Genomic DNA, 57,671 nt, shown 5'->3' with positions numbered 1-57,671 from the left:
ATGTTTACTCTCTTTGAGGTTAGCGTTATCGAGCCTATTGTATAGTTCGCTGAACGTCCCTTTCCCTGAGCTTTTCAAGGTCGGATCTGCCAGAACCAGTGACTCTTTCAGACGGATATCAATCTGAGAAAGTAGCCGATTCATTGCAGGTGCCCGCCCTGATTCAGAATGCCCAAGCAAATATCCCGCTACCTGTTGTTGCAGGTGAGTTAATTGTTCAATGGCATCCAGTGAATAATCCGGTTTTTCCCGTAAGAGCTGTTCATAAGCACGCAGTGATTCAATGACATTACGATAGCTTTCACCCAGTGGCTTGCCTTTGATATAAGCCATTTTCTGTAATTCATCACCGGACATCAGTTCAGTATTCGGCGAGTAATACCAAGAACCACTGACTTTTTCGGCAAGAATGCGGGTATGACCATCTTCAAGGGAAATAATGTGACTTCCCACCAGACGTAATTCATCCGGGATCTGTTCATAATTCTGATAATTGGCAAATATAAACCGCTCGATGGTATTAATCTGCGCCTTATCCTGCGGGTTTTCGACTTTAATCACCTTTGATCCGGAAGAACGAAGCCCCGGCCAAGGCATAACTTCAAAGCTATTATTTAAGCCTTCACGTATCAAAATATTGCGGTCAGTGCGCAGGCGATAGAATGGGATAGCTTGGTTTAACATGCCATCAATAGCACTGACTTTAATATCCAGATCAATCAGTGTATTTGCGTGGTAACCATCAGGATCCTGTTCAAGATATCTCATCTGCTCAGCCGGACTCAGTGAATCAAAGCGCATTTTCACTCTGACACCCGGATCGGTCAGTCTGTGCCCTATAGATTCCAGCGGTTTTCCCCGGTAATGATAGGCGTGTTTATCCAGCAGGCGAATTTCATTGACCAGACCTTCACGCTGTAATTGGCGCAATACCGGCAGCTCAACATTCCAGAAGAAATTGCCTAAACGTACCCCGCTCGGTGCGATGACATAAACATCATCACGCGCACCCGTCGCATAAACAGAACACCAGAAACCAATATTACTCCGTGTCGCTTCGCTGATGGCGGTGTGCAACCTTTCCTGTTGGAAATCATCAGGATCAAGGGATGTATTGCACCAATCCATCAGCTTCTTATTGAGTTCAAGGGCAAGCACGTTTCCTTTCACATCAATATCGTAAACCACTTTTTTATCATCTGGCTGCACAGCATCCAGTACAGAGCGATAGATGCTGAACTCCTGACCTGACCAGAATGAAACGATACTTTTTTCACCATGATTAGGTTCAAAGCTATAACCAAAACGCTCTAGTTTAGTAATAAACTGAACCCGCTTATCCCAGTCAAAATCAAGGGTTGAATCAACAAACAACTTCGCCAGCGGCGCAATTTGATCTTTAGGAATGGTATGCCGGATGATGCTGAAGAAATTCTCAATGAAATCAGTCAGCCTATCTCTGATGTTGTCATTAATCTCAACATTAGGGCGCACACTACCCGGTACAGGAATATAGTTACTCTTTGAATGATCATTTAACTGATCGCGTCCTCTATCCAGCCAACGGTATATTTCCGCGACTTTCTCTGCTCTTTCTCCGATGAAAGGATAGGTTGAGCTGCTCTTTTGCGACAAATTACTCCGCACGGAGCTACCGCGGGAGTCTGACCTTCCCAGAGGTTTCAGGCCACTCAGATCCAGACCAGAAACAAACAGGGATTTTCTGTTCTCCGACCCAGAGATATTCGGCACTGTTTCAGGTGAAATATTGCTATGCGGTAATTGCTGCGCGCGCAATGAGCGCGGTATATGAGTAGAGTTTGCCTGTGTAGCACGAAGGCCCGCATTGATCTGTAAACGCTCAACAGCCTGTTTAGCATCGGCAAGGGCAGATAAATCGCTCTCGGATTCTTGTAGCTTTTTACTGAAAGCTCCGACTTCCTGTATCAAAGTCGTGGAATTAATGTGGCTGGTTGTATCACCAATCCTTTCTGCTTCATAGGCTTTACCTGATCGATTACTACCAACATTACTAAAACGTGGTGTATAGCCATTATTTTTTGCAACTTCACTGGCTTCAGCCTCAATATCCTGAAGCGTCTTGCTGGCACTAAGTTTGGCCTGCTGCGCCTGCTTTTGCTGTGCTTCCGCTTCTTCTTTCCGGTATTCGGCTTTCATCCGGGCATCCGCAACATCTTTCCCGACATTTAGCTGATCTTGTTTAGATTTGGCAACATTGATTTCTGATTTATCCAGTGAATTTTCGATCTTCTGCTGTTGCTGTAGCGCTGTAGACAGTGCGTTATCCAGTTGCTGTCCGGCTGCTGCTTTTGACGTGTCCACCTGTGTCTGAAGCTTATCCAATAATTCACCGGCAAAGTCATGACGCCAGTGTGTTCCGGATTCCCCCTGATGGTGTGCGTGGATCTGTTCATCCAAAAGTTCCAGCGCCTTGGATTTCGCCAGCAGTTCATCTGTCACAGCCTGCTGTTCTTCCCGGATAACATCACGCTGTGTCAGTCCATTCGCATTCAGGGCATCAAAATCCGTGGATTCCAGCTGATTCTGAGTGCCTGCAATCGCTGCCAGTTGTTGCTCTTTTTCCTGCGCCAGACGTTCATGATCAGCTTCAGCGCTACTTTTATCGGCTAATACACTTTCAGCCACGACATCTTTTGACGGAAGATCACCATCATGACTGTTATCTGAGCGATCCGACGTTGCCACGATGTTATCCAGTATATAACCCCTGCCATCGTCTTTACCGATACCTTTAAACGCCAGTCGGTTACTGCCCGCCTGAGCAACCAGTACCAGTTGTTTATGCTGCCAGACGATCCTATCGTCCGCAGATGAGAAGATAACCTGACCATTCCAGAGCACTTCCATTCCGTTATCATCGGTGCTGGCTGCTCGTCGGGCAAAATCAAAATCAAGGGTAATGACTTCTCCCGCTTTAAGCTGGCTCAAATCCTGATAAATAGTGGTGTTAACCTGTGCATCCAGTTCAGACACATAGCTACCGTGGCCTGCGTTATCCAGCCCATAAGATGCCGCCGGATGCTGGGCTTCAATCCCGTTGGTCGCTTGCCAGCCCAGAGTACCGTCCTCAAAATCCCCGTTGATAATCAGGTTAGGCTTCTGATTTTTCCCAGATTGTCCCTCTTCATTCATGATGGTTTCCAGCCTGCTGACATCCGGTGTTTCCAGCTGGCTCACTGAGGCATGCAGATCAGCAGAAAGCGTGGAGCTGACCTCACTGATTTCCGTCAGCTTAAAGCCTTTCAAACCATCCACTTCCGGTAAATTGATAGCACCCCGTCCACGGTTACTGCCGGATGTATTGGCTTCATCACCATGAACCAGAAAGCTAATTCCCTGACTGCCCATGACACCCAGTAACGTCTGTTTGATATTACCGAACAGTGTTGCCAGTTTATGGCTTTCCGTATTGCTGGAGGCCAGCGCCAGATTGTAAAAATCCCCGTTACCGATTTGAATGGCGACATTATTACGGGCATAGGAAGCGTGAATATTCATCCCGTCACCAACATGGATGTTGGCATTGCCGGTGCCTTTCATTACCGAGACATTCAGTCCATCACCCACTTTGGTGCTGACATTGAGCTTACCCCATGCCACATTGACCGAGATACCATCCCCCACTTTGGTATTTACGTTCAAATCACCGTGGGCAGCAACCACGCTCAGGCCATTCCCCACGCTGGTTGTGATATTACTTTTACCCTTCGCGGCAGTAACCTGCATACCATCACCCACTTTGGTGACAACATTGCTTTGGCTCCACAGGGCATTAAAGCTGTCACCCTGCCCCACATGCGTGACAATATTTGCATCGCCTTTAGCCAGTGTAACCTGACGGCCATTCCCCACTTTGGTGATCACATTCGCTTTACCCCACGCGCCGGTATAATCATCACCATGACCTACATGAGTAATGATATTAGCCATTCCCTGCATGACACTGACAACCTGACCATCACCGATCTTGGTCACCAGATTGGCTTTCCCTCTGGCAAAGTTATAGTGATCCCCGGCTCCCATATGAGTCATGATATTGGCATCGCCCCAGGCGGCATTGACCGCCAGACCGTCTCCCATTTTGGTCATCAGGTTCAGCGTACCTTTGGCAAAACCCACGGTATTGCCATCGCCGACATGGGTCATAATATTGCCGAATTTGGAAACAAGCAGGCCGACCGTTGTCCCATTACCGACTTTAGTCAGAATATTCCCCTTACCCAACAAGACGCCGGCGGTAATGCCATGACCAACATGGGTGATCACGTTGGCTTTAGCCGCAGCTAAAACCCCCATAAAATCGTGACCGACTTTCGTCACCACATTGGCTTCACCTAATGCCAGTACGCCGGTCAGCCCACGACCAGCGTGAGTCATCACGTTAGCCTGACCAAACATCGCGGCCAACGTTGTGCCATCGCCGACTTTGGTCATGATATTGGCATTACCGGCAAACAACCCGAGACTGGTACCCTGCCCCACATGGGTATAAATGTTAGCCTTGCCAATCATCACGGCCGCTGTCAGGTCATCACCCGCTTTGGTGAAAATATTGGCTTCCCCCACCATCGCAGCAAAGGTATTACCGTTGCCAATATGGGTCATTACATTTCCCACACCAATCATGGCAGCAAGACTCTCGCCATTCCCTACTTTGGTGGCAAGGTTGCCTTTCGCCACCATCAGAGCGACACTCAGGCCATCCCCCACATGGGTGAACACATTACCCAGCGCCACCATCAGCGCCAGCGCATTGCCGTTACCCACTTTGGTAAAGACATTGCCGCCGCCAGCCATCATTGCGTATGCATTTCCCTGCCCGGTATGGGTAAAAATATTACCGAAAGCAAGCATGGCGGCAATGGTTTCGCCGTCTCCCACTTTGGTAAAGACGTTACCGACCGCCCCCATTGCGCCCAATGTTCTGCCGTTACCCACATGAGTCAGGACATTACCCAGACCAAACATTAAACCGGTGGTATCTCCGTTACCCACTTTGGTCAGAATATTGGCACCGCCCATCATGACACCTGTGGTTCTGCCATTTCCGCTATGAGTCAGCACATTTGCACCGCCTCCCATCACGGCAAAAACCCGGCCATTACCTTTACGGGTCAGGACATTAGCGCCTCCAAGTGCAATAACTCTGCTATCACCATTGTAAGACCCCTCTGATGCATCAAGTGCCGCATGAGTGCTATTGACATGAGTAATGACATTAGCAATACCAGCACCATTAAAAATCAGGTTTCCCTTTCTATTCTTCTTAAAAATAACATTTGCCGCGCCAGCACCGCTAAATTCGGTATCACCGATTTCCGAGTTGTGCAGAATGACATTCGCAACACCCGCCCCCTTAAAATAAACATTGCCACGAGCTACATTGGATTTAATAACATTGCCGCCCCCTGCGCCTTCGAACCGGACATCACCATTGCTGTCATCCTGTTTTTGGTCTAGCAGTTCCCGCTCACTGAACTCATGCATAGAGCTAATCCGTTCAGACGTCACACGGACAGTATTTACACTGTAATTAACATGACTCAGTGTATAACTGCCCTTACCGATAACTTTATAGCCAGAACGGGTGCCGATAGTTTGATCTGCCATGACCGCCGTTTGATCACCGGCTTTGTACCACGGTGTGGCAATATATTTCAGTTCACCCGTTGCAGGATCATTCGCCAGTTGAACGACGACAACTTTGGTAATTCCCCCCACGAATTTGGCGTATAAATAGGTATTCGCCATTTGGTTGGATTTCACGGGTTTTACATCAAAGGTACTGCCATCCATTGAAACAGCGTGCCCCCCCATCTGGGCATCTGACAGCGTAATATTTTCTGCTGCAATCTGAACACCGCCGGCATAGGTCACCCATTCATCTTCGGGTAATTCACTTTCCAGTGCATGTATCGTAAATGACTGATGATGCTCAACTGTCAGATCTGATAATTTATATACCCCGTCAACATTAACCAGCTGGTAACCGCCAGCATCAGAAATATCCTGAGATGCCAGATTATTGAGATGATTACCTGCTTTATGCCAAGAGGTTGTATAATATTTCAGCCGGCCAGTTTTGGGGTCATTATGAATACGAACTTTATTGATTTTGGTGTATTTATCATCAATAGCAGCAAATAAAAAAGTATTTATTTCACGTGTGGATTTAATACCAACAATCTGCTGTGTTTTTTGGATCCAGCTTCCGCCCAGTGTTGCCGTCGTTAATACAATTTCTTCAGCTTTCGCATAGGTAATCCCTTCACCATTAAAGCTGTCATTTAAACCTTTACGGGTGATTTGGTTATAACCTCCGGCACCCATAAAATGAATATTACCGTTGACCACATCTGAATAGAGATGGTTATAACCACCCGCACCCTTAAATGTGATATCGCCACTGTACCCGCGACGATATAAATTGTTATAAGCCGCAACACCTGAATAATGTATATTACCGGAACGGCCATCATGCTGAATAACAGCACCACCCGCTGCACCTGCGAAAGAAATAGAGCCTTCTTCTTCTTTATTAATTTCGGCGTACCCAACGGCACCTTTTACGTTTAAGTTACCACTGGTATCATTGATTTTCAGGTATGCTGAACCACCGACTACAGTATCGTTACCTGCACCGGTATAAATAGAAGCACCAATCGAACCCAGAGTGATGTAATCATCACCACCATAAGCATGGATTTGCCCACCAAACCCAATAGCCACAATATTATTATCACCATCATCAGCGGAATAATTACCTGTAAAGAAGTATTCAACACTTCTCCAAAATGGTTTTCCCATAAATAAGTCCCGGTATAAATTTAAAAATTGAAGATCAAAAAAGCCCAGTTAAATAAAATAACTGGGCATCAACACATAAATAGATAAAAAACGAGCAGCCCATGAATAAATTGAAATTTGTGATATTTAATCGTGTCAATTTATTGAGTTGAGGCATGGAAAAATAAATTCAGAAGGCAGACAGAAATTGTCAATTGAAAAGTATCCTGTTTTTATTTCCAAAATCAATATAGTCAAATAACAAAGTCTGTTTAACCACTATATTTAGTCCCAATCCCCTCATTAAAATGCAAAGAAAACAGGACTAATTTATATACAAAATGAATTTCGAATGGATCACGACAGTAAAAGAACAAGTCTCAGGGATATAAATAACCATATGTTTATAAAAACGACGACAGGGATGAATGATAATCGATAAAAAATAATTCCCCTGAAAGATAGGCGATATATTATCTTTATATATTGATACGTCCCTGTTTGGGCATTTCCATATTATCATAAATTTGTAACATAAGAATAACACTAGGATATTTTTATTATCTCTATTATAAATACTGAATTCCCTAAAAACAGATGAATAGCAAAATTTTCACACGCTGACTAAGAAAATTAATAACATCATTGAATAATGAATATCAGTTTTATTTAATAATAGCGATATAATCATTTCGTAAATCAAATAAATATGTGTTGGTTATAGAAAGCAAACACATCCAGACCAGATGTACAAAATTGCCGCCAAATTTGGGGAATCTGATGTTGTATGATGGCCTGCATCAACCCTCTCGGATTGCCACTCAATCTCACATTATTCCAGTTTTCTTCCATTAAACTAATAACTGATTGTTGATATTCGACCATATGTTGAGTTCCTCTTATCCTATTCTCCGCTGCAAGTATTTGACGCACACCTATGTCATGCCGTATGTAATTAATAAAACCGACCCCAGCTCGACCCGTTCTATCATTAATGAATGGAGCATAAAGTGTTCTTGCAACAGGGATAGTAATATCTACATGTATAACTGAGTTAGGAACCGCATTATTCATTCTACTAACGGGCAATGATGTATCAAAGCTCAAAAGTTGCAAAAATGGATTTTCTGTATTACCTATTATTCTCGGTACTCCCTGTTGGGGCAAACTAAGCTCTAACGAGTGTGTAATAAATGGTGTTTGCACATGTGTTTGTACTTCTTGAATCCATCCCGCACTTACAGCCCTCTCGAAAGCATCTAATGCGTTTGATGGCCGCGGTAAGGGTGCTGCCATATTCAACCCTCTTGGTGACTCCTCTATTGTTGGTCCGATTATCTCCATAACTGGTCCAGCCGGACTACGATTAAAACTACGCCCCACCTGTGTTACCATTGCTTTCATGCCCCTAGCCAGTTTCCCAAACAGTGGCACCATACTCACCACGCCCGCCCCCATTGACACCCAGCCCAGAATGCTCGAGGCCTGTGGGTTACTTTCCTCGGTCAGGCTACTGGCGAGTCCAGTCGCGGCCCCCAAAAAACCGGCCCCAGCGAGCACAGCACCGCTCAGTGTCAGGGATGCCCCGCCGGTCGGAATGGCCGCCGCCAACTCCGCGGCCATGCCAAACAGACCTAACGCTATTCCCAGAATACTGCCCACACTGATGTGCCCACTCGGATCGGTCCGGTTGATCGGATCACCCAGACAATAGGCATACGGGTTCAGTCCCCCGGCCCCGAACGGGCTGAGGCTGTCCGGCGCCGTAAACCGCATCAGGACCGGGTTATACGTCCGGTAGCCGTTGCCCAGATGATACCCGCCTCCGGCCGGGTCCTGCCGCTCCCCGTTATAGCCCGGCAAATCCGGGTCACTGTCCGCCGCCGCCTGCTGCCCGTACGGGGTATAACGAAAACGCGAGGTCCGGTCATTGTGACGGCTTAACAGCACACTGCCCGGCCCGTCGGTGCCCAGTAAATGCACGCCGTCAGCGGTGACACTCGCCGCGGGCGTACTGCCCGCTTGCACCAGCCGCGTAACCGCGCCGCTTTCCCGCTGAATTTCTGCCACCCGGCTTGCTCCCTGATAGTACAGCTCCCGGGTGTCCGCCTTGTCCCGCCGCTGCAACGCCAGCCGCCCGCTGGCATCATAACCGTAAATCTGTGTGCTCCCCGCCTGCGTGACGGACGCCAGCCGGCCCAGTCCGTCATAGGCCAGCATTCGATGCGACTCATCCTCAATCAGCCGCCCGGCTTTATCGTAAATGAGCACAATCGTAGCCGGATAGGCCGGATGGCTGTGGGTGATTTTCGTCAACTGACAAGGGTCGGCCGGATTAGTATAACTGAAGCGGGCCGTGTCCTGACTGCCGTCCGCCAGCGTAGTGAGACAGGTCAGCAGGTTGCCCAGCCGGTCATAGGTAAACTGCTGGCGGTTCAGAGTCTGCCCGTACGCATCCCGCGGGCATTCCGTGCCCGAACAGCGGTAATCCGTCAGCCAGCGGCGGTTCGCATCGTAGGTATAAGCCTCGTCCCGCAATGGCACCGCGGGCTGGGGGCCGTCTGCCGGCCGGACCGCGGTGGTCCGGCTCGCCAGTTGCCCGGTCAGGGTATAAGTCTGGCTCAGGGTCAGTATGTCCGGCCCGCTTTCAATCCGCCGCGCAATTTCCCGGCTGAAATCATCAAAGGTCAGGGTGGTCACTAACTGCTGCCCACTGGCATTGTCCTGCACCGTCCAGCGGTCTGTCCGCCCGGCCGCATCATACCGGAGGGTCACCGTCACCGCCTCATCCACCGCCTTCACCGGCCGGCCCAGCCCATCAAACTGCAGCCGGTGCGCGACCCCCGTCATATCCTGACAGGCCGTCAGCTGACCGGTCGGGGTGTAGTGATACACGGCACTGCGCGCCGGCCCGGCGCCCGCATCGTCAAACTTCACCGTTTCCTCTTTGAGCTGCCCCGCCGGCGTATAAGAGCGTTGCAACGTGGCCTGTCCGACCGCCTCCGACCGGGTCAGCGCCCCATTTTTCCCCTGATAGGTAAACTGCTGGGTGAGGCCCGGGGCGTCCACACGGACAGGGACATTGCCCAGCCGCGGCTCATATTGCATCGTCACCGTCTGCCCCACAGCATCTGTCACGGTGTCCGGCAGCGGGCTGACGCCCTGATAGGTGTTCTTTTCCGTCCGGCCACCGACCGTGCTCGATTTGACCCGCCCCAGACTGTCAAACTCACGCTCCCCGAGCACTTGCCCGTCCACGTCCATTCTGACCACTAAATGAGCGGAACTGAACGGCGCATAAGTTTTCCGTACCACCGTGCCGTCACTGTAGCGGACGCTCGCGACCCGGTTAAAGGCATCGTAGGTGTATTCCGTTTTCTGCCCCAGCGTATCCAGAGTGGCCCGTAACCGGCCCAGCCCATCATACCAGTGGCTTTGCCGGGATACCGGTTTATGCTGACGGTCGAACAGGGTGACCGTCAGCGGCTGGTGCCGCACGTTATAGTGGGTTTGCGTGGTGCCAAATGGCAGGTCCCCCGCCTGAGTGGTTTGCTGCGCTATCCGGGTCACCGGATCATAATGCTGTACATGGCGTGTCCCCGTCGCGTCCGTTATCACACAGGGCTGTCCCCAGTCGTCATAGCCTGTCTGCTGGCTGACCGCGATACAGGCGGTTTCCGCCGGGTTGTTCCCGGTCGGTAACCGGTCATACCGGGTCTGGTTCACCACCCGGCCCCAGCTGTCCCGCTGCGTCTCCGCCACCTTTTGCCAGCCCGTATTCTCCTGCCCTTTCAGCAACATAGCCTGCTTACATCGCCGCCCCTGTCCGTCAAACCAGGTCCGGTGCTGATTGCCCAGCACATCGCTCTGGGTGGTCGCCACCACGCCGGCCTGTTCAATGGTGTAGGCATATTCAATGTCACGGGCGTATGCCGTCCCGGCATTATTCAGCTGCTTAGACAGGCGGCCAAACGCATCATACTCATACAGCGCCGTACAGCCCTGGTGGTCCTGCTCAAACCCCACTTTACGGCTGAAACAGGAGTGGATTTGCACGCTGGAAGCCGTCAGACCGTCATACTCACTCGTCCAGTGCGTGGTTTGTTTCAGGTGCTGTTTATCCAGCTGATAGTGAAAGACCTGTCGCTGGGTATATCCCTGGGCGTTCTGCCCGTCATACACCGTCTGAGCAAGGCTATCTACCCGCCCGTAGTGGTGGGAGTGTTGCCGGCTGACATAGCCGGTCTGATGCGTATGCAACAACTGGCGCTGTCCGGTGTGCCGGTCCACCCGGAACAGACATTGCTGCGTCCGCACCACCGCCGCTTTGGTCGCGGTCCCCGGCAGCGTGGGCAGGGAATCATAACGGTAAATCACCTCATGCCCCGGCGCATCGTCATAGGCCCCGATGGGGGAAGCCACGCCCGGGGTCACCGTTTTCGATTTCACGTAACGGACAAACCCGTAGGGGTCAGCCGGGCAGCCGTAGCAATCGTCATCCAGCCGTGTCACCTCCCCTTTGGCCGGGTAATAGACCCACACCGTGCGGGTGCCGTCCGGGGCAATCTGCAGGGTGGGGTTGCCGGCCGCATCAAACTCCGTCCGGGTCACCTCCTCCCGCTGGCCGTTGCCGGCAATAAAGCGGACCGTGGCCGATTTGGGCAGCTGAAACTGGGGCGGCTGCTGCGCAAACTCCGCCCCGATTTGGGCGTAATACTCCGTTTCATGCTGACGTATGCAGTTGTTCTGCTGTACCGTTTCTGAAACCAGCAAATGGTAATTATTGTAGCGCCGGGTAATTTCCCGGACCGCCTGCCCGTTGTCCCAGCGTTCAATGGAGCCGTACTGATAGTCGGACAGCACCCCGTAGAGGTAATCCTGATTGCGGCTCCAGTCGCCCCCCGTCCCACTGCCGAGAAAGTTGTTCTTGGTATAGGTATACGTGCGGACACTGGCGCCCTCCAGACCGGATGACTGGCTGTAACGGGTCACATACGGCAAGGCGGACGCCGGTCCCTTAGCCGGAAAACGGTGGCCGTCCTGCGTATACGTCACCGCCTCCAGCAAACCGGTCGGGGCCGTCACCCGGTTTAAAAACTGGCAGTGCAGGTCATAGCCCAGTGACCAGATCAACGTCTGCCCGGCCGTCAGGTTCGTGATGGTACTCACCCAACCGTTATGCAGCGCCAGTTCAATTTCATACATTTCCGACATGCCGGGCCAGACGGTCAGCCGGGTCGCCACCCCCGGTATTGTCTTAACGGTCAGCAGTGCCCGGTGTTTTTTATCCAGATCGTAAATCCCCGTCAGGTAGGGCACGGCACCGGCGGTATAATCCCACTCCAGCTGCAGGCTGTGCCCCAGCGGATTCAGGATCTTCACCGGGACTTTCAGGTTAAAGGCATTTTTGGGCCCGGAGAGGATCTCCACCTGACCGGATTTATGGATCACCTGATACGCATCCTCCGCCCCGTTTTTTTCAAACCGCACCACATCCTGCCTGTATTGGAGTAAGGTCACCGCCTTATCCGTTTCATCCACTTTATAGCGCTCGCCGGTGGAGAGTTGCAGCATTTTTGTGTCACTGTCGTAGTGGGTCAGCCCGAGGGAAAAACCGATGCCAAAGCCGATATCCGCTGAATTCAGCGGGCTGTATGCCAGCGCCAGGGTCAGCTCCGGCCCCAGTAGGTTATTGCCGATAAGGTGCGCCACCGGCATCACATAATTAAACAGCCCCGTGCGCGGATCGACACGGCCTGCGGCGGTGCTCTGAAAATTCGAGGCCTGAGAAAAAAAGTCAGTGCTCATCTTTATCACCTTATTAAAATTAGGACTTATCACCTTATTAAAATTAGGACGTAAATAGTGTCCCATCTGGCATATATTAAATTACCGGCAATGACAGAAATAAAAAATATTTTGGAAAACCATAAAATAATATTTAAATAGTCAGTCTCGACTAAAATATAAATATTATTTTTAATATCTCCATTATATATCCTCACTAATTTATAAAATAAAACACATATCATTCAGCCTTCCTGAAAATGAAACTTATCAGCATTATCCATAATGATTTTTATAAAGACCGATTCATTACCATATATATCATGGAATTTAAACTGTGGAACCTGATTAGGTTTATCATTCCAAAAATGACTATCATCAGGAAATATACCGCCACGTTTAGAAAGTGGACCTTCAAAATATAGGCGACTCATGCTAACGACATCTGTACGTGGTGTTGTTACTATCTTAACTTGTGGGGTTGCTTCATAACGCACTGTTATATCTCTTTTATACTTTTCAACCATGTTATACGACGCTCCTGCATTTTTCTCTTCTTCTTTATACCCCCCCCAAATAAACCAAAGAAAAAGATCATTGTCTCTTGTATGATGAGTAAATCTTAGATAATCATATCTATTAGGATTTTCATCATTTTTTGTATGTTGGACATAAACATCTTTCACTTCATATCCACTCAAAGGAAAAATATAATAATTATTTTGAATCCAATCATGATATGAAAAAGTTGGTGGATGAGTTTCATCCCCGAATATACTATGTGTAGTTTCAGTTGATTTAAATTCATATTTCCCGCTAGTAATATTTTCTATAAATTTAAAATCTATATTTTCAGGGTGATAAACAATTGCTCGACGACCGTGAACAACAATATGCGATCCTTCTGCATGGGCATGATCTGATAAATATTCTTTCCCACACAATGTAATTTTCGCGATGATTTTCTTAGTTTCCTCTTTTTTTGTTTTCAACCAATAAACTTTTCGCTGAGATTCATTATCAATGGTGGTGTCTCTTCCAGATGATAAATTTATGCCTCTGGTTACATCACCTCGTGGATACGTGTGAGAGTAATCGTTTTCCTCAGAGCTGTATGTCCAATCACCAGTTAAATTTTCGTGCGTTACTGTATCAATTAACTCAATGCTATCTAATTGTTCAGGAGATAATGTTACTTTATGCGTACCATCACCAGTCGCAGCTGATATATCAATAGCGATACCAATTTGCATATTTCCATTAGCAAATAGCTCACCTACCCTAGTTCCATCAAGTAATATAAGAGTGAAAGTAGGTAGACCGGTTATTATTGAATCATTATTTTGTTTTAAATTCATTATAATCCCCCTCTAAAAAGAAAGAATAAAAACAATCATCATTTTAATGAAGTGTTTATTTTTATCATTACAAAAAAATATAAATCCATTGAGTATAACCCCACAGAAACATAACCCACATAATTATTAATATAAAAACCATTCAATATCATATAGATTAACTATATTTAAAAATGGTGAGCGTCACGATTTACACCAAACATATATAAAATACTAGACCCAACACTAAGATATTTCCAGAATAAACCCATAAATAAAATCACATTAGTTAAAAAATTAAAATCACTAACTTATATTAAAATAAAAATAAAAATAAAAATTTTTTATTATTTAACAGTATGAACTTTATAAAACCATTTAATAATGAAAGATAATTAACATGTTTATTATCTTTCATATTGTCTCTTTGTTAATTTCGTTCACTTCAATCAAACATGCTGCGTCTATTCTCATGAAAAATAAGTGAGAGGCTTCTGCCTCTCACCGGAAACCAGCCTTTGGCTGAGTAAATTCATTGGGTATAAAACAACATCAAATCAGTCTGTCTTTGCCGATGGTTGTATCTGACCAAGCGGTGACAATCGCGGATTTTGTCTGGTTATCAAGAGAATCTATAAAACCACTGTTTCCGACAGTCGGGGCAAATCCACTCATGGCCTGCACCAGTGAATCTACCGCATGAGTTGATAGCGCGGTGAACTCACGTTCTCCTCTCGCATCTTTATCCCCTATCCGGGTGATAATATCCGCCTGATTACCATTGAAGTAATCATTGAAAGTGACCGAACCGGTGGCTTCAAACCGCCCCTGAGCAGAGGTATCGGTGACATGACGGGCTGTCAGCAGTACCAAGTCATAGCCGCTGCGCTGGAACCACAGGTTCTGCCAGTTCAGGTTATTGAAGATAATTTTGTCGCTGGATTTGATATCTTCAACGGTGTTATCAATCACATCACCACTGACGACAAAACTATTTACACCTGTCCCCCCCGTAAATCGGTTCTGATATCCCCCCAGTACCAACAGATCATCACCGTCACCGCCATTCAACTGGCTGAATTTGGAAACCACATCGGCGATCAGGTGATCATTTCCTTCTCCGCCATTGATCAGGACGTGATAACCCATCAGTTTGATGGAATCATTGCCTTTATTACCTTCAATCCGGTTCTCATTGCCGAATACCGTCGCAAAATCATTGCCTTCTGCGAGTGCCACCTGATTGTTGTTACCGATGGCAACGACGTAATCCTGCCCTTCCCCGCTATCGATACTGTTAAAGTTACCGGAGGCCACGATATAGTCACGTCCTTCTCCCCCTTCAATGACTCCGCCTTCACCAAAGGCAAAGACCTGATCGTTCCCCTTGCCCATATAGGCGTAGTTAATACGGCCAGCCAACACGGCAACATCATCTCCGGCTCCGCCGAACATCATGTTTTCCCGTCCCATCAGAACGCCCATATCATTACCTTCACCGCCGGTGAAAACATTTGAAGTGCCGAGCGAGTAGAACGCATCGTCACCACGGCCTCCCCAGAAGTTGTTGTTATCGCCCAGATAAGCGCCCATATCTTTACCGTCACCACCCCAGTTAAAGTTATAGTTACCCAGAGAAATGTGAATATCACCGTCACCTTGCAGATGACCGCTGTTACGCAGGAAATCAAAGGTCTTGTCCTGCATATTCAGTAAATCTGCGGTCAGGTTCTGTTTCAGACTGGTGACCAGATTTTGCATATCCTGCTGTTTTTTCTGGCTGAACAAGGTTGCAAACAGGTTTGGCAGGTTAAATGAGTTAAAACCGGCTGTGCGTTCTGGCTGAACATTGTTTCCGGACTGTTCTTCAGCCTGTTTTGGCTGGTCATCAACAGGGGCTTTCGTTTTCAGCCCGTGATTTTCAAGGAAAGAATTCAGGGCATCAGTATCTGCCGCTGAATGCTCTTTGATGTAATCTTTCAGGGTTTGCGGATCAATAAGCGCCTTTAACTGATCACTGCTAAAGCCGCTGATGACCTCCAGCATCTCCTGTATAACCGCAACGCCATCCAAAGGCTGACCGTTTCGGGAGATAATGTGACCTTCCGCGGTGTAATCCACATTAAAGATTTCGCCTAAAGTGGTATCTGCATCAACACGGGCAAGGCTCCGCAACAGTTTATTTTTTAGCTGGCGCGGTAAATCCAGAACACTATAAGTGAATGTCGTTCTCGCCAGCCCTGTTGTTGTGTACTGCTGAGTCATCAGGCCAAACAGCGATCCCAGATTAATATCCAGCAGAGACTGAATATTGTCACCGAACATAAAATTCCAGCTACCGGTTGTCACCTGAATATCCGCACCGCGCCCGCCAACAGCAAAGTTAAAGGCGAGTTTTTCATTGGCCTGTCGGAATCGGTCTGCCCGGCTGAGATTACTGACTTTCGGCGCCTCTCCTCCCAGCCACTGATTGTATTTTTTGTTCAGTGCGCTTTCGATATCGTTCTTCAGGCCACGGCCACTGCGTAATTCCTGAGAACCCATCTCAGTCAGTGAACGGTAGTCCACACTGCTGGTCAAATCCAGCCCTGACATATCCTGTAGGTATTTTTTCACACTGGCGATTGTCCATTGCTCTTCCTGAGCAGCCAGCCAGCCCGGAGAAGAGAACGAACCGGAGATATCCTGCAAAACGCCTGACATTCGGGATACGCCGTCAAACGGGTTAAGCATGGGCGGAGTCGGAATAGATTTATCCATCATGACAATCAGATCGTTACTGCGTCCCTGATTAAAGCTGATGTTCCGGTTGCCGATAAACAGTTGTGCGCCTTCCAGTGCCTGATAACCGGCAATATTCACGCTGTGTTTGCTGTCACCGTCTCCCAGATGAACCATGACGTTATTATCGCCAAACGCCAGAGACTTAAAGCCTCCCGTTCCTAATTTAAGGCCGACATTTGTGGTTCCCCAGTTAATGGAAGTGAATTCTCCGTCACCAATGTGTAGCTGCACATTGCCGGAATAACTCAGTTGATTGCTTTTTGATGGTCTGCTCGCATCATCGTTATCCAGTACAAGGCGCTTACGGGGTGAGTGAAAGGTTTCATTGTTATCGGCAATCGCGCCGGTGGCGGCTGTATTGGTATTCCGGCTACCTATACGCGCAAGTACAATGTCACTTTCAGAGATTCCATGACGTACCCGTTCTGAGCGGGTTTCCAGTTCATCGTTAGCATTCCAGCTAAGAACCGTTTTATTGTCATGCAGCTTATGCACCCACTGTTCTTGTGCATCTCTTCTGGTATATTTACGACCTGTATTATCCACGGCAATATTACTACTGCGCGCCGAGACTGAAGCAAGAATGCCCTGCTGTTTAAGTTCAGTCATAAAATGACGGGCAAAGCCATCGCGCTTATCATCACTGATCAGAGAACATCCCACCAGACTGATATGCTCCGGTGTTCCGCCATAGCGGAAATCACGGCTGAACTGTTTTAAATTGATCGCTAATTCAGCCGCATTATAGCCCCCCATGCGGGTATGGTTTAATTCAGTAATTTCACGCCCGTGACCGATAATCTGCCAGCGCAGTTTACCTGTCAGTCTGGCTGGATCACCGTATACCACCCGATATTGGCCAGTAGAGTCAAACTGCACAACGATACTGGAATCAGGGTGTTTCCCTGCCAGATTAGCCGCGGCTCTGGCAACAACCGGATCATTCTCAGTCTGGATAATGATCTGGCTGTCAAAACGGCTGCTTCCGCTTTCCGGTTGCGGTGTGACGGTAATGTCTTCCCACGAAGAGACATTTTGGTTATGTAGCGGACGTTCTGTACCTAAAGCATTTTTCATGGGTGAGCCATCAAAGATTTCCATTGCCAGAATATCTCTCAGGTTCATTTTGTCATCAATGACCGGACGATAAGAGGCCAACGCCCGGCCATCCACAACAATCACCTGATTGAAAAAGCTTTCCTGATGTTCATTTTTAGGCATACCGTAGTATTGCGCCATATTCATGCCAGAACGGCTGAAGAAACGCTTAACATAAGCGCTGAATTTTTCTGCTGAGGAGAATTCCACAATGCCGACATTAGGATCATAGAAACCATACATCCGCGTTCCGCTGCTGTCTTTTGACCACGCCGCCATAGCATGATCCGATGTATTCAGCTCAAGTAAAATCGACCGGCCATCGGCATTAGGCACTGTAATTTCGTCGATGACATCCTTCACGGTTAATGCCTGATTACCAATCAGTTTTTTCTTCCATGCCCTGAACGTGTTGTCATACATTGGTGCACGGATATAAAGTGCAGAGAGTGCACCGAGCAATTTACTGGCGTTCGCTTGTTCCGATTCAGCATATAGTTCCGGATGGCTGAGGACGGAAGCCGCAGAGTAGAGTTTTTTCAGAAAATCATTGCTGACATTCTCCTGCCCGTCATTCTCAAGATGTTTTGCCAGTAGAACCAGCTCTGACAGCGGCATGCAGCGCCCGCCGAAACCATCATTGGACAGATTCAGCAACATCAGTTGAGGAGCCAGATGTTCGTTTGCCTGTAAGTCCTCAGTACCGGTAGAAGCAACATCCCGGAACAAACGGCTGTGTTTTTCCATTCTTGGTCGCAAGCTGAGTTTCAGTGCCCGGTTTTCAATTTCCCAGGATAACGCGCCTTTCTGTTCCGCTGTCCAGTTGCCTTTCAGTAGCAGATCCACCAGTTGCTTAATCCCCATATCAGCATGGAAACTCTCAACCAGATGCTCAGCCCGATTATGCCCGTAGCCTGACAGGAATTTTTTTGTCGCCCGCAGATCGTACACTCTGCCGGTTTTATCTGTATGGGACTGTAAAAACTGCATATAACGCTTCAAATCGTTCTTGATGCGTTTGATAGCAATACTTTCCTGTTCTCGCACGTTAGTTTCAGATAAATTCCTTTCAGGAAAGTTGCTTTCAAGCGAGTTGCTTTCAAACAAGTTGGTAACGATCTTATTAGCGTACAGTTCCATCATCCGGCGGCTGGAATCATGTCCCAGATAAGTATGTTCACCAGAGATGTTATAACCGGTACTAATGAGTTTAGTACGCAGTTTTTCGCCTTCGGTTCCCAGCCCGTCCCGACCAGTAAGCACCATAATAGGTGTCTTTTTGCTAATCCCCTGTAGGTTCTTCTCTACTGAGAATTTTCCGTTAACCGATTTTGCCAGTACAGAAACCACCCCTGTCGGATTCAGGATATTATGAGCCGTAATAGCTTTGGTCATACTGGGCATCGGTCTGTCAAACAACAGGCCGGCAACAGGTTGCCCTCTTCGTCCAACATAACGGGCCAGATCAGCGGCAATCGGTGCCCCCATTGAATAGCCGTGAATCACAATATTTTCTGGTTTAATACCACGATTGTTGACCAGATAACGGAACATGGTACGCGCATCCTGATACAGACCGTTTTCACTGGGGCGACCATCACTGGTACCGTAACCACGCATACTGACAGCCAGCATATCAACACCCTGCTGTTGATAATGCGTCTGGATTTTACTGGCTTGTTCTTCTGCGGAAGAGCCTGAACCATGAATAAACAGAACAACCTTGTCGGACGGCTCCACAGCACTCAGATGGTAATAACCTTCCAGACGCCCCGCTTCACCACGCAATGTGACTTTTTCTGCCATCTTTCGCTCAATTGCCCGGCTAAGCCCTATTTGCACTGCTTTACCGATACGCCGGCGATCATCTCTCATCCCGTACAGCTCATTATTCATAAAGCGTGCCAGCGGGTTACGTGGCTCACTGTCACGTAATGGTGAGCCATCATTTTCAATCGCCACTTTTTCCAGTATCTCTTCATAAAGATCATCCGGCTGGTCCAGGATCCGTCCCACACCATCACTATTTAAACGACGATATTTATATTTGATCCGCTCAGCCTGTGTAGCCTTCTGCAATGCCTGACCAAATTGAAAGAGATCATTAGGTTTCCAGATACCATATCCGGGACGCCACGCATGGCCGAGAACATTTTCTGCACCGCCGGCTTTCAGAACACGGGCAACAACCGTTGAGCAGTTTTTGGCGAAAAGTTGGTAGCGCGCATCCGGGTCTGTGCTGATTTTTTCCCACTCAGCCTGCATTGCCGCTACATCAAGGCCTTCCAGATTGATGCGGAATACCCGTCCCTGATCGGCTTTGCCATCTTTAAAAGCGTTAATGTCAGCCAATTCTCGTTCAGCGAACTGGCGCGTCACATTGCCAATTAAATGCTCCATGCGTTTAGAATTCTGCAATTCTGCTGCCATACGCAGTACTTCGGCAAAACGCTGAGCCACTTCCTGCATATCCATATTGTCATCCCGCCACTGGGCAAGGAATGGCTGATAAATATGAGGCGGTATCTCAGCCGATTTAAGCATCTCAGGATTAGCCAGTGCAGCCATCGCGAAACTTTCACTGACATCCTTAAACTTGGCATCCACGCCTTTTACGGCCCTTAGTTTTTCAACGAATTCTTTGAGTTCATCTGAGCCATCAACCAAGCCAAAATCATCATCTTCTTCGGAGGCAACGTCATATCTCAAAGCCGGATTCTGATGAGCGGGCATACTGAGGTCACGCCAGCGGATCCGAAAATCAGACTGACTATTATTTGTCTCCATCAGTTCCTGTAAATTAAGGGACTTACTACCTGCCGGCCACCAGCTCACATAGTTCATATCATTGAAATCCCTGACTTCTTCAGGGCTGACTTTCACACGTCCGTGACCAATTTGCAGCGCGGCATGTCCCACACTACTGTGATCACTCGGTTTCCAGATATAGAGGGTGGCGCTGACCGGCGATAAGTGACGCTCAATTTCCCGATGGACTTTTTTGAGGCCTGAAATATCGATCCCGATACCATCTTTTGCCAGATCACTGGCTTTCAGTTTGGAGAAGATGGCGTTGGTGACGTCCTGTCCATATTCCCGGGTAACGGACTCCATAACCAGTCTGACTCCCTTACCCGCAGTGTCTTTGGCTATCTTCACACTGAATCGGCCCTGCGTGACGAAATCCCCCTGCGTATCAATATAGAGGTGTTTGGAATCACTGAGCTTAGAGTTGGACAGTTTGTTGTACAGTTCGCTGAAGCTGCCTTCACCTGAACTTCGCAGTGTCGGCTCCGCCAGAGTCATGGATTCAGAAAGGCGTCCATAAATCTGGGATAACAGTTGTTGCATCGCCGGAGTCCGTTTTGAATCCGCGTGCCCAAGCACATAGCCTTCAACCTGCTGACAGAGGTAAGTTAATTTTTCGATGGCATCCAGTGAATAATCCCTGTCTTCCATCAGTGCCTGCTCATAACGTTGCAGCGCGTCAATGACGTTACGGTAACTTTCACCCATTGGCTTACCTTTTATGTAAGCCTTTTGTTGCAATTCATCGGCTGACATCAATTCAGCAGATGGGCGGTAACTCCAGCGACCGTTAATTTTTTCAGCCAAAACCCGCGTACGCCGTTGATCATAAGAAACGATATTATTTTCGACGAAATGCAGTTCTTTGGGGAACTGGTCATAACTCTCATAATTAGCCAGAATGAATTGTTCAATGACTTTAAGCTGTGCCGGATCTTTCGGGTTTTCCACCTTAATCATCTTAATCGGAGAATGACGATTTTCCGGCCATGAATGCACTTCAAAAGTATTATCTGCCCCTTCACGGATGAGAATATTCAGTTCAGAACGCAGACGATAAAACGGCAGTGCTTTATTCAGCATACTATCAATAGCACCCAGCCTGACGTTCAAATCAACTAATGTATCCGGCTGATAATGATCGGCATTTATCTCCCGATATTTTTGTTGCTCAACCGGATTCAGGGCATCGAAACGTACTTTCATGCCAATATCATTATCGTTCAGCCGGCTGCCTATCTGTTTCAATGGCAAATGTTTATATTCGGAAGCGGGTTTATCCAGTAAACGGATCTCACCGACCATCCCTTCACGCTGTAATTGGCGGAGTACCGGTAATTCGAGGTTCCAGAAGGTGCTACCCAACAGCAGACCACCTTCTGCTATCACATAGACATCCCCGCGGGCTTTAGTTGCATACACTGAACTCCAAAGCCCCATATTGCTGCGGACAGAGGCCTCAATGGCTGATTGCTGCTCTTTTTGACGAATATCATGAGGGTCAAGCGAATGTGAGGCCCAATCCAGCAGTCGCTCACTCAATGTGTTACTGAACGCATGCCCCGGTAAATCAGTGTCATAAACGACTTTCTTTCCATTAGGCTGGGCAGCATTCAGCAACTCACGGTATTGCTGGGAATTATTCCCCGAACGCAATGTCACCACACTTTGTTCACCGTCAGCCGGATCAAAATGGTAGCCGTACTGCTCCAACTGAGCCATGAAACGGACACGTTTATCCCAGTCATAATCAATGGTGGATTCCACAAATAATTTTGCCAGTGAGGATACCTGAGTCCGGGGAATAGTGTGTTTAATACTGTTGAGATAACCTTCGATATAATCGATCATCTTTTGTCGATGACTCTCATAAAACTCGGTATCAATACGGGCAATTCCCGGTACAGGGATATAATCATCCGCTGAAAAATCCATCAGCCGCTCAGTGTCACTATCCAGCCAACGATAGATATCCGCGACTTTTTGTGCCCTTGCCGTAACCGTGGATAGTGAGGCAGTGTTTGACGATATCTGTCTGTTTTGCGGTAAACCATAATCCCCGACTAAACGCTCATTCCCCAGTGCTTCCAGCTTATCTGTCACCGTAGCTGAAATATCAGGCAATGCCCTGCTCAGGGTTTCAGACGCATCAATTTCCCGATTAACCTCATCAGGCAGAGCGATATTGCGGGGCTGCTCATCTGGCTGTCGGGTAGGCTCAATATTTGTCTTTCTGGAAATAATGCCTGCTTTAATTTGTAAACGATCCAGCGCCTGTTTTGCATCCGCCAATGGCACCAGATTATCGTCTGACTCCGGGAGTTCCAGCCTGAAACGCCCCTCACCCTGCGCAGCTATATCCTGAGCAATATGGCTACCGGTATGTTCTGCTCCACTTGGTTCATAAGCCAAGCCGGACAAACCACTCCCCTTGTTTTCTCTGCGAGCGGTTTTCTGGCTGCTGTTTTTCGCTTCAATGGCAGCATCCTGCTCTGCCTGCTGGGCAGCGCTATACCCATCAGCGGCAGCCTGTGCAGCCCGTTTTTGCTGTGACAGTGCCTCTTGCGACCGGAATTCTGCCCGGCTGCGGGCATCTGTAATATCCTGCTGCGCATTCCGTTGATTCTGTTCACTTCTGACAATACCCGCTTCCGATTTTTCCAGAGCTGTATCGATTTGATTCCGGTGTTGCAGAATAGATGAATTTGAAGACTCCAGTTGCTGATCGGCAAGGTTTTTTGCTTTATCCAGTTGTGACTGGAGATCATCCAACAACCTGCCTGCATAATCATGTCGCCATTGTGTACCGGAATCTCCCTGATGATGCCCGTTTGGCTGGTTATCGAGACTTTCCAGCGCCTTAGCTTTTGCCAGTAGATCATCAGTAATAGCCTGCTCCTCTTGCCTGATGACATCACGCTGTGCCAGACCGTTCGTATTAAGGGCATCAAGATCCGTTGCTTCCAGTTGATTCTGAGTATCCGCAATCGCCGCCAGTTGTTGTTCTTTCTCCTGCATCAGTCGTTCACTGTCAGCTTCAGCATTCTCCTTATCATCCAGTACCTCACCAGCCACTGAAGTTTGTGGTGTCTGCTTCACTTTGACACTTCCAGAACGATTTGAGCATGCAACAATGTTATCCAGAATGTAACCTCGGCCATCACTTCTGCCGGTGCCGCTGAATGCCAACCGGTTACTGCCCGCCTGAGCAACCAGTACCAGTTGTTTATGCTGCCAGGCGATCCTATCGTCCGAAGATGAGAAAACAACCTGATCGTTCCAGAGCACTTCTATACCGTTATCATCGGTGCTGCCTGCACGCGGTGCAAAGTCAAAATCAAGGGTAATGACTTCTCCCGCTTTAAGCTGGTGGAGATCCTGATAAATGGTGGTGTTGGCATGAGCATCCAGTTCAGTCACATGACTACCGTGGCCTGCGTTATCCAGCCCATAAGACGCCGCCGGATGCTGGGCTTCAATCCCGTTGGTCGCTTGCCAGCCCTGTGTACCGGCCTCGAAATCCCCGTTGATAATCAGGTTAGGCTTCTGATTTTTCGTAGGTTGCTCTTCCCCGTTCATGATGGCTTCCAGCCTGCCGACATCCGGTGTTTTCAGCTGGCTCACCGAAGCATGCAGATCAGTGGAAAGCGTAGAGCTGACTTCACCGATTTCCGTCAGTTCAAAACCTTTCAGGTTGTTTATTTCCGGCAAATTGATGGCACCCCGCCCACGGTAACTGCCCGATGTATTGGCTTCATCACCCTGCACCAGAAAGTTAATTCCCTGACTGCCCATAGCTCCCAGTAATGTCTGTTTGATATTACCGAACAGCGTTGCCAGTTTATGGCTTTCCGTATTGCTGGAGGCCAGCGCCAGATTGTAAAAATCCCCGTTACCGATTTGAATGGCGACATTATTACGGGCATAAGAAGCGTGAATATTCATCCCGTCACCAACATGGATGTTGGCATTGCCGGTGCCTTTCATTACCGAGACATTCAGTCCGTCACCCACTTTGGTGCTGACATTGAGCTTACCCCATGCCACATTGACCGAGATACCATCGCCCACTTTGGTATTTACGTTCAAATCACCGTGGGCAGCAACCACGCTCAGGCCATTTCCTATGCTGGTTGTGATATTACTTTTACCCTTCGCGGCAGTAACCTGCATACCATCACCCACTTTGGTGACAACATTGCTTTGGCTCCACAGGGCATTAAAGCTGTCACCCTGCCCCACATGCGTGACAATATTTGCATCACCTTTAGCCAGTGTAACCTGACGGCCATTCCCCACTTTGGTGATCACATTCGCTTTACCCCACGCGCCGGAATAATCATCACCATGACCTAAATGAGTCAAAATGTTAGCCGAGCCTTGTACAACACTAACCGCACGTCCATCGCCGATCTTGGTCACCAGATTGGCTTTCCCTCTGGCAAAGTTATAGTGATCCCCGGCTCCCACATGGGTCATAATATTGGCATCACCCCAGGCGGCATTGACCGCCAGACCGTCTCCCATTTTGGTCATCAGGTTCAGCGTACCTTTGGCAAAACCCACGGTATTGCCATCGCCAACATGGGTCATGATATTGCCGAATTTGGAAACAAGCAGGCCGACCGTTGTCCCATTACCGACTTTAGTCAGAATATTCCCCTTACCCAACAAGACGCCGGCGGTAATGCCATGACCAACATGCGTTGTCACGTTGGCTTTAGCCGCAGCTAAAACCCCCATAAAATCGTGACCGACTTTCGTCACCACATTGGCTTCACCTAATGCCAGTACGCCGGTCAGCCCACGACCAGCGTGAGTCATCACGTTAGCCTGACCAAACATCGCGGCCAACGTTGTGCCATCCCCCACTTTGGTCATGATATTGGCATTACCGGCAAACAACCCGATACTGGTGCCCTGACCCACATGGGTATAGATGTTAGCCTTGCCAATCATCACGGCCGCTGTCAGTTCATCGCCCGCTTTGGTGAAAATATTGGCTTCCCCCACCATCGCAGCAAAGGTATTACCGTTGCCAATATGGGTCATTACATTGCCCACACCAATCATGGCAGCAAGGCTTTCACCATTCCCTACTTTGGTGGCAAGGTTGCCTTTCGCCACCATCAGGGCAACACTCAGGCCATCTCCTACATGAGTGAACACATTACCCAGCGCCACCATCAGCGCCAGCGCATTGCCGTTACCCACTTTGGTAAAGACATTGCCACCACCAGCCATCATTGCGCAGACTTCACCGTCCCCGATATGGGTAAAAATATTACCGGCAGCGAGCATGGCGGCAATGGTTTCGCCGTCTCCCACTTTGGTAAAGACGTTACCGACAGCGCCCATCGTACCCAGCGTTCTGCCGTTACCCACATGGGTCAGAACATTGCCCAGCCCCAGCATGATACCGGTGGTTTCTCCGTTACCCACTTTGGTCAGAACATTGGCACCGCCCATCATGACACCGGTTGTTTCGCCATTCCCGAGATGAGTCAGTACATTTGCACCACCTCCCATCACAGAAAAGACCCGGCCATAACCTTTGCGGGTCAGGACATTAGCGCCACCCAAAGCGATAACCCGACTATGACTGTCATCGGTTTGCGGTAAATCAGACGGAGACGAATCGGATGTAAGATGAGATGTGCTGATATGGGTAATAACATTAGCGATACCGCCACCGTTGAAATTCAGATGGCCTTTTTTACCTTTCTTGAAAATAACATTTGCCGCACCAGCCCCCCTGAATTCGGTATCACCAATTTCCGAGTTGTGCAGAATAACATTCGCAAGACCCGCCCCTTTAAAGTAAACATTGCCACGGGCCACATTGGATTTAATAACATTTCCCCCTCCCGCGCCTTCGAACCGGACATCACCGCTGCTGTCACTTTTTTTTATATCAGACGTGAATAATGCCTGTTCACGGGCACTGCTCACATCAGCAAGGGTTCCGGATGTTACCCTGACGGTATTGACGCTGTAATGCACATCTCTCAGCGTATAACTGCCTTTACCCAAAGAGGAATAACCGTAATTAGGGCCGATAAATTGATCAGCCATCACTGCCGTTTGATCACCAGCTTTGTACCACGGTGTGGCGATGTATTTCAGCTTCCCGGTTTCAGGATCGTTTTTCAGTTGAACGACCACAACCTTGGTATATTCCCCCAACACACGGGCATACAAATAAGTATTTTCCATCCGATTGGATTTTACCGGTTTTACATCAACCGTTGAGCCATCGGTGGAAATGGCATATCCCCCCATTCGGGCATCTGACAGCGTAATATTTTCTGCCGCGATCTGAACACCGTCAGCATAAGTTACCCACTCATTTTCCGGCAGTTCTTTCTCTATCGCATGTATCGTAAATGCCTGATGATATTCAGCCTTCAGGCCAGACAGGGTATAGGCGTTATCAAGGTTGATAATCTGGAAACCGTTACGTTCGGAGATATCATGTGATGCCAGATTATTAAGGTGATTGCCTTCCTTGAACCACGATGTCGTGAAATATTTCAGTCTGCCGGTTTGCGGATCATTGCTCAGATGGATCTTATTGACTTTGGTTATGTTTCCATCAACAAGTGCAAAGAGGTGGGTATTGGTTTCCCGTGCTGATTTAACGGCGGTGACTTTCTGATGGTTCTGGATCCAGTTGCCTGCCAGCGTTGCCGACATCAGAACCATCTCTTCTGCTTTTGCATAGGCCATACCTTCTCCGCCGAAATTATCATCCGTTCCTTTCCGCGTGATCTGGTTATAGCCACCCGCTCCCATAAAATGGATATTGCCGTGGGTAACATCTGAGTAGAAATGGTTATAACCGCCAGCGCCGGAAAATGTGATATTGCCATTTTCACCATGACGATTAAGGCTATTGTAAGCGCCCGCGCCTGAATAGTTCAGATGACCGGATCGGCCATTATGCTGGATAACCGCACCACCGGCTGCCCCCGAAAAAACAATATTACCTTCACCTTCTTTTTCGATTTCCGCATACCCGGATGCCCCTGTTACATTCAGGTTACCGCTGGTATCGTTGATTTTCAGGTAGGCTGAACCACCGACTACAGTATCATTGCCTGAACCGGTATAAACCGAGGCCGCAATTGAACCTAACGCGATATGATCATTACCACCATACGCATGAATTTGGCCGCCAAATCCGATAGCAACAATATTATTATCACCATCATCAGCGGTGTAGTTTCCTGTAAAAAAGTATTCAACACTTCGCCAGAACGGTTTTCCCATAGTTCAATCTCTAAATTAAATGCCAGAATTAAAGACAAAAACGCCCAATCACAAAAAGCAACTGGGCGTTGATGTTTATCTCAGTGTTAATAAAACAGGTTAAATTAAAATGATGAAAAAATACTCGACAGCCATTTATTTGCTTTCGGTATTGGAAGGCGTCGTCGTATCAGAAGGCCCTGCAACCTCGGCAGGAACAGCGAGAAAGCCCGCAGTCATTAATTTATTGATTTCAGCTTCCATGCGAGGATCTTCCAGCATATTCTTCACCATAGAAACCAAATACATAAAACCAGAAGCAGGCATATGAATAACCTGCTTTAACTCCAGTTCCTGATCGTTTTCAGCTAATACACCATTTGCCATTTTATTAGGCTCTTGCCCGACAAAGTAGAGGGAGAATACGCCTTTGTTATAATTGACGCTGGAAATGGTTTGAACAAATTTTTCAGACATACAACTAAATACCGTTAAATAGGTTTTAAAATGTTTCAATATCAGTTAATAATTAACCACATTTAGTTGTATCAATATTACGCAGAGCCTAACCGGATAAGCTCTATACACAATGGATTTCAAGATGCGTCGCGGCGGCAAGGGAGTAAATCCCCAAGAACATAGATAACTATATGACTGAGGTGAACGAGCGCAGCCAACAAAGAGGCAACTTGAAAGACGAAGTGTATAATTCAATAATTGATAACAACCAGAATAAAGAATGGTGAACTTATCACTTCAAATGAAAATATCTTAAATTTAGTTTTAAAATCAACATACGGTAGAGATAAAGTCCGTTTAACCACTATAGTGAGTCCGAATAGCCTCATCCAATAAGAATAACAAACACTCTATTATTTTTGACGATGCTTTCAAACAGCCAACACTGGATGAGTTAGTATCCATAATGGATTTCAGGATGCATCGGCGGTAAGGGAGTTCATTCCCGAAATAACCCGCAAATTTTGTATAAATGCCATGCTAGGCGCGATACCAATGATAGCCCCATAAACTGAACAAACAGTTTCCGTCTGGCGCATCCGTTGTAGTAACAAGTGCAACAACGTAGTTTGACCTGTGAAGACCCGCTTCTTTAAAAGAGTAACTATCCCAATCAATTAATCCAACTGCACGGATTACATCCATCACCGAACTCTGATGGCAACTAAAATGTACGCTGTTCTTCCTTCCGGGAATACATCCGAACTATTATGTTCCTGCTCTTATTGAAAAAATCCATATACTTTTGTTCAGATTTACTCTTTGTTTGAAAAAAATTAATTTTAAATTAAGCTTAAAACTATCCCGTTAATTTTAATTAAGCAGGCTAGGATCATTATATGAAATCTAAAGTCATCGTATCCATTTCTTTGATTCTCTCTGTAGTAGCTTATTTTAAAAGAAGGGAGGATAAGGCCGCAATTCGGCAGTTATTTCTCTGATGGTCAATCCTTTTTTCTGGATTTGATTAACCGGAAAGTGACAGTATTAGCGGCATTGTAGATGCTGTACATAACTACAATTAAGGCAAAGGTCATTTGGTTACCCTTTAACATGCTATCATTGCCAATGAAAACCCTATGAAAAAAATAAAAGCTATCCTTATAACTGCTGTTACCACCCTGTTTATGCCTATAAGCCATGTCGTAATAGCCGAAGAAACAAAACCTCAAGAAGTAATAAAAAACCCGAATGTATATACGGAAGATGAAATATTAAGGCAACCCAGATTACTTGAAAATGCAATTGTCTCTTTTATTTATGAACAAAATGATAACCTTGAAAAATTACTTAATCTTTACAAAAGATCGCACAGTCAAGACCCCTACCTGATCCTTTGGGCTGAGGCGAAAATTCTCATGAAAAAAAGAGAATATCAGGAGGCTATCAATAAGCTAGAACAATTTGTCAAAAAGTATGATAACCCAACTGCCAAATTTGATTTGGCCATACTTTACTTACTCAATAAACGATACAATGAATCCGAAAAAGTTTTCAACGACTTATTACTATTAACCCGTAATGAACAGGAAAAGAAAATTTTAAATGATTATATAAAATATATCGAAAAGAGAAAAGAAGTTAAATTTGATATGGGTTTCTCCTTCAAAAGAGATTCAAATATCACAAGAATCACTGACAAAGGAACATATGGGCTTCACTACGACAATAAAAGGAAAAAAGATGTCGGGTTTTCCTACAGCCCAAGTATGAGCAAAAAATATTTCTTTGATTCTGGCTTATTCTCTGAATTTGACATTGATGTTTATGGAATTAACTATCTGAAAGAAAAAAGATTTAATCAACTCCACACCAGAATAGGCAATAAATTCGGATTTGAAGATTATTCAAATTATTTATACTTCAAACCTTTTTATATGAAGGCATTTTATGGTGGTGGCGGTGCATCTAAAGATGCAAGTTTAAAACCTTATTATGACGCAATTGGGTTTAATCTGTTTAAGTTATCGAGTTTAAATGATAACTTCAAATACACTATTTTTTATGAAAACAGAAATGATTATTATAGCAAGAGAAAAGAACTTAACGGAGACGTTAATTTCGTTAGCAGTTCATTGATCTTTATACCTTTTAATGATTTATATATGTCATTATCTGGGAGTTATGGGATAACAGACAGAAAATCTAAATTAGATAGTCATCATGACAAGGGGGCTGGGTTTCTAATCAGAAAACTGTTTTTAGATGATTATTTAGTAGAGTTAAGCTATCGAAGGATGATAACGAATTACCAAGGTAATAATAGATTTGATATAATAAATCCTAATCCTCCATACAATATAAACAACCCTAAGTTTTTTATACATAAATTCAAAAGAAAAGATGTTACTGATTCCATTTCTATTTCACTCTCAAATGAAAATATCAATTTATTTGGTATTTACCCAACCCTTACTTTTTCTTATATAAAAAACAAAAGCAATCATTCTCTTTATTCCTATAATGAAAAAGATATTTTTGTTGATTTCAGGAGTAATTTTTAATGGTTTAACTGAACAGAGGGGGTTAGATAGAGACACGTTGACTTAAAATGAACAACCATTGTCATCAATATATACTCCAGTCATGCGTTATCATTGTGTGAACGGGGTGAAACCCCCTACAGTCAATATGGAACAAAGTTTCCCATCTCTAATATCTACTTGTTTTAATTTGAAAAATTAATTACTTCTAAAATTTGAAAAAAAAAATATTTAACTTAAACTTAATCTCAACAGTATCTCCTTAGTTTTTCTAAAAAACAGATTGGAGTCATTATATGAACGCAAAGTCTAAAATATTCTTAGCTCTCGCTCTGGTTCTTTCTGTTACAGCCTGCTCTAAAGGAGGGGGATCCCATGCTATTACCCTTCCTGAACACAATAAACCATCTAAACCAATTATAGACGTGATACCGCCAAAAACGGATAGCAACACCTACTTAGCTTATAAACCGGAAAAAGATGCTCAAGGTGGAATAAATAAGACCGTTGGGAATAATGTGTGGACTGCCTTTTCTGGTGAATATGGTCTGCATGAAAAGGATGGCACGATATGGAAACACAACCTGAAGCCGTCCGCGGATTACGATTATATTCAATTTGGTGATGTGAATACTGATTATACCAGTATAAGAATAGACCCCAAGAAGCCCAATGATAAGTTATTTATAAACGCAAGTAATAACGCAATGATAGGTATTCATGATGATAAGATATTCATAGCGACCCCCTGGAATCACCTCAGGAGCCCCCATTCGGTTCAACCTAATATTCCGTATAATTATGAAGGCCCTATAGTATTCCATTCGGGTGGCAAAGTTCGCCAAGATTTAACCATGAATTTAAACATAACATACGGAAAATATGACGATGCCCTACCAGGTGATTTACAAGCCACCATTCATGATAGTAATGGGAATGACGTAGCTATCTTAAACGAACATTACGATAATATGGGAAACGATTATATATTTCCCTCAAAAAATTCTTTTGTGAGCCAAGGTAACTACAGTTTTTTAAACGGTCAGAAAATGGTATGGGCGTATACTGATAAAGACGCTAGCGGTATAACTGGAATACTTGGTCAGGTAGATAACTCTGATCAGTTCGGTGTTTTCATTGCTGATAAGAAGCAGTAGCCTCAGTAAGGTCAATAAAAATGGCTCACTAATGTGAGCCATTTAATTAAATAACCATATATCTACCTAAATACTGGTTTATACACTTCGTCTTTCAAGTTGCCTCTTTGTTGGCTGCGTTCATTCATTCCACCAGTCACCGTTTTTATAAACATACGGTTATCTATGCTCCTGGGGATTTACTTCCTTGTCGCCGTGACGCATCTTGAAATTCATTGTGTATATATTTTCCCTATTTCGCATAGGGCTTTATTTTTCTGACCAGCAAAGCGTGATTAATTGCCGATGCTATCTGGCGGGTAAGCAAAACACCAGAACAATAAAATACTGCCAATCATCAGGTTAACTTAGATTTCCCGCTTGTTGTGTCTGCCCAGGCCGCGATAATGGTTGATTTTGTCTGGCTATCCAGCAAATCAATAAAACCACTGTCACCCATTTCAGGTGCAAACCCGCTCATAGCCTGTACTAATGTATCCACCGCTCTGGCTGAGAGGGCGGTATATTCGCACTCACCCTGAGTATCTTTATTCCCCATCCGGGTAATAATATCCGCACGGTTACCATTAAAGTAATCAGTGAAAGTCACAGACCCCAACGCTTCAAACTGCCCTTGTCCCGATGTATCGTGAATATTGCGATTAGTCAGCAATACCAGATCATAGCCGCTGCGCTGGAGCCACAGATTCTGCCAGTTGATATTGTTGAAAATAATCCTGTCACCCAGTTTGATATCTTCAACGATGTTATCAATCACATCACCACTGACGACAAAACTATTGACTCCAGAACCACCTTTGAAGTGATTCTGATAGCCTCCCAACACCAGCAGATTATTACCTTCACCGCCATTAAACCGGCTGAATTTAGAAACCACACCTGCAATCAGGTGATCATTACCAGCCCCACCGTTAATCACTGCGTGATAACCCATCAGCTTAATAGCATTATTGCCTGCGTTGCCATCTATCCGGTTATAGTTGCCAAATACGGTTGCAAAATCATCACCTTCGCCCAGTTCGACCTGATTGTGATTACCGATGGTGACGACATAATCCTGATCTTCACCTGCATCAATATGGTTGAAATTACCGGAAGCTACGATGTAGTCACGTCCTTTACCACCTTCAATCACGCCACCTTCACCAAAGGCAAAGACCTGATCATCGCCATCTCCCATATAGGCGTAATTAATGTGCCCGGCCAGCACAGCAACATCATTGCCTGCCCCCCCAAACATCATATTTTCACGCCCCATCAGAACCCCGAGGTCATTACCTTCTCCGCCAGCGAAGATGTTGGAGGTTCCTACCGAGTAAAAGACATCATCACCACGGCCACCCCAGAAGTTATTGTTATCTCCCAGATACGCCCCCAGATCCTTGCCATCACCACCCCAGTTAAAATTGTAGTTACCGAGGGAAACGTGAATATCACCATCACCTTGCAGATGCCCACTGTTACGTAGAAAATCAAACGTTTTATCCTGCATGTTCAGCAGGTCTGCCGTCAGGTTTTCTTTCAGATTACTCACCAGTGATTGCATTTCTGTCTGTTTATCCTGACTGAACAGCGTCGCAAACAGGTTTGGCAGGTTCAGGGCATTAAATCCGAATGCGCGTTCCGGCTGCTCACTTTCAGTTTGCTCTGTAGGTTTATCTTCTTCATTCAGGGATATTTTATCTTCTGAAGTTTCATCAGGGGCTTTCGCTTTCAGCCCGTGACTTTCGGCAAAGGAGTTAATGCCATCAGTACCGGTGTTCAACCCCGCTTTCAGGCCATCAAGTAACTTTTGCGGATCAGTAAATGATTTCAGTTGCTCACCGCTGAATTCGCCAATGATTTCCAGCATTTCCTGCATGATGGCAACACCATCCACTGGCTGGCCGCTGCGGGAAACAATACGTCCGTCCGGTGTGTAATCAACGCCAAAAATATCCGCCAGCGTGGTATCTGCACTGACACCGGCCAGATTTCCCAACAGTTTATTTTTAATCTGACGCGGCAAATCAGTCGGGCTGAATGTAAACGTGGTTTTTGCCATGCCTGTGGCGGTGTATTCCTGCGTCATCAGGCCAAACACTGAACCCAGATTGGTATCCAATATCGACTGAATGTTGTCACCGAACATGAAATTCCAGTTACCGGTTGTCACCTGAATATCCGCACCCTGCCCGCCAACGGCAAAGTTAAAGGCCAGTTTCTCATTCGCCTGACGGAATTTATCCGCCCGACTAAGTTGGCTCAGTTCAGGTTTATTACCTTCTCCTCCCAGCCACTGGTTGTATTTCTTATTCAGCGTGTTTTCGAGATCATTTTTCAGCCCACGGCTGCTGCGCTCATTCTCTGTGTTAAGTTCCGTCAGAGTTTCATATTTGACACTACTGGTCAGATCAAGACCGGATAAATCACTGACGTATTTCTTCGCGCCCTCCAGTGTCCATTGTTGATCCTGCGCCGTCAGCCAGTCTGATGAACCAAACAGGCCACCCGGACTTTGTGCTGCACCGTTTTGTGATGAAATACTCTGCAATACCCCGGAAATACGGGCTGCGCCATCAAATGGATTGATTAATGGCGGAGTCGGAATGGATTTTTCCAGCATTACAATCAGATCATTGCTGCGCCCCAGATTGAAACTGATGTTACGGTTCCCCACAAACAGTTGTGCGCCTTCAAGTGCCTGATAACCGGCGATATCAACACTGTGCTTACTGTCTCCGTCCCCGATGTGAACCATCACATTGTTATCACCGAAAGCCAGCGATTTGAAACCACCGTTACCCACCTTGATCCCAACATTCGTGGTTCCCCAGTTAATGGCGGTAAATTCACCTTCACCAACCTGTACCTGAATATTGCCGGAATAACTCAGATGACGGTCAGAAGCCGTCTCATTCGGAGCATTGCTATTCGGAGCACTATCATTCTCTTTTTCACGCTGTTCAGGCGCATGGAATGTCTCGGTATTTTCAGCGATTGCCCCTTTCGCTTCGGCTTCAGCACCGGAGTGACCCACAAGAGACAGAGCAATATCATTTTCAGAGATACCACGGCGGATATGTTCAGAATATGACTCCAGTTCACCTTTGTCATTCCAGCCCAACACAATCTTGTTGTCCACCAGCTTGTGAACCCACTGTTCCTGAGCATCCCGTGTATGTTTGCGACCGGTACTGTCCACCGCAACTTCGCTGCTACGGGCTGATACCGTAGTACGCAGTCCCTGATCGTCAAGTGCTGAAATAAAGCGACGGGCAAAACCATCACGTTTGTCATCACCAATCAATGAGCAACCAACAAGGCTGATATGTTCAGGGGTTCCTGCCTGTCTGAAGTCTGCGCTGAACTGTTTCAGTTTCAACGCCAGCTCATCCGCACTGTATCCTCCCATACGGGTCAGGTTATGGGCTGATTCATCACGCCCGTGCCCGACTATCTGCCAGCGTAATTTACCGGAAAGCTGAGCCGGATCGCCGTAAACCACACGATACTGACCGTTGGCATCAAGCTGTACAATAACACTGGTATCAGGGTGTTTCCCTGCCAGACTCGCAGCGGCTTGCAAAGCAACAGGATCGTTTTCTGTCTGAATAATAACCTGACTGTTAAAGCGGCTTTCTCCGCCTTCAGCATGAGGTTTAACCGCAACTTTCTCCCATGTTTCAACATCCTGATTATTAACCACACGTTCAACAGCTTCTGGCGTATTATCTTTAAGCGGTTTTTTCACCTCATTGATAACTGTATCGTTATGATCTTTTGCCGGAAGCAGACCTGATACAATCTGTTCAGCATACTGGTTCATTAACCGGTTGCTGGCTGTATGATCATAGATAGTCTGTTCACCCGATACCTGATAACCCTCTGCGACCAGTTTAGTACGGAGTTTTTCACCCGCGTCACCCAGCCCTTCGTTATCAGTCAGCAACATGATTGGTGTCTGTTTCGAAATACCCTGTAGATTTTTCTCAACTGAGAATTGACCATTCACCGCTTTTGCCAGCACACCCGTGATGCCTGCCGGGTTTGGTACTTCATGGGCGGTTATCGCTTTGGTCATGCTTGGCATTGGGCGATCCAGCAGTAAACCGGATACCGGCTGACCATGATGTTCTGCATAACGGGCAAGATCGGCTGCAACCGCGCCCCCCATTGAATAACCATGTATGATGATATTTTCTGGTTTGATACCACGATCATTAACCAGATAATGGAACATCGTACGGGCATCCTGATATAACCCCTTTTCATTCGGGCTACCATCGCTGGAGCCGTAGCCACGCATGTTCACTGCCAGTAAATCAATACCTTGCTTCTGGTAATGATTCTGAATAGCACCAGACTGCTCTTCTGTTGATGAACCGGAACCATGAATGAAAAGAACCACTTTTCTGGATGGATTCTGGTTAGTGGCGGGATCATTCCCTTGCTCAGGCAGTCCTTGACCAGATACGTGGTAATAACCTGTCAGGCGCCCGGCATCTCCGCGTAGCGTGACTTTTTCCGCCGTGCCACTTTCCACCGCATAATCCAGCAGGATTTGCGTATCTTCATTGATATTGCGACGGGCATCTTTGGCACCGAAAAGTTCATGATTCAGGAAACGTTTTACCGGGTTAAAAGGTTCCTGATCCTGTGGTGGTGTGCCATCATTCTCAATAGCCACCTTTTCCACTCTTTTCGCTTCCACGATTTCCGGTATCCGGCTCTTGTCGTTACCTTCGGCCTGATCTGCCAGCTCCTCGCCAATGCGACGGTTTTGCTTCCTGCCTGTACTTTCTGCCTGTGCTGCCTGTGATTCCTGTAGAGCCTGCGCATAATTGAACAGCTCGGTTGGCGTCCAGACGCCAAAATGAGGTTGCCATTTATGCCCGATAACCTGATCCGCACCGCCTGCTTTAAGCACTTTGGCAACAATGCTTGAGCAGTTACCGGTCAACAGTTGGTAGCGGGCGTCAGGGTTCTGGCTGATTTTATGCCATTCAGCCTGCATTGCGGCCACATCCAGCCCCGCCAGATTAATGCGGAAAACTCGCCCCTGATCCGGTTCACTGGCCTTGAAATCCTGAATATTGCTCAGCTCACGCTCGGCAAACTGACGGATCACATTAGCCACTCGTTTTTCAGTCAGCTCTGGTGTCTGCTGTTTTGCGGCTGTCCGTAATGCCTCAGCAAAGTTTTTACCCACTTCCAACATATCTATGCTGCCGTCTTCCCACTGCAGCATGAACGGGCGGGAGATATGTTCCGGTACACCGGCAGATTTCAGCAGGTTAGGATTGGCGAGGGCTGCCATCGCAAAACCTTCGCTGACCTCCTCAAATCTTGCATCAACGCCTTTTGCGGCCTGTAATTTTTCAATAAACCGCTCCAGCTTACGAGAGCCATCGTGCAGGCCGAAATTGTCTTTCTCCTCTGAAGCAACATCCAGCTCCAGCGCGTCATTTTGTCCTGCCGGCTGGCTGAGATCTCGCCAGCGCAGTTTTACATCCGGATGCTCTGCGGTGGAAACATCAAAAATACGGCGGACACTGGTCGATTTGCCGCCTTTCGGCCACCAGCTGACATAGTGTTTTTCGTTGAACTCGGCGGCATTTTCAGCCGTAATTTCCATACGCCCGTGCCCGATTTGCAGGGCTGCATGCCCCAATCGGCTGTGATCGCTGGGTTTCCAGATAAACAGTGTGGCACTGACCGGAGACAATTGCTGTTCAATTGCCTTGTGGATCTTTTTCAGGCCGGAAACATCAAGCCCTTTACCATCTTTCGCTAAATCACGGGGATGCAGGTTGGAGAAAACCACTTCCGCGACTGACTGGCCATACTCTTTAGCAACCGAGGTTTTAACCTGTTCAACCGCTTTTTCCGCCCATTCCGCTTTCACCACAGTCTGAATATTGGATTTTCCACGGGTAACGAAATTCCCCTGTTCATCAATATAAAGATGCTTAGAGTCTTTCAGGCCGGCATTGCTCAGTTTATTGTACAAATCACTGAAACTGCCTTTCGCGGTGCTTTCTACAGCGGATTCGGCAATTGCCAGTGTTTCATTCAGACGCACCTGAATTTGTGATAGCAGGTTTTTCAGTGCAGGAGTACGTTCTGAATCAGGGTGCCCCAGAAGATAGCCTTCCACCTGCTGACGCAGACCGGAAAGTTTTTCAATGGCTTCCAGATCATAATCCCGGCTGTTTTTCAGCTCGTTTTCATAACCTTCAAGTGCATCCAGTACGTGCTGATAACTGTCTCCCCGGATCTTACCTTTAACGTATGCCGCTGCCTGCAACTCATCAGCAGACATCAGCTCAGTTTTTGGTTTATAGCTCCAGCTACCGTCTGTTTTTTCAGCCAGAATGCGGGTACGACCGTTATCATGGGAAACAATGCGGTCTTCTACCAGATACAGCGTATCAGGCAGTTGTTGGTAGTTATCATAGTTGGCAAGAATAAAACGTTCGATCGCTTTGACTTGTTCAGCATTATCCGTGTCTTCCACAATAATGCTTTTGAAGCCGGTGATTTCAGAGCCATCACTGTTCCTGCCCGGCCACGGGCGGATTTCAAAACCATCGTAATCATCCGATTCACGCACCAACAAATTACGCTCAGTACGCAACCCGTAGAATGGCAGTGCCTGATTCAGCAGCGTGTCGATGGCACTGGTTTTGATATCCAGATCAATCAGGGTATCCGGCTTATAACCCGTAGGATTCTGAGCCAGCAGCCTTTCCTGTTCGTCAACGCTGAGCGAATCAAAACGTGCTTTGACAGAAACACCGGAATCCGTCAGCCTGCGCCCGATATTTTCCGGTAATACGCCCTGATATTCTTTGGCTGCTTTGTCCAGCAGACGAATTTCCCCGACCAGCCCTTCACGCTGCAACTGGCGCAATACCGGCAGTTCAACATTCCAGAAATAGTTACCCAGACGCAGGCCACCTTCTGCGATGACATAAACATCATCACGTGAACCGGTTGCGTACAGGGAACTCCAGAAACCGGTATTACTCCGTGCCGATGCGTTAATCACCGATTTCAGCGCATTCTGCTCAGCAACATCCGGGTCAAGGAATATTCCTCCCCAGCGCATCAGGGTTTTGTTGAGTTCAATGGCAAATGAGTTGCCTTTTACATCAATATCGTAAACCACCTTTTTGCCATCCGTCTGGGCAGCATCGAGAATATTACGGTACTGTTTGAAATTTCTGCCTGACCAGAACGAGACAATGCTTTTATCGCCATGTACAGGCTCAAAACTATAACCATAATGTTCCAGCCTTGAGACGAATTCGACCCGCTTATCCCAGTTATAATCAATGGTGGCATCAACGAACAGTTTTGCCAGCGAGGTTCTCTGTTCTTTCGGGATGCTGTTTTCCGTGCCATTCAGGTAGCCTTCAACAAAAGTCACCATTTTTTGTCTGAGCGCATCGGGAATATCTGCATCCACACGTTCGAAACCCGGCACCGGAATATAATTTTCAGTTGCGAGGTTATTATCGCTATCCAGCCACTGATAAATATTAGCGACTTTCTGTGCCCTGAGTGCTGCACCGGAATTTTCTGGCGTATCAGTTTGTTCTGGCTGGCTTTTGCCTGCGCCCAGTGCATTCAGTCCACTGAGATCCAGACCGGAAACGGATAGCTCTCTTCTGACAGGCACGGTTGGTGTTTCATCCGTACTGACAGTGGATGATGGCTTACTGACTGACGGCTGCACGATTTCTGTATTATCGGCGTTCGGGGTTATATGCTGCTTTCTTGCTCGTATGCCCGCATTAATCTGCAAACGATCCAATGCTGCTTTTGCATTATCCAGCTCGCCCAGATCTTCTTCCAGATATTGCAGTTCCGGAGCAAATTCGTTTTCTGCCTGAACAACAGATTCAGCATCGATAAAGGAGTGCGTTTTTCCGGCCTGATTTTCAGCCTGCTTTTTAGTATCGGCATCGGCAGGGATCTGTCCTGACAACCCGCTTCCCATCGCTTTTTCACGGTTCGGTAGTTTGTTGCTATCAAGTTTTGCCGCTTTGGCATCTGACTGCACCTGCGCTGTTTTTATCTCTGCCGCAGATACGGCATGCTGACCACGTTGTTCCGCCTTCTCAGCAGCGGATTTTCCGTCACGGCCCGCCTTCTCAGCCTGCTGCTGATGAGCAATAGCCTCCTGCTCCCTGAATTCAATATCAGCACGAGCATCGTCAATCTTCTGCATGGCGTGCTGACGATCCTGCTCTCCCTGGTTAGCACCTGATTCAGATTTAGCAACAGCGTCTTTAACCTCTCCCAGACGCTCCACAGAAGCCTGCTGAGAATGTTCCAACTGCTGTTGTGCCGTCTCTTTTGCACTGTCGAGCTGAGTCTGGATGTTGCCTAATAAACCATCGGCATACTGTTCACGCCACTGCTGACCGGATTGCCCATGATGCGTAGAGTAATCATTCAGCGCTTCCAGCCCTTTGGTTTTTGCTATCAACTCTTGTGTAATCGACTTGGCTTCATCCCTGATGGCTTCACGCTGTGACTGACCATTGGCATTCAGCGCCGTCAGATCGGTATTTTCCAGTTGAGTCTGAGTACCGGAAATTGCCGCCAGTTGTTTCTCTTTTTCCAGTGCCAGCCGCTGGCGATCCGCTTCTGCTTTCTCCTTGTCCTGCAAGGCATTTGTGGCTGCCTGATCCTGCTCCACGTAATCAGCAATATCTTTGTCTGACCACTCAGAACGGGCAACAACATTATCCAGCACAAAACCTAAGCCATCGCTGACACCAGTACCGGCAAATTCGAGACGGTTACTGCCTGCTTGTGCGGTGAGGTTTAATGTTTTATTTTTCCATTCCGCTTTACCGGTATCATCTGCCCAAATGGAAAAAACCAGTTCCCCGTTCCAGAGTACATCTATGCCATTATCGTCAGAAAGACCGGCACGCATGGCGTAATCAAAACTGACGCTGATAGGCTCTCCCTCAGCCAGTCCGTTGATATCCTGATAAATACGGGTGTTGATATCTACATCAAGTTCACTGACCCGCTCACCATGCCCCTCTTTGCTTAAACCATAAGATGCAGCGGAAGTGTGAGCTTCAATCCCGTTAGTGGAATGCCAACCCGCAGAACCTTGCTCAAAATCACCATTAACAATCAGATTACCAGCCTGACGTTTTTCATGGCTGAGACTACGCTGCATTGCCTCAGTATCCGGTGTATCCACCTCCGACACCGTACCTTGCAGGCTCTCACTCAGATTAGAAGTGACTTCATCCACTTCTGTCAGTCTGAAGCCCTCCAGTGAGGAAACTTCAGGTAGATCAATGGCTCCGCGCCCTTTGTGGGTTCCTGATGTGTTGGCCTCATCGCCATTTACCAGATAGCTGATGCCCTGACTGCCTGCTGAACCAAGCAATGTCTGTTTGACGTTATCAAACAGTGCGCCCAGTTTGTTACTCTGGGTATTGCTGGTTGCCACCGCCAGACTATAAAAATCACCATTACCAACCTGAACAGCGACGTTATTCCGTGCGTAAGAGGCGTTGATGTTCAGACCGTCACCCACACGGATATTGGCATTGCCTGTGCCTTTCATGACAGAGATATTCAGGCCATCACCCACGCGGGTATTAACGTTGTATTTACCCCATGCCACGTTGACAGAGACACCATCACCCACTTTGGTATTAACATTCAGATCACCATGAACAGCGGTGACACTCAAACCATCACCCACGGTTGTGGTGATATTGCCTTTACCTTTGGCGACGGTTGCCTGAATACCGTCACCCACTTTGGTGACAACGTTACCCTGACTCCATAATGCGTTGAAGCTGTCCCCTTCACCGACCTGAGTCACGATATTGGCATCACCTTTAGCCAGTACAACATTGCGTCCATCACCGACTTTAGTAATGACATTCGCTTTGCCCCACAAACCGGTGTAATCATCACCATTGCCGATATGGGTAATAATATTGGCCTGCCCCTGAACAACGGTAATTTCCTGACCATCACCCACTTTAGTGATGACGTTCGCTTCTCCTTTGGCGAAGTTGTAGCGATCTCCGTCACCATAATGCGTCAGGATATTGGCTTTACCCCAGACCGCATTCACGCCTGTACCGTCACCCACTTTAGTGATGATGTTGGCTTCGCCTTTGGCAAACCCGATCGTGTCACCATCACCAATGTGAGTCATGATGTTACCGATTTTGGAAACCAGCAGGCCAACAGCGGTTCCGTCACCCACTTTGGTCAGAATATTCCCTTTACCGTTCAGCAGGGCGGCTGTTGTGCCTTCCCCGATATGGGTTACCACATTGGCCTCTGAGGACGCGACAACGCCCATAAAGTCATTACCGACTTTGGTCACGATATTTGCTTTACCCAGCGCCAGTACACCCGTCATACCATCGCCGACGTGAGTCATGATATTGGCCTTGCCAAACATCGCTGCCAGAGTTGTGCCATCACCGACTTTGGTCATGATGTTAGCTGTACCGGCAAACAAACCGATGCTGGTGCCTTCTCCGACATGGGTATAAATATTCGCCTTGCCTATCATTAATGCCGCAGTCAAATCATTACCGACTTTGGTCAGAATGTTGGCTCCGCCAATCATGGCTGCAAAAGTGGAACCATGACCGATTTGCGTAAAGATATTCCCTTTGCCAATCATCGCAGCAAGTGCATCACCGTTACCGGCTTTAGTCGCAATGTTACCTTTGGCGATCATCAGAGCAATACTCATACCATCACCGATATGGGTGAATACGTTGCCGAATGACAGCATCAGTGCCAGCGCATCACCATTCCCCACTTTAGTGAAGATATTGCCGCCACCCGCCATCAGTGCATACGCATTACCCTCTCCGACATGGGTAAAAATATTGCCGAAAGCAAGCATTGCGGCAATGGTTTCGCCATCACCAACTTTAGTGAAGATATTTCCTGCTCCCGCCATCACGCCCAGAGTTTGCCCGTCACCGACATGAGTCAGAACATTGCCCAGCCCCAGCATGATACCGGTGGTATCTCCGTTACCCACTTTGGTCAGGATATTCGCTCCACCCAACAAAATGCCGGAAGTACTTCCATCCCCGACATGAGTCAGAACGTTCGCACCGCCGCCCATCACAGACAGCAGATCACCCTTGCCTTTTTTGGTCAGAACGTTCGCACCGCCCAGAGCAATGACTTTCGTATTATCCGATTTTGTCGCCTCTGAGCGATGGCTGATATGGGTAATAATATTCGCGCCACCCAGCATGCCGGATTCAAGAGAGCCTCCGCCAATCTTGGTCAGAATATTGGCGCCTCCGGCCAGAATGGCAGACACTTTTCCCTGCCCCATCTGCGTCAGAACGTTAGCACCGCCAACACCCGACCAAACCGCATCACCATGACCAATCTGAGTATGAGTATTGAAACCACCGCCCATTGAGACGCGGCTGTTACCATTTCCTTTATGGATAGAAATGTTACCGACGGCCAGAAGATGGGCAAGATAACGCCCGTCACCGACACGAACCAGCACGTTAGCTGCACCACCAGCATTGACTTCCATATCCCCGCGCTTCCCTTGGTGAAGAAGCACGTTAGCAATTCCGGCACCATTAAATTTCAGGTCGCCTTCCTTGCCTTTTTTGATGATGACGTTTGCACCACCGGCACCGTTAAATTCCGTATCACCGAATGCAGATGTATGTTCAATAACATTGGCAATACCTGCGCCACTGAAATAGACATTACCCTTTGTAACATTGGATTTGATAACGTTACCGCCACCAGCACCTTCAAAACGGACATCACCTGAAGTTTCACGACGCTCAGTCACCGGAAACAGTGACTGATCACTGTATTCGTGTGTGCTGGCAACACGCTCTGTGGTTGTCTGTACTATTCTGGCGCTGTAATGGAGATCACTCAGTGAATAACCTCCGGTTCCCATCGGGCTATAACCGGAACTTTCTGAGATGATTTTATCTGCCAGATTGACCGTATGGTCGCCTTCCTTATACCAAGGGCGGGCAATATATTGCAGTATTCCGGTTTCAGGATGGTTTCTTAACTCAACCACAACGATTTTGGTGTAAACACCCAGTTTTTTGGCATACACATAGGTGTTTGGCATGCGATGGGATTTAACAGCTTTGACATCAACTTTAGTGCCATCCTGATACACCGCATAGCCGCCCATTTTGGCATCGGATAAAATGACATCCGCAGCCTTAATACGCACACCACTGCCATACGTCATCCATTCGTTTTCTGTCAGCTTTTGTTCTACTGCCTGAATCGTAGTGGATTGCTGATGTTCTACAACCAGATTTGACAGGGTATAGGCACCGTCAATCCCCACATCCACAAAACCGTTCTGCGCAGAGATATCCTGTTTTTCAAGCCCCTGAAGGTGATGACCCTCTTTATACCAGGCGGTAGAGTGGTAGGTCAGTTTTCCGGTTGCGGGATCATTGCGAAGCTGGATTTTATGAATTTTGGTGTAAGTGCTGTCAGCAAAGGCAAACAGATAAGTGTTCGGCTCCCGTGTTGACTTAATGCCTGACACCTGATTATCGCTGCCAATCCATGACCCATTCATGGTCGCACTTTTCAGGATAATCTCTTTGGCATCAGCGTACTCTATGCCTTCGCCGCTCAAATCACTGTCAGCGCCTTTACGGATAATCCGGTTATATGCACCCGCTCCGGCAAAGTGGATATTCCCCTGTTCGACATCGGAGTACAGGCTGTTATAACCACCAGCTCCCTTAAAGCTGATATCACCTTTTACACCTTTACGGGTGATCCCGTTATAACCGGAAACCCCCGCGTAGTTGATAGCACCGTTATCACCGGTGTGATTGATATTCAGCCCACCAGCAGCACCGGCAAATTCTATCGTACCGTTATGTGTTTTATTAATGGCGGTATACCCTGATCCGCCTTTGACCGTCAGGAAGCCACTGGTATCATTGATGTTCAGATAACCGGCACCACCGACAACCGTATCATGCCCCCATGTTGTATTGACTGTGGCGCCGATTGACCCGACGACAATATAGTCATTACCACCATAAGCATTAATGACGCCACCAACGCCTATCGCGTGTATTGTGTTACCGTCATTATCATCCTCATATCTACCGGTAAAGAAGTATTCCGTACTTCGGTTAGATGATTTCCCCATAAATATTCCTGGTGTTGGGCAAAAAATTAAACAGTAAACCACTGTATCCGACGGATACAGCGGTCATTTTTAACATCCAGAATACCCCGGACAGTACAGGCTCTCTGGCCTTTCCAGGCCGCAAATACACGGCGGCGCAAATCCCGGGCGATATCATGTGCATGCCCGAATGGGGCAATCATTTCTGGAAAAAAGATATGCTGACCAGAGCGCCAGTCTTCATGCAATATTTCCCTTTCACCGGAAAGAATTGCAGCGCGGCTGCTGTCAGACAAAAAAGCCCAATTACAAAAAGCAACTGGGCGCTGGTGTTCATCTTCGTAATAGCAAAACTGATTGAGCTGAAATGACGGTAAGATTCGTTGTTGCCATTCGGCAACTAAATAACGGCGATGCAGGGGGGAATGTTGGCAAAGTAACATTACCCCGCCAATGATGGCCTGTATTTCAGTCTGATTCAGGGTTGCCGGTTGATGTGTGATCATCATAATAAAGCAACTATCCGGCTGATTTTATTTTGATTTTTTAGTATTCCGTGCAGCGCGTTTTTCCGGCTGTTCGGCTTCTGCAACTGTATTGTCAGCTTCAGCCGTCGCGGGGCTTTCATTTATTTCCGGCATCGGCAAAAAACCGGCTGCAATCAGCTTATTGACTTCGGCTTCCATACGCGGATCTTCGAGCATACCTTTCACCATAGAAACCATATACATAAAACCGGATGCCGGCATATGGATAACTTGTTTTAACTCCAGTTCCTGATCGTTTTCGGCCAGTACACCATTTGCCATTCGCTTAGGATCCTGACCAACAAAATAAAGAGAGAACACGCCTTTATTGTAATTAACGCTTGAAATTGTTTGAACAAATTTTTCAGACATATCACTATCCATTAAATAAATATTAACCCAATGTTAAAGGTATATTAAATTGAAATAATTAAATGATAAATGAATGCTATACTCCGCAGAATTTCATTTATTATTAAATTCCGTTTTTGCTGTAAATTGATTACAAAAAATCAGTTGGTTAAAGCGTATCAAAAACACCATTACAACATGAGTGAATAATCAGAATGAAGATTTAAAACATACATAAAATTCAACATAATTTGTAATGGCAGACAAAATAAGAGAGAAAAAACAAATAAATTACCGGCCACTCTGATCGAAAATATATCTATTTGCCCTTTAAAATCAACATATAAATATTAAAATGTCTGTTTAGGCACCACATTTTGTCCCAATAACCCACGCTAATATCCACAGTCATAGCAGATAATAATTGTTATTAGATTTATTAAAAATATTTCATCGAGAAATACCACACTCTTTTTCTGGTTGTTTCTTTAATTTGAGTTTTGACTTTCGTTACAAATAGACTTCCATGCATGAATGAAATAGAAAAAACAACATTATCATTAATTAAATTAATAATAATGATATCTAATGGCAAGCCCTCGGTTATATCTGATAAAAACATAAATAATAATGATGATTACCCTGCCGCTTTAAATAAATTAAAGAAAGAACACAATGTATCCATTAAAAATAAGCGTTCAATAAAGAAAAAAATTAACACATTATCTTTACCGGCAATTCTGTTTGACAATAATGGAAATCCTTTTATTTTAGCAAAATGCGATGAACATCGCGTGCTAATACAAAAGCCCCATCAGGAAAAACCGGAAATATTGGATAAGAAAGATTTTATCAATTTATGGAACGGTCATTGGCTTAAAATAAAACAAAACAGTAGCCAATTTAATATCCACTGGTTCATTCCCGAATTTGTCAGACAGAAAAAAAATCTGGCTGAAATACTGTTATTTTCTTTCGTCTTGCAGATTTTAGCCCTGATCTCCCCCTTATTCATTCAGGTTGTGATGGATAAGGTATTAGTACATCAGGCTCTATCCACACTGGATGTACTGGTATTCGGACTGGTATTTGCCGGAATTACTGAAGTTGTCCTGAGAGGGCTGCGGGAGTATCAGTATTCCCATACTGCCAACCGGATTGATATCAAACTGGGGCTGAAACTGGTTCAACATCTGTTTGGCCTGCCTTTACTGTTTTTCAAAACCCGTCAGGTGGGCGCGATTGTCACTCGGGTACGGGAGCTGGAAACCATCCGGGAATTTTTAACAGGGTCGATGTTTACATTATGCATTGATGTCCTGTTTATGTTTGTTTTCATTTATGTTATGAGCCTGATTTCCGGCACGTTAACCCTGATTTTCCTGATTACCATCCCCTTCTATGCCCTGCTGGCATGGTGGGTTACACCGAAACTCGAAAAATCGGTAGAAAAACAGTTCACTCATGCGGCGCTCAATACGTCATTTCTGACGGAAACTGTCGCAGGGGCTGAAACGCTGAAAAGCCTCGCAGCAGAGCCACGTTTCATCCGCCGCTGGGACAGCCAGACTGAAAATATGGTCAGTACCAGTTATGAAGTTCAGCAATGGGATAACCGTTCCAGCCATCTGGTTATGCTGTTACAGAAAGTCACCAGTGCCGTTATTATCTGGCTTGGCGCATCCGAAGTCCTCTCCCTGCATATGACTATTGGTCAGTTGATTGCCTTTAATATGATGGTTAATCATACCCAACAGCCGTTAGCCAAACTGGTTCAGCTCTGGGGGCAATTTATCCGTACCCGGATTGCCGTCGATAAGCTGGCAGATATGCTGAATTTACCGACAGAGCAGCAGTCTGTTGCAAAACAATCTGTCGCAAAGCAATCTGTCGCAAAGCAATCCGTAGAAAAACAGGCAGAGAAGAAACAGGTGGCACTAACCGGTGCTATTTCCTTCTCTGATGTCGTTTTCCGTTATCAGCCTGATATTCCTCCGACCATTAACCATTTCACGCTGGATATCAGGGCAGGAGAAACCCTTGGCGTTGTTGGTACATCTGGTTCCGGTAAAAGTACCCTCGCCCGTCTGTTACTGCGCCTGTATACCCCGGAGCATGGAACAATCAGGCTGGATGGTATTCCGCTACAACAACTGGATACGGAATCATTAAGGCAACAGGCCGGGATCGTGTTACAGGAAAATTTCCTGTTCAATAAAACCGTCAAGGAAAATATTGCCCAATCACGGCCTGATGCACCGCTGTCTGATGTGATTGAGTCTGCAAGGCTGGCAGGCGCACACGATTTTATTCTTAAACTGCCGTTAGGGTATGACACGGTTATCGCAGAAGGTGGTCAGTCACTGTCAGGCGGGCAGCGACAACGTCTGGCGATTGCCAGAACCCTGCTCTCCGATCCGCGAATTTTGATCCTCGATGAAGCCACCAGCGCGCTGGATGATGAATCACAGGCAATTATTCAGACCAATATGGCCGGTATTGCTCAGGGAAGAACTGTCATCACTATCGCACACCGGCTCTCCACAGTACGTCAGTGCGACCGGATTATTGTGCTGCATCACGGCCAGATCATCGAACAGGGCAGCCATGAACAGCTTTTACAGCATGGCGGGCATTACCAAAAACTCTGGCAGTTGCAACAGGAACTAAAACAGGAACAGGAGGGTTCTTCCCATGTTTAAGGCCATTTTGCGTAAGGGGCTGAAACGCCTGCGTTCTCCTTCTCAACATTACGATTTTTTACCCACGCATCTGGCATTGTCGCAACGCCCGCCTTCGCCGTTTGCCCGCTATACCGCAATCGCACTCAGTATCGGTGTACTGGTACTTCTGCTGTGGGCTTATCTGGGAAAACTGGATGTTCAAGCCACGGCAACCGGGCGCCTGATCGTCTCCGGTCGTTCACAGGTAATTCAGGCCTATGAACAGAGCCGTCTGGCGATTATCCATGTCACCAACGGGCAGCACGTTGAAAAAGGTGCAGAACTGCTGACACTGAATACACTTGGTGTCAATCAGGACATTACACGTATGCTTGAACAGCGTGAATATCTCACCGAAGAAAAGATCCGTTATCAGGCATTGCTGGATAATCACGCCCCTGAATCCTCCGCACTTTTTCAGCAACAATCGGCCATCAGCCAGAAAAAAATCCTGACGCATTACCAGCATGAAAAGCAGGAATTCGATGCGGTTGTAACCAATATTTATGCTGAAATGAATGTCAATCTCTCTTCACAGAAAGCCAAAGAGAATGATATTCAGGCGCTGAGCAACCTGCGCCAGAATATCACCCAGCGCTTACAAGCCAGAAAGACATTAAGCCAGCAGCAGGTTATCAGCCGGGTGGAATATCTGGAGCAAGAAAAAGAGTTTCTGGAGACGGAACGGCTGCTGACGCAACAAAGGGCGGAACTCGGCGTCCTGATGACGCAGAACAAAAGTCTGGAAGAACGACTGAAGAGTCTGAAAACGCAAAAAGATCGCGAATGGTTTGAAAAAATCAAGCAGGCGGATATGCAGCTATCTGTACTGAAACAAGAGCTGTCAAAAATGAAAGAACGGGAAGAGCTTTCAGTCGTTCGCTCTCCGGTAACAGGCACTGTCCAGCAGTTGAGCGTCCATACTCTTGGGGCAGTGCTGCAACCGGCACAAAATCTGATGGTGATTGTTCCTGACGACCATATACAACTGGCAGAAATCCAGATCCTGAATAAAGACGTTGGTTTTATCCGTCCGGGTCAACAGGTAACCGTAAAAGTCGATGCTTTCCCTTATACCCGCTATGGCACTATTGAAGGCAGATTGTTAAGTGTTTCCCGCGATTCCACGGTAGATGAACGGCTGGGGCTGGTGTTTCCGGCGCAAATCAGTCTCAATCAGAACAATATTATGGTTGACGGCAAACCGGTTGAACTTACGGCAGGGATGTCAATTGTTGCGGATATCAAAACCGACCAACGACGAGTGATTGATTACCTGCTCAGCCCGATTCGCGAATATCAATCTGAAGCGCTGAGGGAAAAATAATCATGGTAAATATTTTTTCCGATAACCGTTTTTCAGGTACAGATGGCACTGATACAGAAAATCATGTCAATAATCATGCTATTGAGTGTACCGTCTGGCTGGGAAAACAATTTCATAAAGTTGCCGATGCCGGGCAATTGCATCATGCCTTGGGGCTGGATTCGCTGGAACTGACGGACTGGCAGCTACGGGAAGCAGTGGATGCCATCGGGCTGCACAGTAAGTTTGATTCTCTGTCAGCAGAAACTGCATCTACTCTGCCACTGCCTGCATTGATTGAGCTGGAACATTGCTGGTGGGTATTGCTGAGTATTAATGCAGACCGTTTCACCGTACTCAATCCCATTACGGGAGAACAAAAAATACATGATCTGTGTAGTCAATATAAGATCCTGCTGGTCGCTGAAAAAAACCTGACTAAAAAACACGTCAAATTTGGCCTGAGCTGGTTTTACCCTTCCATTTTCAGGCAGAAAAAACAGTTAAAGGATATTTTTCTGCTGGCTATTGTCTTGCAGCTTTTTGCACTGGCCGCACCTTTACTGTTTGAAAATATCATTGATAAAGTATTAGTCGGGCGCAGCCTTTCCAGCCTGCATGTTCTCGGTCTGGCAATGCTGGCGCTCGCCATTGCGGAACCTCTGTATGGATTTATGCGTAATACCGTATTCGGGCATATGGCAAGCCAAATCAATGCGGAACTTTCCGGTCGGCTTTACCGTCATTTGGTAGGGCTGCCCCTGCCCTATTTCAAACAGCGTCAGACAGGGCAAATCATCGCCCGCGTCAGAGAAATGGCTCAGATCCGCCAGTTTCTGACCGGTTCTACCCTGATGTTATTACTCGACCTGATCTTCATTGTGCTGTTCCTTGGCGTTATGTTCCATTACTCCAGCCTGCTGACGTGGATTGTCACCGGATCACTGGTTCTCTATTTCCTGCTCTGGGTAACCGTCGGCCCGATTATCCGGCATAAAGTGGAAGCAGAATATGAAGCCGATGCTCAGGCAACCAGTTTCCTGACTGAAGCCGTTACCGGTATTGAGACCATCAAAACCACAGCAACAGAAAAGCGCTTTCTGCATCAATGGCAGGCCGTACTCAGCCGGCAGTTAATCCAGCGTTTTTCCGCCCAGAAAAGCGGGCTTGCCGCTGGGCAAGGGATCGCACTTATCCAGAAAATTGTCGCCGCATTATTATTGTGGTGGGGTGTCAAAAGTGTGCTGGCAGGAGAACTCTCTCCCGGAGAACTCATTGCCTTTAATATGCTGGCCGGGCATGTTACTCAGCCAATTCTGCGTCTGGCACAGGTATGGCAGGATTTTCAGCATACCCTGATTGCCCTGAGACGTGTCGGCGATATTCTTGATGAGCCGATGGAAAACAGTAAACAAGGGTTAGTTTCTTCCCCTGAACTGGCCGGACAGATTGAATTTAAAAATATTCGTTTCCGCTATCATGAGGATACCCCTGAAGTACTGGCGAACCTGTCACTATCAATCAGTGCGGGGGAGTTTATCGGGATTACCGGGCCATCCGGTTCAGGAAAAAGCACCCTAACCCGTTTATTACAGCGCCTCTATATACCACAACATGGTCAGGTTCTGGTGGATGGCATGGATTTAGCTATTGCAGATCCGGTATCGCTGCGACGCAACATGAGCGTGGTTTTACAGGAAAGCATCCTGTTTTCCGGCAGCATTGCTGACAATATCCGCCTGTGTAAACCCAATGCCACCGATGAAGAACTGTATCGCGCTGCGACTCTGGCCGGTGCCATCGATTTCATCAATCAGTTTCCCCATAAATTCGCCCATCCGGTCGGGGAAAAAGGCGGTAATCTGTCCGGCGGCCAGCGGCAACGTATCGCTCTGGCAAGGGCATTACTGAATGACCCCAAAATCCTGATCCTGGATGAAGCAACCTCTGCACTGGATTATGAATCCGAAGCCGCCATTATGAGTAATATGGATGAGATCCGCCAGAACAGGACTATTATCAGTATTGCCCACCGGCTGAATACGCTTCGTCATGCAGATAAAATATTCGTGTTAGATCAGGGAAAAATTATTGAATCCGGTTCACATGCCGACTTGTTACAACAAAATGGGCTTTATGCTCAACTCTGGCATCAGCAAACTGAGTGATTATTACGGCAGGAAATTCATTGAAGATGTGGATTGTTTCATCTGAAAATTAATTTCATAACGAAATAAACTCTCTTTTAAATTAGTTAATTAAAAACAACAAATTAACCTTGATTTAAACTTAAAAAATCAATGTATGTACACATCCATGTACAAACAAAAGCAGTACATGATGTTGTACATAAAAATTGTTTTTACACTGATGAAGGTGATTTCAAAGTGAGGAAAGGGATGTAATAACAAAGGGTAGGCATCTATCATTTTACGTGAGGGATAATTTCCATTATATACTCAGCTTCCACTAATGGTAATTATATTTCATGATATCAATTGGTCATCATCAAGGTGTGAATTTTATATAGAATTTCACACCTCCGTTCGAAACAGAAGGATTAAGCCAAAGTGAGGATGAATGGAATAATCAATGAGTTACTGTAGGTGTCCGAAAATTTTCGTATACTCCCCTTGATTGACAAGAGGAGCCTCTGAAATCGGAGCCTCCTAAATTTCATGCAGAAGAGTTAAAAGTGAGATTTCTCACCTTTATGTAACTTGTTGATTTTGCTTAATTCCTGCACAGAAACGGAATTCAACTAAATCAATGGGTTAAAAGGGGAGAATTATCCTATTTAGATAAGTGATTGATTTTGATTATTTATGCCAGAAAACTAAAAATTAAGGATTATTCTCTGTAATGTTGTTTATAAAATCTACCATTCAAAAACACTACGCTATGATAATGGTCAGGACTCCCTTTATATAACTTAAAGTATTTGCTTAACATAGTGCTAGTAGCATCGTGCCCGTATGTTGTATAAAAGTTCCACGTGTACTCATCTGAGCAATCTGAATCAATGAGCCCCATGTATGCTTTTATCCAGATATCTGGCAAAAAAAGAGATAATTGCGAGCCGAAAGAGGTTGCCCAGGGTGGATATCTGCGGTGATCTGAAGTTATTCGTAGGTCTTTCTCATTGGGGTGAGGATTAGCTGATTCACAAGAAACAAGTCGAATATCATGTAACTTACTAATATCTACCCATGCTTTGATGTATAGTGCAAGTTGTGCGGGATTTTTGTACTGACCATCTATCTTTACTTGTGATATTCCGTCTATAAAACCAAAACCATGGCAAGCCATCGTTAACCGATTCTTCCCCTGCTCTTTCCGGCTTGATTCTTCAAACCAATATGAGTCGGAATATACTTTTATTAACCTCATAACTTTCCTTTTTGCTTCTTCATCAATAGATACATCGCAAACTGTACTCCCTTCAATGTAAACCTTATCCTAACTAAATCTTTCTTCCCCCTGACGCAACGTAGCCTTCAATTACATCGTCAGAGCCGCTTAAGTCTGAATACAACTTAACCCGCAATTTTCTGCGGGTTAATTATTCCCTTACTCCACCAATTCAGCCTGATCACTATCAGTGGCAACCTCTGCCTCTTTCTGCCTCACATTCCACACTGAATTCTCCGGCATCTGGACACGAACATCCAAGCGACAGCCTTCGGGAATATCGCACGGTTCACCGTCCTGATAGTACACCTTTTCCCCGTTCACAAGGGCTTTTATCCGCTTGTTCTGAAAGCGTGCCGGTAAGTGGCTATGCTGACGGTGGAAGGTCTCAATCGTGATACTGCCGTCCTTGTTCACCTTATCATCAATGTAGATAAGTTCCAGCCCGTTGTTGTTCTTCGGGGATGAAATACCCCCATGCACACCCCAGGCACCATCGGCGTTATAGCCCAGCACGCCAGTTATCTGATAATGACCGAGGCCGAGTTTAGAGACGGTAGCACCTTCGGATTCGTCGTTGGTGGTGAACTTACCTAAAGGAAAGATTTTGATGATGGGGGAAGCTTTCCTGATAATACCGCCATTGTCTACGTGAGTATTGCCCTCTGTCCAAACTGCATGCCAATCACTCCAGATACCTGTTTCCCTATATCTGTAATAAAATTGTTTCTGAAAATGCGCCTGTTGATAAACATGATGCACATGTCGACTCAGAACCAAAAGCGGGCCATACTGTATACTTCCCACGCTATTTCTTACGGTGACCGAGCCGGGTCCACTATAAACACCACTGTCAACCGCATTATTATAATCATTATCAGTTATGAATCTTCCAGTCGTTGAGCCAATCCCATATTCCCCCGTTTTCAGCGCATTATTTAATCCAATATTCCTCACAAATTCCGTTTTATTCGGAATATCCGCCCCGTTCTGACTTTTATCCAGCTTCCCGGCAATCACTTCATTCATCGCCTTTATCGATTGCAGTGACACGGTTTGTCCATTCGGTAGCGTTACCTCCACCGTCCCGTTCTGCGTCATCCACTTATCCATATTCTGCAAGAACTGGATGTTGCTGCTGTTAATGGCGCACATATGTCGGACACCATCGGAGATGGAATTGGGCACGGTCGTCTGGATCTGGTAAGTGACGTTATTCAGGGTAGTTTTGGCTTTATCCGCCAGTACCAGCTCTGTATCCGAATTCACCGCCTGTATCAGATGCAGTAAATTACTGCTGCCGGACTGAATGAGTATCACCTGCCCCGGTGCAATGCCGTTCAGGTTATCTTTAAATTTTGTACCCGTGCCACGGACAATCGCCGAACCGGACACGGTGGAAAGTGTGCCTTGTGTGTAAATCATGGTTGGATTCCTGACATGAATAAAGCGGAGAGGGTTAACCTTCTATCATGGTTAAATCGACGATAAAGCCTGCCATTAAGGGAGGCGGGCCACGCCATGTACCGGGATTACTCTGACTGCCCTCATGACGCAGATACTCATAAGAATAAGCAAGTTCAATCCGGCCATTGCCGTAACGGGGCTTGAATGACTCGACATACACATCGTAATCCCATTCATCACTGTAAAAAGGCGGGTTATTGCTTCCGTCAGTGAAACGGATATTTTTATAATGCTGGCGAGACTGGGATTTTATCAGCATATACCCATAACGCCGCCCGGCCTCCCCCACATGCACAAGCGGTCGGTGTTGGTTATTGGGCACATCAACAGAAAAATAACGCACAAACGACAGTAATTTCATGGCCGACGAGAACATCAGTTCCCCGCGCTCGCTGTAGACCTCCAGTCCGCTGTTACCCCAGACAGACAGTTGTGAGATAGGCGCAAAGAAATACTTCCCGCCTGCGCCGTACACTTCGGCATAGTTATAGTAGCGCTCGTCCCAGCCGATATTGCTTTCATCCGCCCCGGCTTTTCTGAGAAAGCCCAGTGACGGCGTTTTATCGGACAGTTGCACCAGTCCGTTATCGGTGTAAAACTCTAATCCCAGCATCTTAAATCGCCCAAATCGTGACAAAGTTTTGCATTTCCGCCCACGGACTGGACTGTCCGCCCCCGCGCCCCATGTTTTCCCAGCGATAAGTGTCATAATCGACGTGATAGCTGAAGGTACTGCCAGAGACGCTGAACGTGGTGAACTCATTGCTGAGCTGGGCAATCTGAATCCCGGAGCCCCCAGAGCTACGCATACGCAGAAAGAAACGGGCAGTGACATTGCCGCCCTCACTTAATCCCGGCAAATACAGGCTGCCGGTTTTGTTCAGCGGGATCATGTGCGTCCCGAGAAAACGTGGAATAATGTTATTCGTGGTGATAATCACCCGCCCCTGCTCGTCATAAATCTCTAATCCCATGCCCATTACCAAAACCCCATTCGGATACGCAAGCGTCCGCGACTGTCAAACAATTGCTTCAGGTTGTTGGTTTCCACCCAATAACCGCCTGAACCCTGACCGTAACTGGTCATTTCCCCCGTGCGCATATCCAGCCTGAAGCCGGTTCTGTTGCGGGGATCGAAGTTAGCGGATTTGATTTCATCCCCGACAACCAGCTTGCGAATATTCGCCACATCAATAAAGGCATCCCGCACAAACAACTGACCATTTTTCGCCACCATAAACGGCTCCATTCTCCCGTTAGCGGGGTTATAAAACGCAAAGTTATTCGCAGAAAACCCAATATAGGATTCCAGTTGACCGTTTTTAATCTCACCACTAATCACCATGCCCCCGGCGTTATATTTCACCCCATTGTGCTTAAGAGTGATATTCACGCTATGAATAGCGTAACCATTGCCGGGCTGATTAAACTCGGCTTGCATTTTGGTGCTGATGATTGCCTGCTGATCTTTTAGCTGCGCCTGAACACGCTGTTCGCTCTCTGCAAATGATAAGTCTAATTTATTGATGGATTTCTGGTTTTCCTGAATGGAAGAGCGATTCTCTCCGACGCTGGATTTTACTTCTTTAATGGATTGCGCCCAGGCCACTTCACGGTCAGCAAACACCCGGTCAAGTCGCCGGATTTCGGCCTTGTTTTCCCCATCCCTTGCCATCAGCTCAAAACTATTCTGTTGAATAGCGACCCCATTAATCAGATCCGCTTCGGCCTGATAATCCAGTTGTGCCTGTAGCCGCTTTCCGGCCTCGGCTGTCATAAGCTGATCACCGACGGCGTCAGTAATCCAGCTCGCATCCGTGGAGGATTCGCCGCGCAGAAAGTCCGTCCACGGGGATTGATTACCGGATTTATCCACCAGTCGGGCACGGAAATAGAACGTGACGCCTGCCGCCAGTCCCTGCATGACATAGGTCTTTTGCGGGTAGGGAATATCCGACAGTAACATCAGTCCCTCGCCGTCACTCGTCGAGCTGTACTGGATTTCGGTTTTCAGTGTATCTTCGGTATGAGGCGCAAAACCCCAGTCTAACTGGATACCGAACACAATCGGCGTGGCTTTAAAGCCCAGTGGCGCAGGCGGCTCCCCGGCTTTGCCCTTCAGGTGCGTTTCCGGCGCATTGGCCCACAGACTGGAGATTTCCGCGGCATTAATCGCTCGTACCCGCGCCTGATAACGCCCGGCGTAGATGTTCGGCACCTCAAACCCCTGGGTTGAAGTTCTCGGTGCCGCTATCCAGTTGCCATTGTCCCGACGCCATTCGGCTTCATAGGCAATGGCACTTTCTGCCGCATCCCACGTCACCCGCAGTGTGGTAATGGCAATGCCCTGATGCACTACCGAATCACTGCCGATAACGACATTTTTCGGCGGCGACTGTACGCCGGGCGGAATAAGGGAAATGGGGCGTTCATCAATGCGAATGCCGGTATCAATGTGGGCGTATTTATCCGGGTTATGCTCAATGGCGGTAATTTCAAACGAAACACCGTCATCCCCTTCTTTAATACCGGTGACACGGAATAACTGAATGGCTAAATCGGTGGCATCAATGGCCCAGACGGACTCGGCAATCGGCGTTTCAGAATACGTCGTCGTGACCGTGATCACTTTCCCATTAACCGCCTGAATAGTGCGGCCTTCTGCCTTGCCC

General features: G+C 46.9%; 18 protein-coding genes (1 of these 18 running past the window's edge). 5 read left to right on the top strand and 13 right to left on the bottom strand.

Features of this window, described 5'->3' with window-relative positions; translation table 11 throughout:
- The 5 genes from rtxA (AACS92_RS18035) to rtxH (AACS92_RS18015) all read right to left on the bottom strand — a co-directional run.
- A protein-coding gene (gene rtxA / locus AACS92_RS18035; protein ID WP_099109077.1) for an MARTX multifunctional-autoprocessing repeats-in-toxin holotoxin RtxA crosses the window boundary here: on the bottom strand, window positions 1-6,849 show its 5' portion. Its footprint begins 6,552 nt before the window's first position; the window shows 6,849 of its 13,401 coding nt (coding positions 1-6,849); its start codon is at window positions 6,847-6,849; the stop codon falls past the left edge of the window.
- A 678-nt stretch (window positions 6,850-7,527) separates the two neighbouring features.
- Window positions 7,528-12,636 carry an RHS repeat domain-containing protein gene (locus AACS92_RS18030; RefSeq protein WP_193756885.1) on the bottom strand — a complete coding sequence of 1,703 codons (5,109 nt, stop codon included), beginning with the start codon at window positions 12,634-12,636 and terminating at the stop codon, window positions 7,528-7,530.
- 224 nt (window positions 12,637-12,860) lie between these two features.
- Complete coding sequence (locus tag AACS92_RS18025) at window positions 12,861-13,973, bottom strand: hypothetical protein (RefSeq protein WP_099109074.1); 1,113 nt, start codon at window positions 13,971-13,973, stop codon at window positions 12,861-12,863.
- Window positions 13,974-14,504: 531 nt separating this feature from the next.
- Window positions 14,505-27,914 carry an MARTX multifunctional-autoprocessing repeats-in-toxin holotoxin RtxA gene (rtxA, locus tag AACS92_RS18020; protein ID WP_099109073.1) on the bottom strand — a complete coding sequence of 4,470 codons (13,410 nt, stop codon included), beginning with the start codon at window positions 27,912-27,914 and terminating at the stop codon, window positions 14,505-14,507.
- Between the two features lie 135 nt (window positions 27,915-28,049).
- A complete protein-coding gene (gene rtxH, locus AACS92_RS18015; RefSeq protein WP_099109072.1) occupies window positions 28,050-28,370 on the bottom strand; it encodes a protein RtxH in 321 nt (106 codons plus the stop codon).
- 1,121 nt (window positions 28,371-29,491) lie between these two features.
- On the opposite strand from rtxH (AACS92_RS18015), the gene AACS92_RS18010 reads away from it, so the two are divergent.
- A complete protein-coding gene (locus AACS92_RS18010) occupies window positions 29,492-30,916 on the top strand; it encodes a porin family protein (protein ID WP_099109071.1) in 1,425 nt (474 codons plus the stop codon).
- A 275-nt stretch (window positions 30,917-31,191) separates the two neighbouring features.
- Window positions 31,192-32,052: a hypothetical protein gene (locus AACS92_RS18005; RefSeq protein WP_099109070.1), complete on the top strand. Its 861-nt coding sequence runs from the start codon at window positions 31,192-31,194 to the stop codon at window positions 32,050-32,052.
- A 337-nt stretch (window positions 32,053-32,389) separates the two neighbouring features.
- Here AACS92_RS18005 and rtxA (AACS92_RS18000) read toward each other — a convergent pair whose 3' ends face one another.
- The 3 genes from rtxA (AACS92_RS18000) to rtxH (AACS92_RS17990) are packed head-to-tail and all read right to left on the bottom strand — an operon-like array spanning window position 32,390 to window position 46,113.
- Window positions 32,390-45,235 (bottom strand): MARTX multifunctional-autoprocessing repeats-in-toxin holotoxin RtxA, encoded by a 12,846-nt coding sequence (rtxA, locus tag AACS92_RS18000; protein ID WP_099109069.1) that lies wholly within the window; start codon window positions 45,233-45,235, stop codon window positions 32,390-32,392.
- 26 nt (window positions 45,236-45,261) lie between these two features.
- Entirely contained in the window at window positions 45,262-45,723 is a 462-nt protein-coding gene (rtxC, locus tag AACS92_RS17995; protein WP_099109068.1) for an RTX toxin-activating lysine-acyltransferase RtxC, read from the bottom strand.
- A gap of 24 nt (window positions 45,724-45,747) precedes the next feature.
- Window positions 45,748-46,113, bottom strand: coding sequence for a protein RtxH (gene rtxH, locus AACS92_RS17990; protein ID WP_099109067.1), 366 nt, complete (start codon window positions 46,111-46,113; stop codon window positions 45,748-45,750).
- A 509-nt stretch (window positions 46,114-46,622) separates the two neighbouring features.
- On the opposite strand from rtxH (AACS92_RS17990), the gene AACS92_RS17985 reads away from it, so the two are divergent.
- The 3 genes from AACS92_RS17985 to AACS92_RS17975 are packed head-to-tail and all read left to right on the top strand — an operon-like array spanning window position 46,623 to window position 52,289.
- Complete coding sequence (locus AACS92_RS17985) at window positions 46,623-48,794, top strand: peptidase domain-containing ABC transporter (RefSeq protein WP_099109066.1); 2,172 nt, start codon at window positions 46,623-46,625, stop codon at window positions 48,792-48,794.
- Window positions 48,787-50,142: an HlyD family type I secretion periplasmic adaptor subunit gene (locus AACS92_RS17980; RefSeq protein WP_099109065.1), complete on the top strand. Its 1,356-nt coding sequence runs from the start codon at window positions 48,787-48,789 to the stop codon at window positions 50,140-50,142. Before AACS92_RS17985 ends, AACS92_RS17980 begins: the two co-directional genes overlap by 8 nt.
- A gap of 2 nt (window positions 50,143-50,144) precedes the next feature.
- Window positions 50,145-52,289: a type I secretion system permease/ATPase gene (locus tag AACS92_RS17975; protein ID WP_099109064.1), complete on the top strand. Its 2,145-nt coding sequence runs from the start codon at window positions 50,145-50,147 to the stop codon at window positions 52,287-52,289.
- Window positions 52,290-52,971: 682 nt separating this feature from the next.
- Here AACS92_RS17975 and AACS92_RS17970 read toward each other — a convergent pair.
- The 5 genes from AACS92_RS17970 to AACS92_RS17950 all read right to left on the bottom strand — a co-directional run.
- A complete protein-coding gene (locus tag AACS92_RS17970; protein ID WP_099109063.1) occupies window positions 52,972-53,511 on the bottom strand; it encodes a hypothetical protein in 540 nt (179 codons plus the stop codon).
- A 180-nt stretch (window positions 53,512-53,691) separates the two neighbouring features.
- Complete coding sequence (locus tag AACS92_RS17965; RefSeq protein ID WP_193756884.1) at window positions 53,692-54,957, bottom strand: pyocin knob domain-containing protein; 1,266 nt, start codon at window positions 54,955-54,957, stop codon at window positions 53,692-53,694.
- Window positions 54,958-54,991: 34 nt separating this feature from the next.
- Complete coding sequence (locus AACS92_RS17960; protein ID WP_099109062.1) at window positions 54,992-55,612, bottom strand: hypothetical protein; 621 nt, start codon at window positions 55,610-55,612, stop codon at window positions 54,992-54,994.
- Window position 55,613: 1 nt separating this feature from the next.
- Window positions 55,614-55,979: a hypothetical protein gene (locus AACS92_RS17955; protein WP_241537903.1), complete on the bottom strand. Its 366-nt coding sequence runs from the start codon at window positions 55,977-55,979 to the stop codon at window positions 55,614-55,616.
- The coding region (locus tag AACS92_RS17950) for a phage tail tip fiber protein (protein ID WP_153044754.1) at window positions 55,979-57,671 on the bottom strand (1,693 nt) is incomplete at its 5' end. The genes AACS92_RS17955 and AACS92_RS17950, both read right to left, overlap by 1 nt.

Origin of the sequence: Xenorhabdus sp. KJ12.1 (assembly GCF_963876495.1) — a bacterium.
In the GTDB taxonomy this organism is placed as follows: domain Bacteria; phylum Pseudomonadota; class Gammaproteobacteria; order Enterobacterales; family Enterobacteriaceae; genus Xenorhabdus; species Xenorhabdus stockiae.
The sequence above is the reverse complement of the archived record's forward strand: the minus strand, read 5'-3'. Positions and strand labels throughout refer to the sequence as shown.

Bases quoted from the DNA above. Each gene is read 5' to 3' on its own strand.
- AACS92_RS18030 (WP_193756885.1), bottom strand. From the start codon at position 12,636: ATGAGCACTGACTTTTTTTCTCAGGCCTCGAATTTTCAGAGCACCGCC.
- rtxA (WP_099109069.1), bottom strand. From the start codon at position 45,235: ATGGGGAAATCATCTAACCGAAGTACGGAATACTTCTTTACCGGTAGA.
- rtxH (WP_099109067.1), bottom strand. From the start codon at position 46,113: ATGTCTGAAAAATTTGTTCAAACAATTTCAAGCGTTAATTACAATAAA.
- AACS92_RS17970 (WP_099109063.1), bottom strand. From the start codon at position 53,511: ATGAGGTTAATAAAAGTATATTCCGACTCATATTGGTTTGAAGAATCA.
- AACS92_RS17965 (WP_193756884.1), bottom strand. From the start codon at position 54,957: ATGATTTACACACAAGGCACACTTTCCACCGTGTCCGGTTCGGCGATT.
- rtxA (WP_099109073.1), bottom strand. From the start codon at position 27,914: ATGGGAAAACCGTTCTGGCGAAGTGTTGAATACTTTTTTACAGGAAAC.
- AACS92_RS18010 (WP_099109071.1), top strand. From the start codon at position 29,492: ATGAAAAAAATAAAAGCTATCCTTATAACTGCTGTTACCACCCTGTTT.
- AACS92_RS17960 (WP_099109062.1), bottom strand. From the start codon at position 55,612: ATGCTGGGATTAGAGTTTTACACCGATAACGGACTGGTGCAACTGTCC.
- rtxC (WP_099109068.1), bottom strand. From the start codon at position 45,723: ATGATGATCACACATCAACCGGCAACCCTGAATCAGACTGAAATACAG.
- AACS92_RS18005 (WP_099109070.1), top strand. From the start codon at position 31,192: ATGAACGCAAAGTCTAAAATATTCTTAGCTCTCGCTCTGGTTCTTTCT.
- rtxH (WP_099109072.1), bottom strand. From the start codon at position 28,370: ATGTCTGAAAAATTTGTTCAAACCATTTCCAGCGTCAATTATAACAAA.
- AACS92_RS18025 (WP_099109074.1), bottom strand. From the start codon at position 13,973: ATGAATTTAAAACAAAATAATGATTCAATAATAACCGGTCTACCTACT.
- AACS92_RS17975 (WP_099109064.1), top strand. From the start codon at position 50,145: ATGGTAAATATTTTTTCCGATAACCGTTTTTCAGGTACAGATGGCACT.
- AACS92_RS17985 (WP_099109066.1), top strand. From the start codon at position 46,623: ATGAATGAAATAGAAAAAACAACATTATCATTAATTAAATTAATAATA.
- AACS92_RS17955 (WP_241537903.1), bottom strand. From the start codon at position 55,979: ATGGGCATGGGATTAGAGATTTATGACGAGCAGGGGCGGGTGATTATC.
- AACS92_RS17980 (WP_099109065.1), top strand. From the start codon at position 48,787: ATGTTTAAGGCCATTTTGCGTAAGGGGCTGAAACGCCTGCGTTCTCCT.